55 protein-coding genes and 1 riboswitch (1 of these 56 cut by a window edge) are annotated in these 56,071 nt (G+C 71.1%); of the genes, 28 read left to right on the top strand and 27 right to left on the bottom strand.

Translation table 11 applies throughout. The features are described from left to right. The 3 genes from ABZS64_RS27405 to fabG form a co-directional block, all read right to left on the bottom strand. On the bottom strand, nt 1-11 hold the 5' portion of the coding sequence (locus ABZS64_RS27405) for a hypothetical protein (RefSeq protein ID WP_355835008.1). It extends 370 nt beyond the left edge of the window; the window shows 11 of its 381 coding nt (coding positions 1-11); it begins with the start codon at nt 9-11; its stop codon lies off the left edge, out of view. A gap of 173 nt (nt 12-184) precedes the next feature. Further along, the gene (gene fabI / locus ABZS64_RS27400) at nt 185-952 is read right to left on the bottom strand and encodes an enoyl-ACP reductase FabI (protein ID WP_355835005.1); all 768 of its coding nucleotides are present in this window, start codon (nt 950-952) and stop codon (nt 185-187) included. A gap of 4 nt (nt 953-956) precedes the next feature. Continuing rightward, nucleotides 957-1,661 carry a 3-oxoacyl-[acyl-carrier-protein] reductase gene (gene fabG / locus ABZS64_RS27395; RefSeq protein ID WP_355835003.1) on the bottom strand — a complete coding sequence of 235 codons (705 nt, stop codon included), beginning with the start codon at nt 1,659-1,661 and terminating at the stop codon, nt 957-959. A 184-nt stretch (nt 1,662-1,845) separates the two neighbouring features. Here fabG and ABZS64_RS27390 point away from each other — a divergent pair, with 184 nt between their 5' ends. Genes ABZS64_RS27390 through tyrS form a run of 3 tightly spaced genes read left to right on the top strand, consistent with a single transcriptional unit; the run spans nt 1,846 to nt 6,084 of the window. Beyond that, nucleotides 1,846-3,369 (top strand): TldD/PmbA family protein, encoded by a 1,524-nt coding sequence (locus ABZS64_RS27390; RefSeq protein ID WP_355835000.1) that lies wholly within the window; start codon nt 1,846-1,848, stop codon nt 3,367-3,369. Further along, complete coding sequence (locus tag ABZS64_RS27385; RefSeq protein WP_355834997.1) at nt 3,366-4,757, top strand: metallopeptidase TldD-related protein; 1,392 nt, start codon at nt 3,366-3,368, stop codon at nt 4,755-4,757. The genes ABZS64_RS27390 and ABZS64_RS27385 overlap by 4 nt, the downstream gene beginning before the upstream one ends. Before the next feature lie 58 nt (nt 4,758-4,815). Then, on the top strand, nt 4,816-6,084 hold the full coding sequence (tyrS, locus tag ABZS64_RS27380) for a tyrosine--tRNA ligase (protein ID WP_355834995.1): 1,269 nt from the start codon (nt 4,816-4,818) through the stop codon (nt 6,082-6,084). 117 nt (nt 6,085-6,201) lie between these two features. On the opposite strand, the gene ABZS64_RS27375 is transcribed toward tyrS, so the two are convergent. Then, a complete protein-coding gene (locus tag ABZS64_RS27375; protein WP_355834992.1) occupies nt 6,202-6,477 on the bottom strand; it encodes a GlsB/YeaQ/YmgE family stress response membrane protein in 276 nt (91 codons plus the stop codon). A gap of 218 nt (nt 6,478-6,695) precedes the next feature. On the opposite strand from ABZS64_RS27375, the gene ABZS64_RS27370 reads away from it, so the two are divergent. Together ABZS64_RS27370 and ABZS64_RS27365 are read left to right on the top strand one after the other, a co-directional pair. Then, nucleotides 6,696-7,070, top strand: coding sequence for a DUF3099 domain-containing protein (locus tag ABZS64_RS27370; protein ID WP_355834989.1), 375 nt, complete (start codon nt 6,696-6,698; stop codon nt 7,068-7,070). A 192-nt stretch (nt 7,071-7,262) separates the two neighbouring features. After that, nucleotides 7,263-7,502, top strand: a complete 240-nt coding sequence (locus ABZS64_RS27365; RefSeq protein WP_355834987.1) for a hypothetical protein — start codon at nt 7,263-7,265, stop codon at nt 7,500-7,502. Here ABZS64_RS27365 and moaA read toward each other — a convergent pair. From moaA to ABZS64_RS27350, 3 genes are all read right to left on the bottom strand, one after another. Then, nucleotides 7,485-8,474 carry a GTP 3',8-cyclase MoaA gene (gene moaA / locus ABZS64_RS27360; protein ID WP_355834984.1) on the bottom strand — a complete coding sequence of 330 codons (990 nt, stop codon included), beginning with the start codon at nt 8,472-8,474 and terminating at the stop codon, nt 7,485-7,487. The two genes, ABZS64_RS27365 and moaA, sit on opposite strands and share 18 nt — an antisense overlap. 157 nt (nt 8,475-8,631) lie before the next feature. Continuing rightward, nucleotides 8,632-10,275, bottom strand: coding sequence for a cation acetate symporter (locus tag ABZS64_RS27355; protein ID WP_355834982.1), 1,644 nt, complete (start codon nt 10,273-10,275; stop codon nt 8,632-8,634). Continuing rightward, nucleotides 10,272-10,637 (bottom strand): DUF485 domain-containing protein, encoded by a 366-nt coding sequence (locus tag ABZS64_RS27350; protein WP_355834979.1) that lies wholly within the window; start codon nt 10,635-10,637, stop codon nt 10,272-10,274. Before ABZS64_RS27350 ends, ABZS64_RS27355 begins: the two co-directional genes overlap by 4 nt. 268 nt (nt 10,638-10,905) lie before the next feature. Between ABZS64_RS27350 and ABZS64_RS27345 the strand changes: the two genes are divergently transcribed. Beyond that, nucleotides 10,906-12,444, top strand: a complete 1,539-nt coding sequence (locus tag ABZS64_RS27345; protein WP_355834976.1) for a S8 family serine peptidase — start codon at nt 10,906-10,908, stop codon at nt 12,442-12,444. 68 nt (nt 12,445-12,512) lie between these two features. Here ABZS64_RS27345 and ABZS64_RS27340 read toward each other — a convergent pair whose 3' ends face one another. The 8 genes from ABZS64_RS27340 to ABZS64_RS27305 form a co-directional block, all read right to left on the bottom strand. Then, nucleotides 12,513-13,571 carry a zinc-dependent alcohol dehydrogenase family protein gene (locus ABZS64_RS27340; RefSeq protein WP_355834973.1) on the bottom strand — a complete coding sequence of 353 codons (1,059 nt, stop codon included), beginning with the start codon at nt 13,569-13,571 and terminating at the stop codon, nt 12,513-12,515. An 18-nt stretch (nt 13,572-13,589) separates the two neighbouring features. After that, nucleotides 13,590-14,186 carry a lysoplasmalogenase gene (locus ABZS64_RS27335; RefSeq protein ID WP_355835072.1) on the bottom strand — a complete coding sequence of 199 codons (597 nt, stop codon included), beginning with the start codon at nt 14,184-14,186 and terminating at the stop codon, nt 13,590-13,592. Nucleotides 14,187-14,275: 89 nt separating this feature from the next. After that, nucleotides 14,276-15,160 (bottom strand): sterol desaturase family protein, encoded by an 885-nt coding sequence (locus tag ABZS64_RS27330; protein WP_355834970.1) that lies wholly within the window; start codon nt 15,158-15,160, stop codon nt 14,276-14,278. 102 nt (nt 15,161-15,262) lie between these two features. Continuing rightward, nucleotides 15,263-15,973 carry a VIT family protein gene (locus ABZS64_RS27325; protein ID WP_355834968.1) on the bottom strand — a complete coding sequence of 237 codons (711 nt, stop codon included), beginning with the start codon at nt 15,971-15,973 and terminating at the stop codon, nt 15,263-15,265. Nucleotides 15,974-15,997: 24 nt separating this feature from the next. Then, nucleotides 15,998-17,233, bottom strand: coding sequence for an amidohydrolase family protein (locus tag ABZS64_RS27320; protein ID WP_355834966.1), 1,236 nt, complete (start codon nt 17,231-17,233; stop codon nt 15,998-16,000). Continuing rightward, nucleotides 17,230-18,519, bottom strand: coding sequence for an amidohydrolase family protein (locus ABZS64_RS27315; protein ID WP_355834963.1), 1,290 nt, complete (start codon nt 18,517-18,519; stop codon nt 17,230-17,232). The genes ABZS64_RS27320 and ABZS64_RS27315 overlap by 4 nt, the downstream gene beginning before the upstream one ends. A 10-nt stretch (nt 18,520-18,529) precedes the next feature. After that, the gene (locus ABZS64_RS27310; RefSeq protein WP_355834960.1) at nt 18,530-19,414 is read right to left on the bottom strand and encodes an SDR family NAD(P)-dependent oxidoreductase; all 885 of its coding nucleotides are present in this window, start codon (nt 19,412-19,414) and stop codon (nt 18,530-18,532) included. Beyond that, nucleotides 19,414-20,211, bottom strand: coding sequence for an acetoacetate decarboxylase family protein (locus ABZS64_RS27305; RefSeq protein ID WP_355834957.1), 798 nt, complete (start codon nt 20,209-20,211; stop codon nt 19,414-19,416). Before ABZS64_RS27305 ends, ABZS64_RS27310 begins: the two co-directional genes overlap by 1 nt. 93 nt (nt 20,212-20,304) lie before the next feature. Here ABZS64_RS27305 and ABZS64_RS27300 point away from each other — a divergent pair, with 93 nt between their 5' ends. From ABZS64_RS27300 to ABZS64_RS27275, 6 genes are all read left to right on the top strand, one after another. Further along, nucleotides 20,305-20,967 carry a TetR family transcriptional regulator gene (locus ABZS64_RS27300; protein WP_355834954.1) on the top strand — a complete coding sequence of 221 codons (663 nt, stop codon included), beginning with the start codon at nt 20,305-20,307 and terminating at the stop codon, nt 20,965-20,967. 197 nt (nt 20,968-21,164) lie between these two features. Then, nucleotides 21,165-22,142, top strand: coding sequence for a DEDDh family exonuclease (locus ABZS64_RS27295; protein ID WP_355834951.1), 978 nt, complete (start codon nt 21,165-21,167; stop codon nt 22,140-22,142). Nucleotides 22,143-22,205: 63 nt separating this feature from the next. Further along, complete coding sequence (locus tag ABZS64_RS27290; protein ID WP_355834948.1) at nt 22,206-22,439, top strand: hypothetical protein; 234 nt, start codon at nt 22,206-22,208, stop codon at nt 22,437-22,439. Between the two features lie 72 nt (nt 22,440-22,511). After that, nucleotides 22,512-23,300, top strand: a complete 789-nt coding sequence (locus ABZS64_RS27285) for an SURF1 family protein (protein ID WP_355834946.1) — start codon at nt 22,512-22,514, stop codon at nt 23,298-23,300. Between the two features lie 70 nt (nt 23,301-23,370). Continuing rightward, nucleotides 23,371-25,155 carry a glycoside hydrolase family 15 protein gene (locus ABZS64_RS27280; RefSeq protein WP_355834943.1) on the top strand — a complete coding sequence of 595 codons (1,785 nt, stop codon included), beginning with the start codon at nt 23,371-23,373 and terminating at the stop codon, nt 25,153-25,155. Nucleotides 25,156-25,160: 5 nt separating this feature from the next. Beyond that, the gene (locus tag ABZS64_RS27275; protein ID WP_355834940.1) at nt 25,161-25,916 is read left to right on the top strand and encodes an SDR family oxidoreductase; all 756 of its coding nucleotides are present in this window, start codon (nt 25,161-25,163) and stop codon (nt 25,914-25,916) included. Between the two features lie 199 nt (nt 25,917-26,115). Here ABZS64_RS27275 and amaP read toward each other — a convergent pair whose 3' ends face one another. Genes amaP through ABZS64_RS27250 form a run of 5 tightly spaced genes read right to left on the bottom strand, consistent with a single transcriptional unit; the run spans nt 26,116 to nt 28,393 of the window. Continuing rightward, a complete protein-coding gene (gene amaP, locus ABZS64_RS27270) occupies nt 26,116-26,694 on the bottom strand; it encodes an alkaline shock response membrane anchor protein AmaP (RefSeq protein WP_355834937.1) in 579 nt (192 codons plus the stop codon). A 6-nt stretch (nt 26,695-26,700) separates the two neighbouring features. After that, nucleotides 26,701-27,342 (bottom strand): DUF6286 domain-containing protein, encoded by a 642-nt coding sequence (locus tag ABZS64_RS27265; RefSeq protein ID WP_355834934.1) that lies wholly within the window; start codon nt 27,340-27,342, stop codon nt 26,701-26,703. Next, nucleotides 27,339-27,686, bottom strand: a complete 348-nt coding sequence (locus ABZS64_RS27260; protein ID WP_355834931.1) for a hypothetical protein — start codon at nt 27,684-27,686, stop codon at nt 27,339-27,341. Before ABZS64_RS27260 ends, ABZS64_RS27265 begins: the two co-directional genes overlap by 4 nt. Before the next feature lie 6 nt (nt 27,687-27,692). Next, nucleotides 27,693-27,884, bottom strand: coding sequence for a hypothetical protein (locus tag ABZS64_RS27255; RefSeq protein WP_355834928.1), 192 nt, complete (start codon nt 27,882-27,884; stop codon nt 27,693-27,695). Nucleotides 27,885-27,895: 11 nt separating this feature from the next. Beyond that, complete coding sequence (locus tag ABZS64_RS27250; protein WP_355834925.1) at nt 27,896-28,393, bottom strand: Asp23/Gls24 family envelope stress response protein; 498 nt, start codon at nt 28,391-28,393, stop codon at nt 27,896-27,898. 92 nt (nt 28,394-28,485) lie between these two features. On the opposite strand from ABZS64_RS27250, the gene ABZS64_RS27245 reads away from it, so the two are divergent. After that, a complete protein-coding gene (locus ABZS64_RS27245) occupies nt 28,486-29,151 on the top strand; it encodes a hypothetical protein (RefSeq protein ID WP_355834922.1) in 666 nt (221 codons plus the stop codon). A 45-nt stretch (nt 29,152-29,196) separates the two neighbouring features. Here the strand turns inward: ABZS64_RS27245 and ABZS64_RS27240 are convergent, their stop codons facing one another. The 3 genes from ABZS64_RS27240 to ABZS64_RS27230 all read right to left on the bottom strand — a co-directional run bounded on the left by ABZS64_RS27240 (nt 29,197) and on the right by ABZS64_RS27230 (nt 32,307). Beyond that, nucleotides 29,197-29,988 (bottom strand): enoyl-CoA hydratase/isomerase family protein, encoded by a 792-nt coding sequence (locus ABZS64_RS27240; RefSeq protein ID WP_355834919.1) that lies wholly within the window; start codon nt 29,986-29,988, stop codon nt 29,197-29,199. A 129-nt stretch (nt 29,989-30,117) separates the two neighbouring features. After that, the gene (locus tag ABZS64_RS27235) at nt 30,118-30,336 is read right to left on the bottom strand and encodes a helix-turn-helix domain-containing protein (protein WP_185035675.1); all 219 of its coding nucleotides are present in this window, start codon (nt 30,334-30,336) and stop codon (nt 30,118-30,120) included. A gap of 372 nt (nt 30,337-30,708) precedes the next feature. Beyond that, nucleotides 30,709-32,307 carry an ABC-F family ATP-binding cassette domain-containing protein gene (locus tag ABZS64_RS27230; protein WP_355834916.1) on the bottom strand — a complete coding sequence of 533 codons (1,599 nt, stop codon included), beginning with the start codon at nt 32,305-32,307 and terminating at the stop codon, nt 30,709-30,711. Between the two features lie 280 nt (nt 32,308-32,587). On the opposite strand from ABZS64_RS27230, the gene ABZS64_RS27225 reads away from it, so the two are divergent. Beyond that, complete coding sequence (locus ABZS64_RS27225; RefSeq protein WP_355834913.1) at nt 32,588-33,478, top strand: neutral zinc metallopeptidase; 891 nt, start codon at nt 32,588-32,590, stop codon at nt 33,476-33,478. A 70-nt stretch (nt 33,479-33,548) separates the two neighbouring features. Next, a complete protein-coding gene (locus tag ABZS64_RS27220; protein ID WP_355834910.1) occupies nt 33,549-33,953 on the top strand; it encodes a VOC family protein in 405 nt (134 codons plus the stop codon). Nucleotides 33,954-33,972: 19 nt separating this feature from the next. On the opposite strand, the gene ABZS64_RS27215 is transcribed toward ABZS64_RS27220, so the two are convergent. From ABZS64_RS27215 to ABZS64_RS27205, 3 genes are all read right to left on the bottom strand, one after another. Further along, entirely contained in the window at nt 33,973-35,304 is a 1,332-nt protein-coding gene (locus tag ABZS64_RS27215; protein ID WP_355834907.1) for a hypothetical protein, read from the bottom strand. A 192-nt stretch (nt 35,305-35,496) separates the two neighbouring features. After that, the gene (locus tag ABZS64_RS27210) at nt 35,497-36,624 is read right to left on the bottom strand and encodes an alpha/beta fold hydrolase (RefSeq protein WP_355834904.1); all 1,128 of its coding nucleotides are present in this window, start codon (nt 36,622-36,624) and stop codon (nt 35,497-35,499) included. Nucleotides 36,625-36,678: 54 nt separating this feature from the next. Beyond that, nucleotides 36,679-37,341 carry a class II aldolase/adducin family protein gene (locus ABZS64_RS27205; protein WP_355834901.1) on the bottom strand — a complete coding sequence of 221 codons (663 nt, stop codon included), beginning with the start codon at nt 37,339-37,341 and terminating at the stop codon, nt 36,679-36,681. Between the two features lie 225 nt (nt 37,342-37,566). Here ABZS64_RS27205 and ABZS64_RS27200 point away from each other — a divergent pair, with 225 nt between their 5' ends. The 9 genes from ABZS64_RS27200 to cobI all read left to right on the top strand — a co-directional run bounded on the left by ABZS64_RS27200 (nt 37,567) and on the right by cobI (nt 50,497). Further along, complete coding sequence (locus tag ABZS64_RS27200) at nt 37,567-38,814, top strand: inorganic phosphate transporter (RefSeq protein ID WP_355834898.1); 1,248 nt, start codon at nt 37,567-37,569, stop codon at nt 38,812-38,814. A gap of 12 nt (nt 38,815-38,826) precedes the next feature. After that, nucleotides 38,827-39,048 carry a hypothetical protein gene (locus ABZS64_RS27195; protein ID WP_355834895.1) on the top strand — a complete coding sequence of 74 codons (222 nt, stop codon included), beginning with the start codon at nt 38,827-38,829 and terminating at the stop codon, nt 39,046-39,048. 126 nt (nt 39,049-39,174) lie between these two features. Next, nucleotides 39,175-39,317: riboswitch (cobalamin riboswitch) on the top strand. A gap of 105 nt (nt 39,318-39,422) precedes the next feature. Further along, entirely contained in the window at nt 39,423-40,388 is a 966-nt protein-coding gene (locus ABZS64_RS27190) for a cobalamin biosynthesis protein (protein WP_355834892.1), read from the top strand. Further along, nucleotides 40,385-41,902 carry a cobyric acid synthase gene (locus tag ABZS64_RS27185; protein ID WP_355834889.1) on the top strand — a complete coding sequence of 506 codons (1,518 nt, stop codon included), beginning with the start codon at nt 40,385-40,387 and terminating at the stop codon, nt 41,900-41,902. The genes ABZS64_RS27190 and ABZS64_RS27185 overlap by 4 nt, the downstream gene beginning before the upstream one ends. Then, complete coding sequence (gene cobN / locus ABZS64_RS27180) at nt 41,899-45,564, top strand: cobaltochelatase subunit CobN (protein WP_355834887.1); 3,666 nt, start codon at nt 41,899-41,901, stop codon at nt 45,562-45,564. Before ABZS64_RS27185 ends, cobN begins: the two co-directional genes overlap by 4 nt. 82 nt (nt 45,565-45,646) lie before the next feature. Beyond that, entirely contained in the window at nt 45,647-47,650 is a 2,004-nt protein-coding gene (locus ABZS64_RS27175; protein WP_355834884.1) for a putative cobaltochelatase, read from the top strand. Further along, complete coding sequence (cobO, locus tag ABZS64_RS27170; RefSeq protein WP_355834881.1) at nt 47,650-48,258, top strand: cob(I)yrinic acid a,c-diamide adenosyltransferase; 609 nt, start codon at nt 47,650-47,652, stop codon at nt 48,256-48,258. The genes ABZS64_RS27175 and cobO overlap by 1 nt, the downstream gene beginning before the upstream one ends. Beyond that, complete coding sequence (locus ABZS64_RS27165; RefSeq protein WP_355834878.1) at nt 48,252-49,772, top strand: cobyrinate a,c-diamide synthase; 1,521 nt, start codon at nt 48,252-48,254, stop codon at nt 49,770-49,772. The genes cobO and ABZS64_RS27165 overlap by 7 nt, the downstream gene beginning before the upstream one ends. After that, nucleotides 49,769-50,497, top strand: coding sequence for a precorrin-2 C(20)-methyltransferase (cobI, locus tag ABZS64_RS27160; protein ID WP_355834875.1), 729 nt, complete (start codon nt 49,769-49,771; stop codon nt 50,495-50,497). Before ABZS64_RS27165 ends, cobI begins: the two co-directional genes overlap by 4 nt. Nucleotides 50,498-50,502: 5 nt before the next feature. On the opposite strand, the gene ABZS64_RS27155 is transcribed toward cobI, so the two are convergent. Continuing rightward, a complete protein-coding gene (locus ABZS64_RS27155; RefSeq protein WP_355834872.1) occupies nt 50,503-51,222 on the bottom strand; it encodes a ZIP family metal transporter in 720 nt (239 codons plus the stop codon). A gap of 84 nt (nt 51,223-51,306) precedes the next feature. Here ABZS64_RS27155 and cobM point away from each other — a divergent pair, with 84 nt between their 5' ends. The 4 genes from cobM to cobC all read left to right on the top strand — a co-directional run bounded on the left by cobM (nt 51,307) and on the right by cobC (nt 55,972). After that, nucleotides 51,307-52,128: a precorrin-4 C(11)-methyltransferase gene (gene cobM / locus ABZS64_RS27150; RefSeq protein WP_355834869.1), complete on the top strand. Its 822-nt coding sequence runs from the start codon at nt 51,307-51,309 to the stop codon at nt 52,126-52,128. Further along, on the top strand, nt 52,125-53,876 hold the full coding sequence (gene cobJ, locus ABZS64_RS27145; protein WP_355834866.1) for a precorrin-3B C(17)-methyltransferase: 1,752 nt from the start codon (nt 52,125-52,127) through the stop codon (nt 53,874-53,876). The genes cobM and cobJ overlap by 4 nt, the downstream gene beginning before the upstream one ends. Nucleotides 53,877-53,973: 97 nt before the next feature. Beyond that, complete coding sequence (locus ABZS64_RS27140; RefSeq protein WP_355834863.1) at nt 53,974-54,933, top strand: sirohydrochlorin chelatase; 960 nt, start codon at nt 53,974-53,976, stop codon at nt 54,931-54,933. Beyond that, nucleotides 54,917-55,972 (top strand): Rv2231c family pyridoxal phosphate-dependent protein CobC, encoded by a 1,056-nt coding sequence (gene cobC / locus ABZS64_RS27135; RefSeq protein ID WP_355834860.1) that lies wholly within the window; start codon nt 54,917-54,919, stop codon nt 55,970-55,972. The genes ABZS64_RS27140 and cobC overlap by 17 nt, the downstream gene beginning before the upstream one ends. Nucleotides 55,973-56,071 lie beyond the last annotated feature (99 nt).

Genomic DNA, 56,071 nt, shown 5'->3' with positions numbered 1-56,071 from the left:
GTCGTGCGCACAAGCGGGACCTCCTCGGCCGTACTGCGGCCGGGTAGCCGCGGCTGCACCACAAGGGGGATTGCCTCTCAAGCCTCACCGCCGGGGCGCCGTGCCGCGCGGCTTCGGGGTCCGAACGGGCGACGCCCCGTCCCCCGCGCGCTGCGGGGAACGGGGCGTCGATGCCGGACAGGACCTACGCGCCCATCATGTGCACGCCACCGTCCACGTGGACGATCTCGCCGGTGGTCTTCGGGAACCAGTCCGACAGGAGGGCGACGACACCACGGCCTGCCGGCTCCGGGTCCGCCATGTTCCACTCCAGCGGGGAGCGGTGGTTCCACACGTCCGCGAGGTCCGCGAAGCCCGGGATGGACTTGGCGGCCATGGAGCCGATCGGTCCGGCGGAGATCAGGTTGCAGCGGACGTTCTGCTTGCCCAGGTCACGGGCGAGGTAGCGGGAGGTGGCCTCCAGCGCCGCCTTCGCCGGGCCCATCCAGTCGTACTGCGGCCAGGCGAACTGGGCGTCGAAGGTGAGGCCGACGACCGAGCCGCCCTCCTGCATCAGCGGCAGGCAGGCCATCGTGAGCGACTTCAGGGAGAACGCCGAGACGTGCATCGCGGTCGAGACGGACTCGAACGGGGTGTTGAGGAAGTTGCCGCCGAGGGCGTCCTGCGGCGCGAAGCCGACGGAGTGCACAACACCGTCCAGGCTGCCGAGCTCCTCACGGACCAGGTCGGCGAGCCGGTCCAGGTGCTCGCTGTTGGTCACGTCCAGCTCGATGACCTTGGCGGGCTTGGGCAGCTTCCTGGCGATGCGCTCGGTCAGCGTGGGCCGGGGGAAGGCGGTGAGGATGACCTCGGCGCCCTGCTCCTGTGCCAGCTTCGCGGTGTGGAAGGCGATGGAGGACTCCATCAGCACACCGGTGATCAAGATGCGCTTGCCGGCGAGGATTCCACTCATGTGATCAGTGACCCATGCCCAATCCGCCGTCAACGGGGATGACGGCTCCAGTGATGTACGAGGCGTCGTCGGAGGCGAGGAAGCGCACCGTGGCGGCGATCTCCTCCGGCTGCGCGTAACGGCCGAGCGGCACCTGCGAGACGATGCCCGCGCGCTGCTCATCCGTGAGCACCTTGGTCATGTCGGTGTCGACAAAGCCCGGTGCGACGACGTTGAAAGTGATGTTCCGCGAGCCCAGCTCACGGGCGAGGGAGCGGGCGAAGCCGACGAGGCCCGCCTTGGAGGCGGCGTAGTTGGCCTGTCCCGCCGAGCCCAGCAGCCCGACCACGGAGGAGATCAGCACGACGCGGCCCTTCTTGGCGCGCAGCATGCCGCGGTTGGCACGCTTGACGACCCGGAAGGTGCCGGTGAGGTTGGTGTCGAGGACGGCGGTGAAGTCCTCCTCGGACATCCGCATCAGCAGCTGGTCCTTGGTGACGCCGGCGTTGGCCACCAGCACCTCGACCGGACCGTGCTTCTCCTCGATCTCCTTGTAGGCCTGCTCCACCTGCTCGGCGTCGGTGATGTCGCACTTGACGGCCAGGAAGCCGGCCGGCGGCTCGCCGGAGCGGTAGGTGATCGCGACCTTGTCGCCGGCATCGGCGAACGCGCGGGCGATGGCGAGGCCGATGCCCCGGTTTCCTCCGGTGACGAGAACCGAGCGGCTCAACGGATCACCCTTTCGATAGCGGTCTGATACTCGAAAACCTATCGGTCCTGCACCTCCCGCGGAGAATCGGGCCCTGACAGCGCCTTCAGCCAGTCCCTGTCGGGTCCCTACAGAATGGCGCTGGGCAAGGCACCCTCCGGCGCGACATGATCAGGTCGACCCGTCTCAACGACAGGAGACATCCGTGCCTCATTCCATCGACGAAGCCTTCACGGCGCTGCCGCTGCGGGCCCTCGCCGACGCGGCACTCGCCCGGGCGCGTGCGCTCGGCGCCGAGCATGCCGACTTCCGCTTCGAGCGCGTACGCAGTGCGGCGTGGCGGCTGCGCGACGCCAAGCCCGCCGGCTCATCCGACACCACGGACCTCGGGTACGCGGTACGGGTGGTGCACGGCGGCGCCTGGGGGTTCGCCTCCGGGGTCGACATGACCATGGACGCGGCCGCCAGGGTCGCGGGCCAGGCGGTCGCGATGGCCAAGCTGTCGGCGAAGGTGATCACCGCGGCCGGCTCCGACGAGCGGGTGGAGCTGGCGGAGGAGCCGGTGCACGCGGACCGTACCTGGATCTCCTCGTACGAGATCAACCCCTTCGAGGTGCCCGGCGAGGACAAGACGGGCCTGCTCGCGGAGTGGAGCGGGCGGCTGCTGCGGGCGGAGGGCGTGGCGCATGTGGACGCGTCGCTGCTCACGGTCCAGGAGAACAAGTTCTACGCGGACACGGCGGGCACCGTCACCACGCAGCAGCGGGTGCGGCTGCACCCTCAGCTGACCGCGGTCGCCGTCGACGAGACGACCGGCGAGTTCGACTCGATGCGCACGATCGCGCCGCCGGTGGGCCGCGGCTGGGAGTATCTGACCGGCACGGGCTGGGACTGGAACGCCGAGCTGGAGCAGATCCCGGTGCTGCTGGCGGAGAAGATGCGCGCGCCGAGCGTCGAAGCCGGGCGGTACGACCTGGTGGTCGACCCGTCGAATCTCTGGCTGACCATCCACGAGTCGATCGGCCATGCCACGGAGCTTGACCGGGCGCTGGGATACGAGGCGGCCTACGCGGGAACGTCGTTCGCCACCTTCGACAAGCTGGGGAAGCTGGCGTACGGCTCCTCGGTGATGAACGTGACGGGCGACCGGACCGCGGAGCACGGTCTTGCGACGACGGGCTACGACGACGAAGGCGTTGAGGCGCAGTCGTGGGACCTGGTCAAGGACGGCACGCTGGTGGGCTACCAGCTGGACCGGCGGATCGCGAAGCTGACGGGACTCGGCCGCTCCAACGGCTGCGCGTACGCGGACTCCCCCGGCCATGTGCCGGTGCAGCGGATGGCGAACGTGTCGCTGCAGCCGGATCCGGGCGGGCTCTCGACCGAGGACCTGATCGGCGGGGTTGAGCGCGGGATCTATGTGGTCGGCGACCGGTCGTGGTCGATCGACATGCAGCGCTACAACTTCCAGTTCACCGGGCAGCGCTTCTTCCGTATCGAGAACGGCAAGCTGGCGGGTCAGCTGCGCGATGTCGCGTACCAGGCGACGACGACGGACTTCTGGGGCTCGATGGAGAAGGTGGGCGGCCCGCAGACGTACGTCCTGGGCGGCGCCTTCAACTGCGGCAAGGCCCAGCCGGGCCAGGTCGCGGCGGTCTCCCACGGCTGCCCGTCCGCGCTATTCCGCGGCGTGAACATTCTCAACACCACGCAGGAGGCCGGTCGATGAGCCGCAACAGCAAGCCGCACGAGATCGTCGAGCGGGCCCTCGAGCTGTCCACCGCCGACAGTTGCGTCGTCATCGCCGACGAGCACTCCTCCGCCAATCTGCGCTGGGCGGGAAATGCACTGACCACCAACGGCGTCACCCGCGGCCGCACCCTCACCGTCATCGCGACCGTCGACGGCTCCGAGGGCACCGCGTCCGGTGTCGTGTCGCGCTCCGCCGTCACCGCCGACGACCTGGAGCCGCTGGTGCGGGCCGCCGAGGCCGCCGCGCGCGGGGCCGACCCCGCCGAGGACGCTCAGCCCCTCGTCGAAGGGGTCCCGGCGTCCCCCGACTTCACGGACGCGCCCCAGGAGACCTCGTCCGCCGTCTTCGCGGACTTCGCGCCCGCGCTGGGCGAGGCATTCGCCCGTGCCCGGGCCGGCGGTCGTGAGCTGTACGGCTTCGCCAACCATGAGCTCACCTCCACCTACCTCGGTACGTCGACGGGGCTGCGGCTGCGCCACGACCAGCCCAACGGCACCCTGGAGCTCAACGCCAAGTCCCCGGACCGCTCGCGTTCCGCCTGGGCGGGCCGCTCGACGCGGGACTTCAAGGACGTCGACCCGGCCCTGCTCGACGCGGAGCTCGCGCAACGGCTCGGCTGGGCCGAGCGCCGCATCGACCTGCCCGCGGGCCGGTACGAGACGCTGCTGCCGCCCACCGCGGTGGCCGATCTGCTGATCTACCAGCTGTGGTCGTCGGCGGCCCGGGACGCGGCCGAGGGCCGTACGGTCTTCTCCAAGCCCGGCGGCGGCACCCGCGTCGGCGAGACGCTCTCGCCGCTGCCGCTGACCCTGCGCAGCGACCCGAACGAGCCGGGCCTGGAGTCCGCGCCGTTCGTGATCGCGCACTCCTCCGGCGACGACGCGTCGGTCTTCGACAACGGTCTGCCGCTGTCGGCAACGGACTGGGTACGCGAAGGAAAGCTGGAGCACCTGGTCACCACCCGGCACAGCGCCGGTCTGACCGGCCTGCCCGTGGCGCCCGGAGCGGGAAACCTGATCCTGAACGGCGGCGGCGAGCGCTCGCTGGACGAGATGGTCTCGGCGACGGCCCGCGGGCTGCTGCTGACCTGCCTCTGGTACATCCGCGAGGTCGACCCGGCGACACTGCTGCTGACCGGGCTGACCAGGGACGGTGTCTACCTCGTGGAGAACGGCGAGGTGGTCGGCGAGGTGAACAACTTCCGCTTCAACGAGTCGCCCGTCGACCTGCTCTCCCGCACGACCGAGGCGGGCCGCACGGAGAAGACGCTGCCGCGTGAGTGGGGCGACTGGTTCACGCGGGCCGCGATGCCCGCGCTGCGCATCCCTGATTTCAATATGAGTTCGGTCAGCCAGGGCGTATAACCTCGTACACGTCCATGGACACACCGAACGCTGGCACATCGAAGGAGACGCGAGACCCGTGACGGACATCGTCGACGAACTGCAGTGGCGTGGGCTGATTGCCCTCTCCACTGACGAGGACGCATTGCGCAAGGCGTTCGCGGACGGTCCCGTCACGTTCTATTGCGGCTTCGACCCGACCGCGCCCAGCCTGCACCTGGGCAATCTGGTCCAGATCCTCACCATGCGCCGGATCCAGCTGGCGGGTAACCGCCCGCTGGGCCTGGTCGGCGGCGCCACCGGGCTGATCGGCGACCCGAAGCCGAACTCCGAGCGCACGCTCAACGCGCCGGAGGTCGTCGCGGGCTGGGTGGAGCGGCTGCGCGAGCAGATCGAGCGGTTCCTCGACTTCAAGGGCCCGTACGCCGCGACGATGGTCAACAACCTGGACTGGACGGCGGGCCTGTCGGCGATCGACTTCCTGCGCGACATCGGCAAGTACTTCCGGGTCAACAAGATGATCGCGAAGGAGGCGGTCGCCCGGCGGCTGAACTCCGACGCGGGCATCAGCTACACCGAGTTCAGCTACCAGATCCTGCAGGGCATGGACTTCCTGGAGCTGAACCGGCGCTACGGCTGCACGCTGCAGACCGGCGGCAGTGACCAGTGGGGCAACCTCACCGCGGGCACCGACCTGATCCACCGGGTCGAGCCGGAGGCCGATGTGCACGCACTGGCCACCCCGCTGATCACCAAGGCGGACGGCACGAAGTTCGGCAAGACGGAGACCGGCACGGTCTGGCTCGACCCGGAGCGGACCACTCCGTACGCCTTCTACCAGTTCTGGCTGAACGCGGACGACCGTGACGTCTCCAAGTTCCTGCGGATCTTCAGCTTCAAGTCCCGCGAGGAGATCGAGGAGCTGGAGAAGCTGACCGAGGAGCGGCCGCAGGCGCGTGCCGCGCAGCGGGCGCTGGCGGAGGAGCTGACGACGCTGGTGCACGGCGCGGATCAGTGCGCTGCTGTCGTCGACGCGTCGAAGGCGCTGTTCGGGCAGGGTGAGCTGGCCGGGCTCGACGAGCCGACGCTGCGGGCGGCGCTCTCCGAGCTGCCGCACGCGAAGGTCAGCGAGCTGGCTCCGGTCGTGGACCTGTTCGCCGAGGTGGGGCTCGTGGCCAGCAAGTCGGCCGCCCGCCGCACCGTGAAGGAGGGCGGGGCCTACGTGAACAACGTCAAGGTCGCCGCGGAGGACGCGGTGCCGGCGGCGGAGGATCTGCTGCACGGGCGCTGGCTGGTCCTGCGCCGCGGCAAGAAGAACCTGGCCGCGGTCGAGGTCACGACCGGCTGACGTTCATGGGCCGGCGGGGCTGATGTCTCGGCCCCGCCGGACTCGGCCCCGCCGGACTCGGCCCGCCGGACTCGGCCCGCCGGCCTTCGAGGCGCGGGGTCCGGGGCGGAGCCCCAGTCAAGCCCGCTGCTTACTGCCCTTCACCGCCGTGTACGCCATGTCTCCCAGGAACACGAGAAGCACGGCCGCCGCGAGCTGGAGCGCATGGCGCCCCCAGTCGATGCCCCTCGTCTCGTCGATCCCGAGGCCCACTGCGGCCCAGTTGCCGAGCACCGCGCCACCGATGCCGAAGATGGTGGCCAGCCAGAGGGGAAGGTGCTGCTTGCCCGGGAGGATCGCTTTCGCGATCAGGCCCAGCACGAATCCCACGATGATCGCCCACAACCAGCCCATGGCTGCCTCCTCGTACGGCTCTGCGTGAGCAGTTACGCCGTCAGTCTGGGTCTGTCAGCCGAACAGCGCATGTCGGGCACGGCCGTACGTGCTACGGCGCGGCCCCGACGACGCAGGTGGGAGCCGCCCCCCTCTCGTAGCTGTCGGATGTGCGGCGTACGGTGGAAGGCGTCAGGACCGGGGAGCGTCCGACGCGGAAAATCGGGTGGTGGAACGTGATGCGGAAGCATGGCAGCGCGGAGGTCTTCCGGATCACGGGAGCGCGCCAGGGTCTCGCGGACGATGTGCGCGGCCGGCAGCGCCGCTACGTAATCTCGATGTCGATACGGACCGTGTCGGTGATCCTCGCCGCCACCCTGTGGAATGTGGAACGCCCGGTGGCGATCGTGGCGCTGGTGCTCGGCGGGATTCTCCCGTACATCTCCGTGGTGATCGCCAACGCGGGCCGGGAGAACGCCCCTCCGCTGCCCTCGACGTTCGTGCCCGCCCCGTCCCGGCCGATGATCGCGCCCGTCCCGGCGCCCACCGCCGCGGAACCCGAGCCGGAAGCCGACGGCGGCAGACAGAGCGCTCAGGGGCAGGATCACAGTTGATTCCAGGGGGCCTTCGAAGCTCAGTAAAAGCTCAGATCAATCATGAAGTTCCGGTGCACCTCACCCCACTCCCCGTGACATACTTCGTAGGCGCTCCGCATCCCCCGTCGGAGCGACGGACCGACGCCGGGCAGCTCCCCCCGTGGCTGCTCGGCGTCGCCATGTGGTCGCCTTTTCCGTACGGATGTAAACGTGAGTGACGAGACCTCGATCTGCTCCGCGAAGGGCTGCCGCGCCGACGCTGTCTGGGTGCTCGCGTGGAACAACCCGAAGCTGCACACTCCGGAGCGCCGCAAGACCTGGCTCGCCTGCGACGAGCACCGCGAACATCTCTCCAACTTCCTTGACCTGCGCGGCTTTCTGAAGGACGTCGTGACGCTGGAGGAGTGGGAGCGCAATCAGGGCCCCGAAGACTCAGCCGCCGATCGCTGACATCGGGCGGTCGGGCTGCAGGAACGTCGGGTCGTCAAGGCCCGAGCCTGCCTTCTTGCCCCACATCGCCAGCTTCCATATACGGGCGATCTCCTCGTCCGGCGCGTCCGAGCGCAGCGCGGCCCGCAGGTCCGTCTCCTCACGGGCGAACAGACAGGTGCGCACCTGGCCGTCGGCGGTGAGCCTGGTGCGGTCGCAGGCGGAACAGAAGGGGCGGGTGACGGAGGCGATGACCCCGACGCGCTGCGGTCCGCCGTCCACGATCCAGCGCTCGGCGGGCGCGGAGCCGCGCTCCTGCTCGCCCTCGGCGGTGAGGCTGAAGCGCGTACGCAGCGACTCCAGGATGTCGCCCGCGGTGATCATGCCGTCGCGCTTCCAGCCGTGCTGGGCGTCCAGCGGCATCTGCTCGATGAAACGCAGCTCGTAGTCATTGGCCACGGCCCAGGCCAGCAGGTCGGGGGCCTCGTCGCCATTGAGGCCCGGCATCAGGACCGTATTGACCTTGACCGGAGTGAGGCCCGCGGCGCGGGCGGCCTCCAGGCCGTCCAGCACGTCGTGGTGGCGGTCGCGGCGGGTGAGTGTCTTGAAGACCTCGGGCCGCAGGGTGTCCAGCGAGACGTTGACCCGGTCCAGGCCCGCGGCCTTGAGGGCGGTCGCGGTGCGCTTGAGGCCGATGCCATTGGTGGTCAGGGACATCTTGGGGCGGGGTGCGAGAGCGGCGCAGCGCTCCACGATCCCGACCAGCCCGGGCCGCAGCAGCGGCTCCCCACCGGTGAAGCGGACCTCGGTGATGCCGAGGTCGGTCACGGCGATGCGGATCAGCCGGACGATCTCGTCGTCGCTCAGCAGATCGGGCTTGGCGAGCCACTGCAGGCCTTCTTCGGGCATGCAGTACGTACACCGCAGATTGCATCGGTCGGTGAGCGAAACACGCAGGTCAGTGGCCACACGGCCATAGGTGTCGATGAGCACTGTGGGCCCCCTCCCCGGTTAAACGGATCTTATTGCTACCGAGCCTACGCCAGGGCACCGACAACGAATGGGGCCCGATTGTCACGAGGTGCGGCGCGGCCGCGTCGTAGGACTCTACGACGCGGCCGCGCCTCCGACTCGTACGAAGCGGGATCGGTCAGTGTGCTCCGGTCCCCGTGAGGGACTTGACCTCGAGCTCCGCGTACTTGCCCTTGTCGGGCTCCTCCTTGGACAGCAGGGTGCCGAGCCAGCCGAGCAGGAAGCCCAGCGGGATGGAGACGATGCCCGGGTTCTCCAGCGGGAACCAGAAGAAGTCCGCCTCCTTGAACATGGAGGTGGGCTTGCCGGAGACGACCGGCGAGAAGAGCACAAGCACCACGGCCGAGGTCAGACCGCCGTAGATCGACCACAGCGCGCCCTGCGTGGTGAACCTCTTCCAGAACAGGCTGTAGAGGATCGTCGGCAGGTTCGCGGACGCGGCGACCGCGAACGCGAGGGCGACCAGACCGGCGACATTCAGGTCGCGGGCCATCGCGCCGAGCGCGATGGAGACGATGCCGATGGCGACCGTCGCCCAGCGGGCCGCGCGGATCTCTTCTCCCTCGGTGGCCTTGCCCTTGCGGATGACGTTGGCGTAGATGTCGTGCGCGAAGGAGGACGAGGAGGCCAGAGTCAGGCCCGCGACCACCGCGAGGATGGTGGCGAAGGCGACCGCGGAGATCACCGCCAGCAGGATGGAGCCTCCGGTGGAGCCCGAACCGCCGCCGATCTCCAGCGCCGCGAGTGGCGCCGCCGTATTGCCCGCCTTGTTGGAGGCGATGATGTCGCCGGGCTTGAGCAGGGCGGCAGCGCCGAAGCCGAGCACGATCGTCATCAAGTAGAACGCGCCGATGATGCCGATTGCCCAGTTGACGGACTTACGGGCCGCCTTGGCGGTCGGCACCGTATAGAAGCGGATCAGGATGTGCGGCAGGCCGGCGGTGCCGAGCACCAGCGCGATGCCGAGCGAGATGAAGTCCAGCTTCGACGTGCCGGTCTTGCCGTACTTGAGTCCCGGCTCCAGGAAGGACGCGCCCTTGCCGCTGTTCTCGGCCGCCTTGCCCAGCAGGTCCGAGAGGTTGAAGTTGAACTTCAGCAGGATCAGGAAGGTGATGAGCACGGTGCCCGCGATGAGCAGGACGGCCTTGACCATCTGCACCCAGGTGGTGCCCTTCATGCCGCCGATGGTCACGTACACGATCATCAGTACGCCGACCAGGGCGACGATCGCGATCTTGCCCGCGTCACTGGTGATGCCGAGCAGCAGTGAGACCAGCACGCCCGCGCCCGCCATCTGCGCCAGCAGATAGAAGATCGAGACGACGATGGTGGAGGTGCCGGCGGCGGTACGGACGGGGCGCTGGCGCATCCGGTAGGCGAGGACGTCGCCCATCGTGTAGCGGCCGGAGTTGCGCAGCGGTTCGGCGACCAGCAGCAGCGCGACCAGCCAGGCGACGAGGAATCCGATGGAGTAGAGGAAGCCGTCGTAGCCGAAGAGGGCGATGGCGCCCGCGATGCCGAGGAAGGACGCGGCGGACATGTAGTCGCCGGAGACTGCGAGTCCGTTCTGGAAACCGGTGAACTGGCGGCCGCCCGCGTAGAAGTCGGCGGCGTTCTTGGTCTGGCGTCCGGCCCACACGGTGATGACCAGGGTGGCGACGACGAAGCACGCGAACAGCGTGATGATCAGCGGCCGGTGTTCGCTCGCCCCTTCGGCGGCGGCGAGCTGGACCGTGGGATACGCGGCGTACGCGGCGCTCATGCGTCGTCCTCCATGCGGGACTTGATCGCCTCGGCCTTGGGGTCGAGCTTTGTGGCTGCATGACGCGAGTAGAGCCAGGCGATGAGGAACGTGGTGGCGAACTGGGCGAGTCCGAAGACGAGGGCGACATTGATGTTGCCGAAGAGCTTCGTGCCCATGAAGCCGCCGGCGTAGTTGGACAGCAGTACGTAGAGCAGGTACCAGGCGATGAAGGCGACGGTCAGCGGGAAGGCGAAGGAGCGGTATGTGCGGCGCAGTTCGCCGAATTCCGCACTCTCCTGCACCTCGACGAACGACTCTGTCGTGGGCTGAGCGGGGCTGGTGTCCGTACCGCCCTGGGGCGGCGGTGCATCGGTGGCCACGGAATCTCCTCGCGACGCGGGTGCGGTGGGGATGGACATGGGGGACGACCTCACTGTCGGGGGTGGTCTTGATGTTGCTCCACCCCCTGACAACGGCACGGAGAGCACGCCGGACCGGTTCAACATCGGCCTTTTTCTTCCCGGTTTCTTTCCCGGTTTATTCCCGAACTCATTGATGGCGGCCCATGATCGGCGATAGCTTCGCTGGTCATGTACCCGCCCATTTCACAGGGGTCTGGGCGGTTGACACGGATGATGTGGAGAACCCATGGCTCATCTGGGATCCAGACGGCGGCGCGCACTCGCTCTGCCCGCAGGTCTGGCGCTCACGGCCTCGCTCGGCTTCCTTCCCGCGGGATCCGCCTCGGCAGCCCAGGCGGACGAGGTACCCGCGGCGGTCGTGACCGACGGCCCCAAGCTGTCGTACGTCGTGAACGTCAAGGGCGGGCACGGCACGGCCACGTCGGTGAAGAAGGCGATAGCCAGGGCCGGAGGTTCGGTGGTGATCGCCTACGACCAGATAGGTGTCATCGTCGTCCACTCGCAGAACCCCGACTTCGCCAAGACGATCCGTCAGGTCCGGGGCGTGGCCTCGGCGGGCGCGACACGTACCGCGCCGATCGCCCCCGCCCCCGCGAGCGACACGGCGATCGGCTCCGAGAGCCCGCTGACCGCCCAGGCGGCGAAGACCGCGGCCGCGCTGGCGGATGCCGGTCAGGACCCGCTCGAGCCCCTTCAGTGGGACCTGCCCGCCATCAAGGCGGACAAGGCCCATGAGAAGACGCTGGGCAGCAAGAAGGTCACGGTCGCGGTCATCGACACGGGTGTCGATGACACCCACCCCGATCTCGCGCCCAACTTCGACGCCGCGGCGTCCGCCAACTGTGTGACGGGCAAGCCGGACACGACTCCCGGCTCCTGGCGGCCGGCTGCCAACGAGAGCGACCACGGCACGCATGTCGCGGGCACGATCGCCGCGGCCAAGAACGGTATCGGCATCACCGGTGTCGCCCCGGGCGTCAAGGTCTCCGGCATCAAGGTGGCGACCACGGACGGCTTCTTCTACACCGAGGCGGTCGTCTGCGGCTTCGTCTGGGCCGCCGAGCACGGCGTCGATGTGACCAACAACAGCTACTACACCGACCCGTGGCTGTTCAACTGCAAGAACGACGCCGACCAGGGGGCTCTCGTGGAAGCCCACCGCCGGGCCATCGGGTATGCGGAGCGCAAGGGCGTGGTGAGCGTCGCCGCGGCCGGCAACTCCCGGACGGACCTCGCCGCGGACGAGATCCCGGACGCGACGAGCCCGAACGACACCACCCCCGTCGAGCGGGTCATCAACCCCCGTGAGTGCCTGGACATTCCCACCCAGATCCCCGGTGTCGTCACCGTCTCCGCGCTGGGTGCGAAGAACCTGAAGTCCTCGTACTCCAACTACGGTCTAGGCGTCATCGACATCTCCGCACCCGGTGGTGACTCGACCCTCTTCCAGAAGCCGGACGCTCCGGCCGTCGACGGCCGGATCCTGTCCACGCTGCCGGGCGGCAAGTACGGCTACAAGGCCGGTACGTCGATGGCCTCGCCGCATGTCGCGGGCGTCGTCGCGCTCATCAAGTCGCGGCACCCGCACGCTTCGGCGGCGGCGGTGAAGGCCCTGCTGTACGCGGAGGCGGACGACACGGCCTGCACCAACCCGTACGACATCGACGGCGACGGCACGGTCGACGCGGTGTGCGAGGGCAGCACGCGCGACAACTCCTTCTACGGAACGGGTGTCGCGGACGCGCTGGACGCGGTTCGCCGCTGACGGCTCAGGAGTTCAGGGGGCCGGACGCACAGGTTGCGTCCGGCCCCTCTGCGCTGTTGCGGTTGTCGTTACGGCTTGATGAGGACCTTCAGCGCGGTGCGCTCGTCCATCGACCTGTAGCCCGCGGGGACACCGTCGAGGCCGACCGACAGGTCGAAGACGGGCGACGGGTCGATCGTGCCGTCCAGGACGTCGGGCAGCAGCTCGGGAATGTACGCGCGCACGGGCGCGACGCCGCCGCGCAGGGCGATGTTCCGGTCGAACATCACGCCGAGGTCCAGGCCGGTGCCGCTGCCGTGGGGCACGCCGACATAGCCGATCGCGCCGCCGTCGCGGGTGATCCCGACGGCCGTACGCATCGACTGCTCGGTGCCGACCGCCTCGATGACGGCGTGTGCGCCCTGCCCGCCGGTGAGCTCGCGGACGGCCGCGATCGCCGCATCGCCGCGCTCGGCGACGACGTCGGTGGCGCCGAAGGTCTTGGCGATGTCGGTACGCACCTGGTGGCGGCCGAGCGCGATGATCCGCTCGGCGCCGAGCCGCTTGGCGGCGAGCACACCGCACAGGCCGACAGCACCGTCGCCGACGACCGCGACGGTGGAGCCCTTGGTGACGCCCGCGCCGACGGCCGCGTGGTGTCCGGTGCCCATGACGTCGGAGAGCGCGAGCAGCGCGGTCAGCAGGTGGTCGTCGGAGGCGGCGTCGGCGGGGAGCTTGACGAGGGTGCCGTCGGCGAAGGGAACGCGTACGGCCTCGCCCTGACCGCCGTCGGACTTGAGGCCGTCGGAGCCGATGGAGCCCCAGAAGCCGCCCTGCGGGCAGGAGGTCTGCAGGCCCTCGGCGCAGTACTCACAGCTGCCGTCGGACCACACGAACGGAGCGACGACCAGATCGCCGGGCTCGAACCCGGTGACCGCGGAACCGGCCTCCTCGACGACGCCCAGGAACTCATGGCCGATGCGCTGCCCCGGCTGCCGGGCCGACTCGCCGCGGTACGCCCACAGGTCGCTGCCGCAGATACAGGCCCGCAGGACGCGCAGCACCACATCGGTGGGCTGCTGGATCACCGGATCGGGCACCTCCTCCACGCGGATGTCGTGCGGGGCGTGGATGACGGTGGCGCGCATGGGGCGGATCCTTGCTGATCAGACGAAAGTGCGGCTCTCACGGTACGCCTGTGCGAGCAGTGCCTGCGCGCACAGATAGGTCAGCATGATCCAGAAGTCGGGGCGGGGCAGCTGGGGCCAGTGGGCGACACCCGTGGCGATGAGCATGTCGGAGAGCAGGAAGAGCGCCCCGCCCAGTCCGACGAGGAGCCCGAGCCGCGACGAGCGGTAGGCCATGGCGGTGAGCAGCACGCTGTATCCGGCGACCGGAATACGCAGATCGGACGGCAGGTCCGGCCAGAGCGCTGCGACGGCGCCGACCAGTGCGATGCCGTAGAGGATGCCGAGCCCGGGGTGCGTACGGCCCTTCCCGAACAGCACCAGGTAGCAGACGTGCCCGGCCGCGAAGCACCCCATCCCGAGGAGGAACGCGAGGTCGGCCGACGAGAGCAGGAACACGTCCCCGCCCCAGCCGCAGAGCAGCGCGGCGACCAGCAGCCGCGGTCCGCCCCGTGCGTACACGTGGGCGGCGAGCAGCGGCATGAGCAGGGGCTTGGCGATCTGGTGCCCGGCCCCGGCTCCGACGAGGAGGGACCCGAGGTCGACGGCGACGGCGAGGCCGAAGGCGATGAGCAGGAACCGGGCGAGCGCCTCGCGGCCCGAGGGGGATTCCGAGGCCGCCTGCCGTCGGACCGGGCCGCGGGCGCCGACGCCTTCCGGTGTGCTCACGCGGCAGGCTCCGCGGCCGTTTCGGCCACCGGTGCGACAGCAGGCTCCGCGGCGGCGGGCTGCCACCCGGGCCCGCGGAAGACCCGCCCGGCCCGCTCGCGCCAGCTGGTCGCCGCCCGTACATCCCGCGCGATGGCCGCGTACTCGTGCGTCGCGACCCGCAGCGGGTTGTACGTCTCGATGTTCTTGGTGAGTCCGAAGACGGGCCGCTCGGTCTCCGGCGCGAAGGACCCGAAGAGCCGGTCCCAGACGATGAGGATCCCGCCGAAGTTCCGGTCCAGATAGCCGCCCTGGGAGGCGTGGTGCACCCGGTGGTGGGAGGGCGTGTTGAGTACGTACTCGAAGGGCCGCGGCAGCTTGTCGATCCGCTCGGTGTGCACCCAGAACTGGTACACGAGGTTGGCGGACGAACAGAAGGCGAGCGCGGCCGGATGCACGCCGCACGCGATGAGCGGCAGATAGAACGGCCAGACGGTCAGACTCGTCCAGGGCTGGCGCAGCGCGGTGCTGAGGTTGAACTTCCGGCTGGAGTGGTGGACGACATGGCAGGCCCACAGGACGCGGATGACGTGATGGCCGCGGTGGGACCAGTAGTAGAAGAAGTCCTGCGCGAGCAGCATCAGCGGCACGGTCCACCACAGGACGGGGACGCGGGCCGGGGTGAGTTCGTACACCGCGGTGTAGATCGCGACAATGGGGATCTTCCAGAGGAAGTCGAAGGCGAGACTCCCGAGCCCCATGCCGATGCTGGTGGCGGCGTCCTTGGTCTCGTAGCCTGCGGAGTCCTCGTCGGGATGGATCCGGTAGCTCACGATCTCCAGGACGGTGAGCAGGACGAAGGCGGGTATCGACCACAGCACGACATCGGGCAGGTTCGGCATGCGAGCACCGTAGGACCGGTGCGGGGGCTGCGGCTAGAGGTTGTTACCGACAAGTATGCGAGACAACTTGTCAGCTGCTTTTGGTGACTTCTGCCAACACCCTCAGATACCCACCGCGCCGAGCAGTGAGCCCGCCCCATATGTGACCGCCATCGCCAGCGCTCCCCCGCCCACGTTGCGCAGCACAGCGGGAGCCACCGACGCCGCGCCCAGGCGGGCGCTCCACCAGCCTGTGAGGGCCAGCGCCGCGAGTACCGAGAGGACCGTGACGTACAGCCGCGCCGACGAGGGCGGGAGCACGATCGCCAGCAGGGGCAGCAGCGCGCCCGCCGTGAACGCGAGGAAGCTCGCGCCCGCCGCGTGCCAGGGGTTGGCCAACTGGTCCGGGTCGATGCCGAGTTCCACGCGCGCGTGGGCGCGCAGAGCGTCGCGTTCGGTGAGCTGCTCGGCCGCCTCGCGGGCCACGTCCTTGGACAGGCCACGGGCCACCAACAGGCCGGTCAGCTCCTCCAGTTCCTCCTCCGGCTGTTCGCGCAGCTCGCGTCGTTCCACGGCCAGCGCCGCCTTCTCCGAGTCGCGCTGGGTGGAGACGGAGACGTACTCACCGGCCGCCATGGACATGGATCCGGCGAGCAGTCCCGCGAGGCCCGCGGTGAGCAGCGTGGCGCGCGAGCCGGTGGCTCCGGCGACGCCGACGACGAGGCCCGCGGTGGAGACGACGCCGTCGTTGGCGCCCAGGACCGCGGCCCGCAGCCAGTTGAGGCGCGCGCCGAGTGCCCCGCCGTGGGCCTCGTCGTGGGGTGCTTCCGTCACCGGGGGAGGGTCTCACCCTTCCTGTCACCACACGCGCACCGACCCGCCTCTGGCGAACGCGGGGCTGGTCGCGTCCGCCGGGATCTCGGTCAGCGGCTCGGCGATCTCCTCGACCGTCGGGCCGACTTTGGCCGCGATCGGGTCGAGGAGGCCGAGGTCGAAGCCGTAGACCCGGGCGGCGTTGCCGCCGGCCATCGCCGCGACCTCGTTCCTCGGCAGTCCGGCGTAGGCGATGCGGAGGCCCTCGCGGGAGTACGGGGCGGTGCCTTCGTCGTGCGGATAGTCGCTGCCCCACATGATCTTGTCGAGCCCGATCCGCTCACGCAGCGGCACTTCGTGCGGGCGCATGAAGCTGGCGCCGACGAAGCAGTTGTCGCGCCAGACCTCGCTCGGTCCCCTGCCCATCGAAGCGGCGAGCCCCGCACCGAACTTGGACTCCGCGGTGGCGGCCTTCGTCGCCGCTGCCACCAGGCGCGAGTGGTAGTAGTCCAGCATGTCGAGCACGCCCGGGATCCAGCCCGAGCCCTGTTCGGTGAGGACCAGCTTGAGGTCCGGGTGGCGGCGGAAGGCCCCGCCGAAGATCAGATGCCACAGGGCCCGGTGCGAGAACCAGGTCGTCTCCACCATGAACACCGCACGGGCCGCCGGTTCTTCGCCCAGCGGCGGGGACGCCGAGCCGCCGTGGTGGTTGACCGGCACGCCGAGCTCGTCGCAGACGGCCCAGATCGGGTCGTACGTCTGCGAGTACAGCTCGGCAAGCCCCGAGCCCGGTGGTGTGCCCGGCAGCAGGATCCCGCCGGTGAGGCCCGCCGCACTGGCGCGGCGGATCTCGCGGACCGCCTCGTCGACGTCGTTGAGCAGGATCTGCGCGACGCCCGCCCGTCGCCCGGGTGCCGCCGCGCAGAAGTCGGCGAGCCAGCGGTTGTGGGCGCGCAGCCCGGCCCAGCGCTGTTCGTACTCGGCCCGCGAAGGCGCCGGGGCCATCAGTGAGGCGCTGGGGAAGAAGGGCGGGATGGTGTTGGGGAAGACGACCTCGGCGACGATGCCGTCGGCCTCCAGTTCGCTCACGCGGCGCTCGGAGTTCCAGTTGCGGTCGGCGGTGTCGGCGAGCAGATCCTCGTACGGGTTGACGTACGTGGCCGCCCAGGCGTCGAAGTCGTCGTGGTACGTCTTCTCCAGATACGGCTTGTAGTCGAGGAGGTCGGCCCCGGCGTGGCAGTCGGCGGAGATGACGGTGTAGCGGTCGGCTCCGTCTCTCATGACGAAGCTCCCAGGACCGGGAAGTCGTTGTCCGTCAGCCAGTGGCGGCCCACCTCCCGCGACCTCGCCCAGGACGCCTCGACGGCCGGCTGGTCCTCGGACTGCCGCAGTTCGGCCGGGGTCGGGCCGATGCGCCGGGCGATGGGGGCGAGCTTCTCGGTGTCGAAGCCGAAGACGTCCGCCGCGGCCAGGCCCAGCATGCGGCGGGTCTCGGCGACGGGGATGTCGTGGAAGGTTTTCGCCAGCCACGCGCGCGTGTCGGGCCAGGTGCCCTCCGGGTGCGGGAAGTCGCTGCCCCACAGGATGTTGTCGACCCCGATCTCGTACCGCTGGGCGAGTTCGCGCCGCTTGGTGTTGGTGGCGCAGATGAAGATCTGGCGGTCGAGATACTCGCTCGGCGGCCGCTTCAGCTCGGCGAAGGGCGAGAGCTTCTTGCCGCCGTGCGCGCCGAGATAGAGCCGGTCCATGAACCACAGCTGGTTGGGCAGCCACCAGCAGCCGGACTCGGCGACGCCGAACCTCAGGCCGGGGTGGCGCTCGAAGACACCGGACCACAGCAGGAACCACAGGGGCCGTGCGGGCCACCAGGTGACCTCGGAGACATAGATGCCGAGATGGTCGCCGTACTCGTGGCGCGGCGCCGCGCCGGAATGGGTGACGACCGGCATCCCCGTCTCGGCGGCGGCCGCCCACACAGGGTCGTAACGCCGGTCGTGGTACGGCTCCTTGTCCACCCACATCGAGGGGATCATCAGCGCGCCGAGCCCGGACTCCTTGGCCCGGTGGATCTCCGCGACGACCTTCGCGGGCTCCGCCGTGATGGGCAGCAGGGCGACCCCGCAGTGCCGCTCGGGGTTCTCGGCGACGAGTTCGGCGAGCCAGCGGTTGTGCGCCTGCGCGCCCGCCATGCCGAGCTGGGGGTCCTGGTCGCCGGAGAGTCCGAGCCCCACCCCGAAAGGTGCCGCGGTCTGGCTGTCGACGGCGTCCGCGTCCGGGAAGACGACTTCGGCCGCCACTCCGTCTCCGTCGAGCTCCTTGAGCCGCTGGGCGGTGTCCCAACCGCCCTTGAGGCCTTCCTCGTTGTCGCTGAACCACTTGCTGGCGAAGGCCTCGTTGCGTACGCCGAGCCGGGTCATCTCCTCGCGGCGGCGGTCGCGTCCCGCGAGGAAGGCGTCGAATTCCCGGTGGAAGCGGGAGTCCAGATAGGGCCGGTACCGCTCGGTCGGCAGCCCGGCGTGGCAGTCGGAGGAGATGATCAGGTACGGGTCTGACCTCACGTCTGACATCAGGTGCCCCTCAGTCGAGAATGAAGCTTTCCAGGTACGACGGGTTGGCGCGGTCGAGCATCGACTGCGACCTGGCGCGGATCTGCCGGTCGCTGTGCTCGCTCGCGGGCAGCATCCAGAAGCGCTCCGCGCGGATCGAGTCCACGACGAAGCCGGCGACTTCCTCCACGGGCGTGAAGGCCACCTCGTGACCGGCGTCCTTCATCGCCGTCTCCCACTGGTCGAGGCTGCGGTACGGCGTTCTGCGCGGGTGTTCCTTCGCGTACCGCTCGGGCCTGTTGCGGTGCGACTCCCACAGTCCGGTGCGCAGCATGTGGGGCCCCGGGAAGAGGACGGACGCGCCCACGCGCGCGTGCTCCGCCCTGAGGTGCGCGTACAGCGACTCCGTCATCGTCACCACGGCCGACTTGGTGACCGCGTACACGGACGCGGTGGGCAGGGGCGCGATCCCGCCGTCGCCCGAGGATGTGTTGACGACATGGCCCGGCTCACCGCTCGCGATCATGTGCGGCACGAAGGCCTGGATGCCGTGGAATACGCCCCAGACGTTGACGGCGAAGGCCCACTTCCAGTCGTTGGGCTCGTGCTCCCACATCCGGCCCTCGGCGCCGGAGCCGACCCCCGCGTTGTTGCACAGCACATGGACGGCGCCGAAGGTCTCGTACGCGGCGTCCGCGAGTTCGAGCACGGAGGTGCGGTCCCCCACGTCGACGGTGCGCGCGAGCACCCGGGCGCCGTCCGCGGTGAGCTCGTCCGCCGCCTTGTACAGCGCCTGCTCCTCGACGTCCGCGAGGACGACCTTGAGCCCTTCGGACGCGAACCGGCGCGCCATGGCGAGTCCGATGCCGCTCGCCGCGCCCGTGACGACGGCGACCTGTCCCTGGCTCAGCTGCATCAGACGCTCCCCGCCGGCGGGCCGTCGAGAATCTGCTGCGGGTCGTCGTAGCGCTGGTGGATGTAGGGCAGCAGCGCCTGGGCGCTCACCCGTTCGGCCACCTTGCCCTTCTGGTCGGTGGTCTTCTCGCCGATGGTGAGCTCGACGACCCGGCGTACGGGCAGGTCAGCGACGGGGTCGTACATCGACTCGCGCAGCACCACATCGCCGGTGAGTTTCTCGAGTGTGCGGAACTTCTCGTTGCGCGTGCAGTGCACGAGGACGGGGTCGGCGTCGAAGCCATGACCGTCGACCGCGGGCAGGAACTTGAAGTAGAAGTCGAGCTTCTCGGCCGGTTCGGGCAGCGGAAGCGGGCCGTCCACGGCGCCCCGCACCTCGACGAAGGCGATGCCGTGCCGGGCGAGCACGGCCCGTACGACGAGGCCGTCACGCTCGACGGTGACCTCGCCCAGCTTCTTCGGCTCGCCGAAGACCTCCCGTCCGCCGATCAGCGCGCGCTCATGGGTCATCGGCATGACGAGGGGGTACCAGCCCTCGCGCCCGTCGTGCAGCGCCGCGACGGCCACCGAGCCGGCGCCGAGCGGATAGCCGGGCAGGTCGACCTTGCTGATATTGGCCCGCACCAGCGGCCGTTCGGTGGGTTTGAGCGGCGGCGGGAGTACGGCCGCCACCGCGTCCGGGTCGCTCTCCCACACGGCCACCACACCGGTGGACCAGATGTCGGGGAGCTTGGAACTGGATGCGCGGGCCGCGGCGATCTCCGCCTCGGTGCGCGCGCCGTACCGTACGCGTGCCATGTCGTACCGCCCTTCGTCAGTCGACCTGTAACACAGTTACACCGGTGGCGATGAAGGGTAAAGAGCCGTGCACGTACCGGAATTGGGGGCACCATGCCGAGAACCGCGCTGACCCGCGAAGAGGTACTCGAAGCGGCCGCCTCACTCGTCAAGCAGCACGGCCCGCAGGCCCTCACCATGCGCAAGCTCGCCGCCGAGCTCGGCACGGCCGTCACCTCGATCTACTGGCATGTCGGCAATCGCGAGTCGCTGCTGGACGCACTGGTCGAGCGGACGGTCCAGGAGATGGGCGCGATCCGGCCCGTCGGCGCTGCGCCCGCGCAGCGCGTCGTCTCGGTCGCCCGGCGGCTGCGCCGCGAGCTGCGCGAGCGCCCCCACCTGATCGCGATGGTCCATGAACGGGGGCTCACGGACCGGATGTTCCTGCCCGCCCAGCAGGCGCTCGTGCATGAGATGCACGCCGCAGGGCTGCGCGGGGCGCGCGCGGCCGAGGCAGTGCGCGCCGTGCAGTTCCAGGTTGTCGGTTTCGTACTCCTCGAGCGCAACCGGGAACGCTCGCCGGTCCAGTCGCCCGGCGAGGGCGAGCTGTGGGACGCGCGGACGGCCGAGCACGACCCGGCGCTGGCCCGCGCGCTGGCGCGGCCCGCCGATCCGGAGAAGCTGTTCACCGCCTCGGTAAGGGCGTTGGTGAGCGCGCTGCTCCCACCGGCGGAGGCGGTCCCGTCGGGCACGGACGAGGGGCCTGGCGGACGGTAGGTGGGCCGGCCGCTGTTACACGGTCAGGTGACGCCCGAGCGGGCGCACGGGACGCCATATCGCGTGCCGCCGGGGCCTGTTGACGGCCGTGGCCTGGAACAGCCCGCGGCCGCGTACCTCGTCGCCGCGCCGGGCCGGGCAGTGGACGGACCGGGCCCATCGGGCGCTGTCAGTGCGGGCCCGTATTCTCTGTGACCATGCTCGACGACCGTACAACCGCAGCTACAGCGTGGCCGGCCGCGTATCCCCAGGGGTACGCGGTCGTCGACGTGGAGACCACCGGACTCGCCCGCGACGACCGGATAATCTCCGCTGCTGTGTACCGTCTCGACGCCCGGGGCAATGTCGAGGACCACTGGTACACCCTCGTCAACCCGGAGCGGGATCCGGGTCCGGTGTGGATCCACGGTCTGACGAGCGATGTGCTGGAAGGCGCACCGCTCTTCGGCGACATCGCCGCTGAGTTCTCCGAGCGGCTCGACGGCCGGGTCCTCGTCGCGCACAACGCCATCTTCGACTGGTCGATGATCGCCCGGGAGTACGCACGCGCCGAGGCCACCGCGCCCACCCGGCAGCGGCTGTGCACCATCGCGCTCTCCAAGGAGCTGCGGCTGCCGCTGCCCAACCACAAGCTGGAGTCGCTCGCCGCGCACTTCGGCGTCGTACAGCAGCGGGCGCACCACGCCCTGGACGACGCGCGCGTGCTGGCCGAGGCGTTCCGGCCGAGTCTGCACACAGCGGCACGTGACGGGGTGCGGCTGCCGCTGCTCGAATGCCGTCCGCTGACCGAGTGGTCGGACTCCCCCGCGACCCCGCGCATCGGGTACCAGGCTTCGTACGGGCAGAACAGCTGGCGGCCCTCGCGCAAGCGCCCCGCATGCCCCTACCCCAACCCGGGGCGGTACGAGACCGGCGGGCCGCTGACGCAAGGCATGCGGGTGGCGTTCTCCGGAGACACCTCCGTCGACCGTGAGCTGCTGGAGGACCGGGCGATCGAGGCGGGCCTGCATGTCGCCACCAGCGTCTCGCGGCTGACCAGCCTTCTGGTGACCAACGATCCCGAGGCTGCGACGTCGAAGACGGTCAAGGCGAAGGCGTACGGCACGCCCGTCATCGACGAGGCGGCCTTCACCCAGCTGTTGCGGGACGTGGCTGCGGCACCCGCATCGGAGTGAACCGGAGGCGACTCGCCCGCCGCCCGCTCGCCCACGGCCGCCTCACGTCCCACCCTGTGGCGCATGGCACGTTGCGAGGTTTGCGGAAACGACTACGGCATGTCCTTCGAGGTGCACGCGCAGGGCGCGGTGCACGTCTTCGACTGCTTCTCCTGCGCCATTCACCGCATGGCGCCCCTCTGTGAGCACTGCCGGGTCCAGATCATCGGGCAAGGCGTCGAGGTCGAGGGCCACTGGTTCTGCGGCGGGCACTGCGCCCGCGCGGAGGGGAGGGCGGGCATCGTCGACAAAGTCTGACCCCTGCGTTCACGCCCCGAGTCCCCGGACCCCACTCCCCGCACCCCGTGACCCCGGTTGTACGGTCATGGGGTGTACCGCTTCCTGTTGTCCCGCCAGTGGGTGATCCTCACCCTCATCGGCCTCGTACTCATCCCCACGATGATCGAGCTGGGCTTCTGGCAGCTCCACCGGCACCAGCACCGGGTCGCGCAGAACACACTGATCGCCAAGAACCTTCAGGCCAAGTCCGTCCCCGTGACCGAGTTGACCTCCCCCGGGCACACCGTCCCGAGCACCGACTACTGGCGCCAGGTCACGGCCACCGGCACCTTCGACACCGCGCACGAGGTCGTCGTACGCCGCCGCACCTCCGCCGACGACCGCGTCGGCTTCCATGTCCTGACCCCGCTGATCCTCGCCGACGGCCGGGCGGTCCTGATCAACCGCGGCTGGATCCCGGCCGCCGCCGACCAACGGGCCTTCCCGTCCGTGCCGCCCGCCCCCAAGGGCGTGGTGACGGTGACCGGCCGGCTCAAGGCCGACGAGACGACGAAGGCCAGCGGTATCAAGGACCTGGCCGGTCTGCCGCCCCGCCAGATCATGCTGATCAGCAGCACGCAGCAGGCGAAGGCGCTGGGCCGTACCGTGCTCGGCGGTTATCTGGAGCAGACCGCTCCCGAGCCCGCGGGCAGCAGCCCCGAACTGATCCCGGACCCCGACCACGACTCCATCGGCGCGCACATGGCGTACGCCGTCCAGTGGTGGCTGTTCACCGCGGCGGTACCCGTCGGCTGGGTGATTCTCGTACGCCGTGAGAGGCGCGACCGTGAGGCCTCCGCGGCACAAACGGCGCCGGAGCCCGCTCCCGCAAACGCCTAGGTCCTGTCAGCCGCCTTGGCACAGCTCCGCGACTGCTTAATCGCAGCCCCGGCAGGGAACACGCGAAAGCGTGACCCTACGCATCGAGGACTACGCCCTCATCGGCGATCTGCACACCGCCGCGCTCGTGGGCAACGACGGCTCCATCGACTGGCTGTGCCTGCCCCACTTCGACTCGGCGGCCTGTTTCGCGGCGCTGCTCGGGGATGAGGACAACGGCCACTGGACGATCGCGCCGAAGGGCGCGGGCCCTTGCACCCGCCGCGGCTACATCGAGGAGTCGCTCGTCCTGGAGTCGGTGTGGGAGACGCGGACCGGCACGGTCAAGGTCATCGACTTCATGCCGCAGCGCGACAGGGCCCCCGATGTCATCCGCATCGTGGAGGGCGTCAGCGGTTCGGTCGAGATGAGCGCCACACTGCGGCTGCGCTTCGACTACGGCTCCGTCGTGCCGTGGATGCGGCGGGCGGAGGGGCACCGAGTGGCGGTGGCGGGGCCCGACTCCGTATGGCTGCGCAGCGAGCCGAGCGTCAAGACGTGGGGGCACGAGTTCAGCACCCGCTCGTCGTTCACGGTCGGCGAGGGCGAGAAGGTGGCGTTCGTCCTCACCTGGCACCCCTCCCACGAGCAGCGGCCACCGCTCGTCGACCCGCACGAGGCGCTGCGGAGCAGCCTGGACGACTGGGCCGAGTGGTCCGCGCGCTGCCGGTGCGAGGCTCCGTACCGCGAGGCCGTGATCCGCTCGCTGATCACGCTGAAGGCGCTCACCTACGGCCCGACCGGCGGGATCGTCGCCGCGCCCACCACCTCCCTGCCGGAGGAGTTCGGCGGCGTACGCAACTGGGACTACCGCTACTGCTGGCTGCGCGACGCCACCCTGACACTGGGCGCACTGGTGACGGCCGGCTATCACGAAGAGGCCTCCGCCTGGCGCGACTGGCTGCTGCGCGCGGTGGCCGGCGACCCGGCGGATCTGCAGATCATGTACGGGCTGTCGGGCGAGCGCCGGCTGCCCGAGACCGAGCTTCCGTGGCTGAGCGGCTACGCGGGCTCCGCGCCGGTCCGCACCGGCAACGAGGCGGTCAAGCAACTGCAGCTCGATGTGTACGGAGAGGTGCTCGACTCCCTCTACGTGGCGCGGGAGGCGGGCCTGCCCTCGGAGACGCACGCCTGGAGTCTGCAGCTCACCCTGCTCGGCTTCCTGGAGTCCAAATGGCGTGAGCCGGACGAGGGGCTGTGGGAAGTGCGGGGCCCGCGGCGGCACTTCGTGCACTCCAAGGTGATGGCGTGGGTGGCGGCGGACCGTGCCGTGCGCACGCTGGAGAGGCATCCTTCGCTGCCCGGTGAAGCGGACCGGTGGCGTGTGATGCGGGACGAGGTGCACCGGGAGGTGTGCGAGAAGGGGTACGACCCGGTACGGAACACCTTCACGCAGTCGTACGGCTCGGTCGAACTCGACGCGGCGGCGCTGCTGATCCCGCGAGTCGGCTTTCTGCCGCCGGACGATCCGAGGGTGATCGGGACGGTGGACGCGGTGCGGCAGGAGCTGGGGACGGCGGGTCTCGTACGGCGCTACAGCACGAACGGCAGGACCGTGGACGGACTGCCCGGGAGTGAAGGGGCGTTTCTGGCCTGCTCGTTCTGGCTGGTCGACGCGTTACGTCTGACGGGCCGCGTGAAGGAGGCACGGGAGTTGTTCGAGCGGCTGCTCGCCCTGCGCAATGACGTCGGGCTGCTGGCCGAGGAGTACGACCCGGTGGCCGGCCGGCAGGTCGGGAACTTCCCGCAGGCGTTCAGCCATATCGGGCTGGTGGTCTCGGCCCTCGCGCTGGCCGGGGAGGAGACGGCAGGATAGGCCCCATGGATCTTGGACTGAAGGACCGTGTCTATGTCGTCACGGGTGGGACACGAGGGCTGGGGAACGCGTCGGCGCGGGCACTTGTGGCCGACGGCGCGAAGGTCGTCATCAGCGGGCGTGACGAGAAGACGGCCGCGGACGCCGCGGACGCCCTCGGCCCGAACGCCGTCGGTATCGCCGCGGACAACGCCGACCCGGCGGGGGCGGAACGCCTCGTCGCCGCGGCCCGGGCCCACTTCGGGCGCTTCGACGGCATCCTGATCAGCGTGGGCGGCCCGGCGCCGGGCTTCGCCGCGGACAACACGGACGAGCAGTGGCTCGCGGCGTTCGAAGCGGTGTTCCTGGGTGCGGTACGGCTGGCCCGCACCGCGGCGGCGGCGCTGGACGAGGGCGGTGTCATCGGCTTCGTCCTGTCCGGCTCGGTCCACGAACCGATCCCGGGCCTGACGATCTCCAACGGCCTCCGCCCGGGCCTGGCGGGCTTCGCGAAGTCCCTCTCGGACGAACTGGGTCCCCAGGGCATCCGGGTCGTCGGCCTGCTCCCGTCCCGCATCGACACGGACCGGGTCCGCGAACTCGACGCCCTCTCCGGCGACGCGGAGGCGGCCCGCACGGCGAACGAGTCCCGCATTCCGCTGCGGCGCTACGGCACCCGGGAGGAGTTCGGCAACACGGCGGCTTTCCTGCTGTCGCCCGCGGCGTCGTATCTGACGGGAGTCATGCTCCCGGTGGACGGCGGCGCGCGCCACGGCTTCTGACGGGGGTGCGCCAGGCCACGGGGCTTGCCCGCGGGCTCGGCGATGCGCAGGCCCCGGGGGTGCGAAGCTGTCGCGGGCGTGGGGGTGCCCAGCACCCCCGGGGGTGCGGGGCGCAGCCCCGGTTCGGGAAGGGGCGGGTTGGGGAAAGGCTCCGCGCAGCGGCTCCGGGGCGGGACCGGGCAGCAGCGGCGGCGCGCCCTCAACTCACCCTCTGCGCACCGTGCTTCGCCGCCCTCAATCGCACCTCCGCCGGCAGCACCGCCAGCCCCGCCGAGTCCCTCGCGTGCCCCACCGCCTCCTCCGTCAGCCGCTGTAGCGACTCCCCGGGAGACGCGTGCGGCTCGAGGAGCAGGGCGACCCGCGCCTCCGGTGTGCTGCGGCGGCCCGTCAGGGTGACGTGGGCGCGGGACACGCCCTCCAGGGACTCCGCCTCGCTCTCAAGCACGCCCTCCAGCGCCCGCCCCCGCAGCAGCGCGCCCTCGCCGTCGCCGCTGTCCACGAGCACCTCCGCCAGCCGGGCGCGCCGCAGTTGGGCGATCACCCACCACAGCGCGAGCAGCACGATCACCGCGAGTGCGGCGATGACCGCGGGCCACCACCAGCCCTCGTCACGCCAGCGGTACCGGTCCGCCTTGCTGAGCAGTACGTCTCTCGGCCCGTCCCAGGGCCACCAGGACGGCACGGACCATCCGGCCCCCGCCGCGAGCACCCCGCCGCCCACGCACAGCAGCACCAGCCCGGCCAGGCCGAGCAGTACGCGATTGATGACCCCGAGCATCCGCCCTCACCTCTTCTTCGCCGGCGGCCGGCCGACATGCACGGTCAGTGCGGGCGGCCTGGCGAGGCCGAGTTCCTGGATGCCGATGCCCAGCGCCGTGTCCAGATCCGCTCGTACGTCGTCGAGTTCACGGAAGTGCGACTGCGCGCGCACCGAAACCTTCTTACGCCCCATCCGTACCCGCGCGGACTGCACCCCGGAAATCTCCATCGCCCGGTCCCGCAGCACCAGCGCCGCGGCCTCCCGGTCGAGCCCCGCCCGTACGGATGCGACGTCGCGCCGCATCGGCAGCAGCGCCCGCAGTCCGGGCGTGACGGCGATGACGATCAGGCAGACGCCGACGGCCATCGCGGCCACCGCGACGGCCAGCACCCCCAGCTCGTCCAGCCGCCACTTCGCGAGGTCCGCCGCGAAGACGCGGCGCCAGTGCATGGCGGGCCGGTCGGCCCGTACCGCCGCGATGTCGTACAGCAGCAGTCCCGCGCCACCGAGCACCACCAGGGCAACCAGCCCGGCCGGCACTCTGCGTGCGGACCAGAACCGCCCTGCCTTGCCGCCGTCGCCTTCGGCCGGTGCCGGACCCGGCTCGTAGACGGCCGACGACGCCGACTGGTCCAGATCGAGTACGGGCCGTACGGGCTCGCTCATCGGATCCTCCCCTGTGCCGCCATGCGCGAGTGCACCGAGTGGAGCCGCTCGACCTGCACCGCCACCTCGGGCACATCCATACCCGCCAACGCCTTTACCCGCTGGACGACGTGATGACGCACGGAGCCGCACTGACCGCCGATGTCGGAGGGATAGTCGAGCTCCAGGCTGACCCGCACCCGGGCCACGTCAGCGTGCACCGTGACCGTGGCGTGCGGCGCCGTGCCGCCCTTCGGTACGCCCTCGAGCGCCTCACGCGCCGCCTGCGCGGCGATCTTCGCGACCACCCGGTCGGCGATCGTGGTCGCCCCGCGCTCGGTGGCTTCGACGCGGTCCGGGGCCACCGCGGGTCACCGCCGCCGGTCGCCGCGATCGCGACTGCGGAAGAAGTCGCCGGGTTCGAGGTCGCCGTCGAGGAACCGGCCCGCCACGAAGCCGATCGCCCCCAGGGCGGCGACCAGCAGAAAGGCACCGAATCCGCCGAAGTATCCGGCGAAGCCGAGCGCCATGCCGGCGATCAGGCCGGCTACAGCCATGCTCATCGTGGGCTCCTCTACTGGAGACGCGGTTCCGGCTCGTCCTCTTCCTCATCGGGCAGTTTCACATCGCTGACCGCGATATTGACCTCGACGACCTCAAGTCCTGTCATGCGTTCCACCGCGGAGATGACGTTCTCGCGGACGGCGCGGGCAACATCGGCAATAGAGACGCCGTAGTCGACGACGATCTCCAGGTCGAGGGCCGTCTGCACCTCGCCGACCTCGGCCTTCACACCGCGGGTGACACTGGACTTGCTGCTGCCCGGCACCCGGTCGCGGACCGCGCCGAAGGTACGGGAGATCCCGCTGCCCATGGCATGGACTCCGAGGACGTCGCGGGCGGCGAGCCCGGCGATCTTCTCGACGACACCGTCGGCGATGGTGGTACGGCCGCGGGAGGCGGGATCGCCGCCGCCGCGCTTGGTCGTGGACGTCTTCCTGGGCTCTTCGCCCGAGCCCGACGGCTCATTGCCACGGTTCTCGGGCCGGTTGAACTGAGTGGTGTCGGTCATCGCCGTGCGTCCTTTCCGGGCGGGTTGGACTCCGTTGTCCACATTAAGTGCGCTTGCCCGCTCTCGCGCCGGGGATGCGGCACGCTGGACCAATGACCACCGCTGATGCAGTACGGCGACGGCTCGGGCTCGGCAGGCTGCTTCCGCTGGGCGGCGCCGCGGACGGGGCCTGGCTGGCGGAACAGGCGGCCGACGTGGTGCTGCGGCGCGTGGCGGCCGAGGTGCCGGGGGTGGCGCCCGGAAGGCTGAGGCTGGCGCTCGCGGACCCGGAAGCGGCGGCACGGCCCGCCGTACCGCCGCCGCCGAGCGCGCTGCCGCCGGGCCCGCTGCGTATCGAGGCGGATTTCGCGGCGGTGGCGTGGGAGCCGCTTCCCGCGACAGCGTCCGAGCTGCGTGCAGCCCTGTTCACGGCCGCGGCCCAGCTGCTGGATCTGAGGGTCGCGGAGGTGGATCTGCGCGTGACGGACGTGCTGGACGCCGCCCCGGAAACCCTGGACGACGCTCCCCCACCCGGGGTACGGGCGGCCGACCCGAAGGATCCGGCGGGCACGGCGGCGTCCGGGGCCGCGGGCGTGGCCCATCTGACGGCGACCCTGGGCGCGGCTGTGCATCTCGCGCCCGACCATGTCCGGGTCGAGGTGGCGACGGCGAGCGGTCACCACCCGCTGGAGGTGGTTCGGGCGGTCCGCGAGGCGGTGACGGCTGCGCTCGCGGACGGCCGCCCGGTGTCGGTGCTGGTCACGGCCGTAGGAATGTGACCGGGGGCGGTGCCCTGAACGTCACGCGGGCCTGCCCGGAGCGGATCAGTCGCCGATGCCCGCGAGGTCACGCAGCCGGCGCGCCTGCGCAGCCCGCTCGGCGGTGCGCTGGTCCTCGTACGAACGGCCGCTCACACCCTGCAGCAGCGCCTTGGTCTCGATCACCGCGTCCCGCGGCGCCGCGAGCAGCGCGGCCGCCAGGTCCCGTACCGCGCCGTCGAGCTCGTCGCCGGGCACGACAAGGTTGGCCAGGCCGGTGCGCTCGGCTTCGTCGGCATGGACGAAGCGGCCCGTCGCGCAGATCTCCAGCGCGCGGGCGTAGCCGACGAGCGACACCAGCGGGTGCGTGCCGGTGAGGTCGGGGACGAGCCCGAGGCTGGTCTCGCGCATGGCGAACTGCACGTCCTGCGCGACGACCCGGAGGTCGCAGGCGAGGGCGAGCTGGAATCCGGCACCGATCGCATGACCCTGGACGGCCGCGATCGTGACGATGTCACTGCGGCGCCACCAGGTGAACGCCTCCTGGTACTCGGCGATGACCGCGTCGAGCTCCGAGTCGGAGCCGCGCGCGAGATCGAGAAAGGACGGCTCGCCGTCGAAGCCCTCGGGCGTGAACGCCTGCCGGTCGAGCCCCGCGGAGAAGGACTTGCCCTCGCCGCGCAGCACCACGACCCGCGCGTTGCCCGGCAACGACCGACCCGCCTGCGCCAACGCCCGCCACAGAGCGGGAGATTGGGCGTTGCGCTTGTCCGGGTTGGTCAGGGTCACCGTGGCAACCGCGTCCTCGACGGTGAGCCGTACGCCGTCCTTGTCGAGCACAGAGTCGAGCGAAGTCATGGGGCGCCTCCGGTTCGGGTGCAGTCACATGCAAACGAAGTTAAGTGACTGCACAGTAACCACCCGGCCGACCCTGCGACCGACCGGGTTGCCACCGTGGAAACCGGTGGACCGGAGGAGCCTCGACGGTCAGGCCGTAGCCTTCTTGCCTCGCGTCGCTCCGCCGCGTCCCCGCAGCGTGACTCCGGACTCACTGAGCATCCGGTGGACGAATCCGTAGGAGCGGCCGGTCTCTTCGGCCAACGCCCGGATGCTCGCACCGGAGTCGTACTTCTTCTTCAGGTCTGCCGCGAGCTTGTCGCGCGCGGCGCCGGTAACCCGGCTGCCCTTCTTCAGAGTCTCGGCCACCCGTGCCTCCTCATGGGAAGTGCGCTCTGGACTTCTCATGATCACCCCTCGGGGGCTTCCTGGCCACCCATTCGGCAAGGTCCGTGCGACAAGCTTTGCCGCCCGATATGGGGCAGCCACGATCGGAATCTTTCATTCCGGGTGCCGCAATCCGCACGTACGCGCGGATTCCTTGTAGAAGTGCCTGGTCAGCGCCGCGTGGGCGGGACGGGTGGGCCATGGCACCGGAGGGAGCTGATCCGCTCGGTGCCACGCCGGGGTACGAGACGTTCTCACTCAGATGATGGATCACCCGTGAGCCGAATGATCCATACGGAGTGGATCAGAGCCGGACCGGACCGGAAACACCGGTCCGGCACCGGTCCGGGGCCGTCAGGCGAGCGCCACCAGGTCCGCGTAGTCCGAGCCCCACAGGTCCTCGACGCCGTCCGGCAGCAGGATGATGCGCTCGGGCTCGAGCGCCTCGACCGCTCCCTCGTCGTGCGTGACGAGGATGACCGCGCCCTTGTAGGTGCGCAGCGCACCGAGGATCTCCTCGCGGCTGGCCGGGTCGAGGTTGTTGGTCGGCTCGTCGAGGAGCAGGACGTTCGCGGACGAGACGACCAGGGTGGCCAGCGCCAGACGGGTCTTCTCACCGCCGGAGAGGACCCCGGCCGGCTTGTCGACGTCGTCGCCGGAGAACAGGAACGAGCCCAGCGTCTTGCGCACCTGGACGAGGTCGAGGTCGGGCGCGGACGAGCGCATGTTCTCCAGGACCGTGCGGTCCGGGTCCAGCGTCTCGTGCTCCTGGGCGTAGTAGCCGAGCTTGAGCCCGTGGCCCGGGGTGACCGCTCCGGTGTCCGGTGTCTCGACACCCGCGAGCAGGCGCAGCAGCGTCGTCTTGCCCGCGCCGTTGAGGCCGAGGATGACGACCCGGGAGCCCTTGTCGATCGCGAGATCCACATCGGTGAAGATCTCGAGTGATCCGTACGACTTGGACAGGCTCTCCGCGGTCAGCGGGGTCTTGCCACAGGGCGCGGGATCGGGGAAGCGCAGCTTGGCGACCTTGTCGGAGACACGTACCGCTTCAAGGCCGGAGAGCAGCCGTTCGGCGCGCTTGGCCATGTTCTGCGCGGCCACGGTCTTGGTGGCCTTGGCGCGCATCTTGTCCGCCTGGGAGTTGAGGGCCGCGGCCTTCTTCTCGGCGTTCTGGCGCTCGCGCTTGCGGCGCTTCTCATCGGCCTCGCGCTGCTGCTGGTAGAGCTTCCAGCCCATGTTGTAGACATCGATCTGCGAGCGGTTGGCGTCCAGGTAGAAGACCTTGTTGACGACCGTCTCGACGAGATCGACATCGTGGGAGATCACGATGAAGCCGCCGCGGTAGGACTTCAGGTAGTCGCGCAGCCAGACGATCGAGTCGGCGTCGAGGTGGTTGGTGGGCTCGTCGAGCAGCAGGGTGTCGGCGTCCGAGAAGAGGATGCGCGCGAGCTCGACCCGGCGGCGCTGACCGCCGGAGAGCGTATGCAGCGGCTGGCCGAGCACCCGGTCGGGCAGGCCGAGCGCGGCGGCGATGGTGGCGGCCTCGGCCTCGGCGGCGTAACCGCCCTTGGTGAGGAACTCCGTCTCCAGGCGCTCGTACTTCTTCATCGCCTTCTCGCGGGTGGCGCCCTTGCCGTTCGCCATGCGGTCCTCGTTCTCGCGCATCTTCTTCAGTACGGAGTCGAGGTCACGGGCCGAGAGGATGCGGTCGCGGGCGAGGGTGTCGAGGTCGCCGGTGCGCGGGTCCTGCGGGAGATAGCCGACCTCGCCGGAGCGGGCGATGGCGCCGGCGGCGGGGATGCCTTCGCCCGCAAGGCACTTGGTGAGGGTGGTCTTGCCCGCGCCGTTGCGGCCTACGAGGCCGATGCGGTCGCCTTTGGCGATACGGAAGGAAGCGGACTCGATGAGGACGCGTGCGCCGGCGCGCAGCTCGATGCCGGAAGCGGTGATCACGGAAAGACTCCAGGGCGGTATGGACGGCGGAAGGGACGGGCGTGGGAGCTTCGACGCCGTCTAATGCGCAAGGAGAATTGCCATACGGGTCAGTCTACCGGGGGCCGGCAAGTGCTTTTCCGCCGACTTTCGCGGCTGCACCCGGGCTCGACCGCCGCTCCGGCTGCAGAGCGTCGCACATAGAGGGGCTTCATAACAAAAGGGGCGATACACATCACACTGATCGATACTCGGCGCAGGGCGGCGGGCTGCCGCCGCCGTGAGCAGAGGGTGGTGGCCCATGCAGTTCGACGACGACGCCGATCTGGACACGTCCGAGGTCCAGGATGTGCGCGGCAGCCGCGTCCCGGGCGGCAGGGCCACCATCGGCGGCGGCATCGTCGGCATCATCGCGCTGATCCTGGGGCTGCTCTTCGGTGTGGGTCCCGAGCAGCTCGGACTGACGTCGGGCGACTCCGATCCCGCCGCGACCGCCTCGACCCAGGCGCAGGTGAACCAGGCCTGCAGGACGGGTTCGGACGCCAACACCCGGGAGGACTGCCGGATCGTCGCGGTGGTCAACAGCGTGCAGGACTACTGGCGGGCCGAGTTCACGCGACGGCAGGGGCGCTACACCGACGCCCGGACGGTCATGTTCACGGGCCGGGTGGGCACGGCATGCGGGACAGCGACCTCGGCGGTCGGGCCGTTCTACTGCCCCGGCGACCGGCAGGTCTATCTCGACCTCGGCTTCTTCGGCGATCTGCGCACCAAATTCGGCTCCAGCGGCGGGCCGTTCGCCCAGGCGTACGTCGTGGCCCACGAGTACGGCCACCATGTCCAGAACCTGATGGGCACCTTGCAGCGGGCGCAGGACGGGCAGCAGGGCGCGAACAGCAATGCCGTGAAGGTGGAGCTGCAGGCCGACTGCTACGCCGGGGTGTGGGCGCACCACGCGACGACCACGCCGGACGAGACCACCGGCCGGCCCCTGCTGACCAGGCTCACGCCCGAGGACATCCAGGACGGCCTGGACGCGGCGGCGGCCGTCGGCGACGACCGGATCCAGGAAAAGTTCCAGGGCCGGGTCACGCCGGAGACCTGGACGCACGGCTCGGCCGCACAGCGCCGGCAGTGGTTCTACAACGGCTACACCACGGGCGACATGGCCCGGTGCAACACCTTCGGCTGAGTGTCAGTGGCGGCTGCCAGACTGAGATGCAGATCACATTCCTACCGTCGAGCCTGAAGGAGTGGTCGAGATGACTCAGTCACCAAGCATCTGTCCGACATTGAGGTACGCGGACGCGAAGGCAGCGATCAAACAGCTCACCGAGGCCTTCGGCTTCACCGAGCACGCGGTGTACGAGGACGAGGCGGGCGCCGTGATGCACGCCGAGCTGACCTTCGGCAACGGCATGGTGATGCTGGGCAGCAAGGGCACCGGCAGCGAGTTCGACAAGCTGATGGAGGGCGGCGGGCCGATGGCGGTGTTCGTCCATGTCGACGACGTCGACGCGCACCACAGCAGGGCGGTGGACCGAGGAGCGGACATCGTGATGCCGCCGACCGACCAGGACTACGGCGCGCGGGACTACATGGCGCGGGACATCGAGGGCAATGTGTGGAGCTTCGGCACGTACGCACCGGGGGCGGAGGGGTCCTAGGGCCTCCACCGCCCCGGCGCTACGCGCCTCCGGTGTGCACCTGGAAGGCCGCCCGGCGTACGGCCTTGGCGAGGGCCGGGTCGGGATGCGCGGCGGCCAGGGCGACCAGGACCTGCACGGTACGGGGGTGGCCCCCGGCCCGGACCTCGTCGAGCAGCGCGGGGACCGTGCCCTGGACCGCGGAGTCGAGATGGCGCAGTAGCAGCTGGGGCTCGCCGTGGTCGGCGACGGCCGCCGCGGTGTCCACCCAGAGCCAGGTCGCTTCCTCGCGGGTGAGGACGTCCGCGGCGTCCTCGGGGTCCGCGCCCTCGTACTCGGCGAGCCAGAGCAGGACGTAGGGGCGCAGCGAGGGCTCGTCGGCGGCGGTGCGGACCTCGGCCTCGGCGGGGGCGCCGACGACGCGCAGCGCCTCGAAGGCGAGGCCGCGCAGCAGGGCGTCCTCGCCGCGGGCGACGCCCAGGAGTTCGGCGACCGCGCTGGAGACGGTGCGGGCGGCGAGCCAGGCGCGGTACTCGGCGCGGGCCGGGCCGGGGGTGAGGCGGGCACAGCCGCGCAGCATGTCCTCTGCGGACTGCTCGATGTTGCCCGCAGGGCTCTGGGCGGCGACGCAGATCTGCTCCAGCTTGACCCAGACCGCCCAGTTGCCGAGCGGCGTCAGGGTGGCCGAGCGGCCCTTGTCGAGCGTCAGCGCGCCTACGGCCGACAGGCCTTCAAGAGCCCAGTCGAGCAGGAGCGAGACGGGGACGAAGGGACCGGAGTCAGAGTTGGCGTCGAAGCCGGAGCCGGAGTTGGGGTCGGCGGGCTCGGGCTGCGGGCCGTAAGGGACTTCGCAGCGCTCCTCGCGCAGCTCGGCGACGCGCTGCTGGAGCAGGTCGAGCAGTACCGGTACGAGCACGGGACCGGCCGAGAGCTGAAGGAGGGAGAGAACCTGGGGCACGGCCTCGACGACCTCGGCGACCGCCGTCGGAGCGACATCCTCGGGCGCCGGGTGGACCAGCGACCAGGCGTCGAAGAGTGCGACCCAGCCGCGCAGCACGGCCATGTCGTCACGGTCCCAGGCGCGCAGCCGCCAGCCGGGGCGTGCGGTGTCGCCGTGCAGCTCGACGAGTCCGGCGAGGCGCGCGCGGTCCCAGCCCGCGCGGACCTGGAGCGGGGTCAACTCCAGTGCGGCCGCCGCCCGTTCCTGGGTCCGCTCGGTGAGCTGTGCGGTGCTGGGGTCACGCTCGACGGCCGCCCAGCGGGCGATCCGTACGGCGTCGGCGAGGACCGTCCTGGCCTGTCGGGCCAGTTCCGAAGGGGCCGGGGTGCCCTCGGGAGGCCGGGGGGCCGGCCGGGTACCCCGCGTCGTCACGGCCCGCCGTGCGGTGGCCAGCGATCGCGGGCGGACAAGACGGAGTCTGGAGTTGCGCGCCAATTGCTCATCAGGCTTTCGGGACGTCACGGGGAGCAGTCTTCCCGCTCACGGCCCGAAAGCCCAAACGGAACCTGTTCGGCTCGTTCAACGGCCCTCCCCGTGGAGGCGACACACAGGGGCCGCCGGGCGCTACATCAGCGGGGTGAGGAAGCGGCGGAGGGCTTCTTCGTAGCGCGCCGGGTCGGCGTTCCACATGGCGGCGTGCGGGGCGTGCCGGACGGTGTTCAGGCTGATCAGTTCGGGGCGGCGTGCGGCGAGTTCGCGGGAGAGCTGCCAGGAGGCGAGGCTGTCGTCCGGGCCGTGGAAGATCAGGGTCGGCACGCGCATGCCCTTCGGGTCCGCGGCTTCGAGCAGCCGGTCGCCGTGCAGCCCCGTCCTGCCCTGGGCCGCTCTGACGGCGAGCGGCAGCAGGGGCGCCGGGGTGCCGCGGGCGGAGGCCAGGCTGCGCAGGGTGGCTTCCCAGTCGAGGACCGGGGAGTCCAGGACGAGGCCGCTGATCCGATCGCGCAGCGCGGAGTTGGCGGCGGCGTGCAGGGCCATCGATGCGCCGGTGGACCAGCCGTGCACGATGACGCGCTCGGCGCCCTGGCGCACCGCGTAGCGGATGGCGGCGTCCAGGTCGCGCCACTCGGAGTCGCCGAGGTGCCCGAGTCCGTCGGGGGACGCGGGAGCGCCGGGATCTCCGCGGTAGCCGAGGTTGAGCACCGGGAAACGGTGGGTGTGCAGGAACGGCAGGAGGTTCAGGGGATGTTCCCTGGTGGCGCCCAGGCCGTGCACGGTGATGACCCAGGTGTCGCGGGGTCCGGGCACGAACCAGGCGGGCAGCGGGCCGAGTTCACCGGGGATGTCGACGTCCTTGTGGTCGAGGCCGAGCGCGCTCGACGGGTCGCCGTCGTGCACCCGCGGGGTGAGCCGGACCTTGGTGCCGGGCTCCAGGCTGCCGTGGCTGACCCGCTCGAGGCGGCGTACGACGGTGTCGGCGCGGCGGGGCACCCCGTCGAGTATCGAGCCGATGACGGCGTGGACGTCGTCGCCCTCGATTCCGTACCGGCCGGGGCGCTGGGTGGCGAGGCTGCGGGTGAGCGTCACATGGCCGGCCGCGGTGGAGTGCACGGTGAGCCGCGGGTCTCCGGGCAGCGGCCGTCCCGGCGTCGCCTTGAGCGCGGCGTCGCTTGCGTAGCGGCCGGCCGCTATCACGGCCGCGCCGACGCCGATGAGTGTGGTGACGGCTGCTGCCGTCGCGGTAACCGGGCGCACCGTTCCAGTGTCGGTACGCACGGGCCGCGCTGCCAGTGGAGGGAGCCGCCGGTGTCAGCCGGGCTGGCCGTACCCCTGGAGCTTCTCGGACACCTCGCGCAGCTGGGAGCCGGAGAGCAGGGTGGGCGCGTATCCGGGCACGGAGGCGGCGGTCAGCCAGACGCGGCACATCCACTCCAGCTGGGCGGTGCGGTCGTAGGCCTGGTCGAGGGAGTCTCCGTAGGCGACGGTTCCGTGGTTCTGCAGCAGGCAGGCGGTGCGCTCGTGCAGGGCGCCGAGCATGTTCTCGGCCAGTTCCTCGGTTCCGTACAGGGCGTACGCCGCGACGCGGACGGGGCCGCCCATGGCGGCGGCCATGTAGTGGATGAGCGGGATCTCGGGGACGAGGGTGGAGACGGCGGTGGCATGCACGGCGTGGGTGTGGACGACGGCGCCGGCGTGGGTGTTGCGGTAGATCTCCAGGTGCAGGGGCAGCTCGCTGGTGGGGGCGAGGTCGCCGAGGACCTGGTTGCCGTCGAGGTCGACGGCGACGGCGTCCTCGGGGGCGAGCCTGTCGTACGCGACTCCGCTCGGGGTGACCAGGACGAGTGGGCCGACCCGTACCGAGACATTGCCCGATGTGCCCACCACCAGGCCTTCCGTCGCCGTCCTGCGTGCGGTGGCCACGAGGTCCCGCCATGCCCGCTCGATCGCGTCCTGCGCCACCTGATAGCTCATGCGGCGATCCTGTCAGGAGGGGCCGGGGGCCACAGGAGGGGCGAGTGACGGAGATCACGCGAAACGCCCCAAAAGCCATATTTTCGAGGCGTCGCCTTGGCTCCCGGCAAGCAGAGGGAGAAATCCTCACTTCAGGACACCGCGCAGCCCGCCTCAGTTCATCTTCCGTTCATTCAGGTTAACTACGTTCACCGCGCCACTGACGTCAAGAGATTGCCTGGGTAAATGGAACACATCACGCTGCTGCTAGCGATCGTGATCGTGACAGCTCTCGTGTTCGATTTCACAAACGGTTTCCATGACACCGCCAACGCGATGGCGACGACCATCTCGACCGGCGCCCTGAAGCCCAAGACGGCGGTGGCCATGTCCGCCGCGCTCAACCTCGTCGGCGCGTTCCTGTCCGTCGAAGTCGCCAAGACAATCTCCAGCGGCATCGTCACCGAGGCAGGCATCACCCCCGAAGTCATCTTCGCGGCGCTCGTCGGCGCCATCCTCTGGAACCTGATGACCTGGCTCATCGGTCTGCCGTCCAGCTCCTCGCACGCCCTGATGGGCGGACTGATCGGCGCCACCATCGCCTCGGTCGGCGTCAGCGGCGTCAACGGCGGCACCGTGGTCACCAAGGTGCTGATCCCCGCGATAGCCGCCCCGCTGGTAGCCGGCATCGCGGCGTTCCTCGCCTCCCGGCTGACGTACAAGATCGGCAAGAACGCCGACGAGAAGGCCACCGCGAAGGGCTACCGCGCCGGCCAGGTCGCCTCCGCGGGCCTCGTCTCCCTCGCCCACGGCACCAACGACGCCCAGAAGACGATGGGCATCATCACGCTGGCGCTGATCGCCGGCGGTGTGCTCTCGCCCGGCTCCAACCCCCCGATGTGGGTCATCCTCTCGGCCGGTCTCGCGATCGCGATGGGCACCTACCTCGGCGGCTGGCGCATCATCCGCACCATGGGCAAGGGCCTGACCGACCTTCAGCCGCAGCAGGGCTTCGCCGCCCAGACCAGCGCGGCCAGCGTCATCCTCGCCTCCTCCAACCTCGGCTTCTCGCTGTCGACGACGCACTCCTGCTCCGGCGCCGTGATGGGCGCGGGCCTGGGCCGCAAGGGCGGCGTGGTCCGCTGGTCCACCGCCACCCGGATGTTCGTCGCCTGGGGCCTGACGCTGCCGGCCGCCGGTCTGGTCGCAGCGGGCTCGGAGTTCGTGACCAAGCAGGGCGACTGGGGTGTCGCGGTCGTCGCGGCCTTCCTGATCGGCGCCTGCGCCGCGATCTGGTTCGTCTCCCGCCGCCAGGTGATCGACCACACCAATGTCAACGACGCGGCGGAGGCCGAGCCCGCGGGCGTCGTGACCACCGCCATCGCGGCCGTCACCCCGCCGCCGGCCGGCACTCCGGCGCAGGACCTCAAGACGACCATCTCGGCTCCGGCCCCCGCGTCCGGCTCCGAGCCGACCCGCCCGGCCACGGTGTAAGGACAGATCAGCATGAAAATCGACTGGGCAGCACTCGGCTCCGTCTTCGGCGTGAGCCTCGTCGCCACCGTCGCCCTGGTGGGTCTTTTCACCCTCGGCGTGGTGGGCCTGAGCAAGCAGGAGTCCGCGACCGCGGGCGGCGGCTCGGCGGTCCTGGCGCGGACCGGGGCGTACGCGTGCTTCGCGCTGTGCGCGGCGGCCGTGGCGTACGGGATCTATCTGATCGTCACCTGACAACCGCGAGGGGTGTCTGGACGCCCCCTGGTCACCTCAGGTCCGGGCCGGGCACCCCATCGGGTGACCCGGCCCGCGTGTGTACCCCGACACACTCTCCCCGCGCAGGTCAAAGGCCAGTTGACGGCCGTTCTCGCAGCGTGGTGGACTGCCGAAGCCATCTACGGCGGCAGAAGAGGAAGCCGGTGCGAATCCGGCGCGGTCCCGCCACTGTCACGGGGGAGCACTCCCCCGGAAGCCAGGAACTCTCACCGCCGTTTACGTCGAACCAGGGCGCGGACACCCTGAGTGAGGACATATCGCCATGCCCGGCTGCGGTTCAGTTCCTGCTGTGAGTACGAGGGTCCTACGAGGCGGAACGTCGGCCTGAACCCATGCGTGCCGACCATGAATTCGTGTACGGCGCCGCCGCCGGTCTCGTCGGTGACCTGGTGCTCGGTGATCCTCGCCGGGGGCATCCGGTCGCCGCGTTCGGGCGGGTCGCGGGCGCCGTCGAGAGTGTGCTGTGGCGGGACCACCGGGGGTGGGGCGCGCTGCACGCCGTCGTGTGTGCCGGGGGCGCCGTCGCTGCCGCCGCTCTCCTCGGGCGCGGGGTACGGGGGCGGCCCGCCGCGTCCGTTGCCCTGACCGCCGCCGCCACCTGGGCCGTCGTCGGCGGCACTTCGCTCGGCCGGGAGGCGCGGGCCATCGGCGATGCGCTCGCCGCCGGGGATGTGGAGGTGGCGAGGGAGCGGCTGCCGCATCTGTGCGGGCGCGATCCGCAGGCCCTGGACGAGCAGCAGATCGCGCGCGCCGTCGTCGAATCCGTCGCCGAGAACACCTCCGACGCCGTGGTGGGCGCGCTGGTCTGGGGCGCGCTGGCCGGTGTGCCGGGGCTCGTCGGGTTTCGCGCGGTCAACACGCTGGACGCGATGGTGGGGCACAAATCAGCCAAGTACCGCCGGTTCGGATGGGCTTCGGCCCGGCTCGACGATGTGGCCGGGTGGCCGGGAGCCCGGCTCACCGCGATGCTGGCGGTGCTCGCGGGCGGAGATGCGCGCGGAGCCGCAGCGGCATGGCGGGCCGATGCGAAGCAGCACCCGAGCCCCAACGCGGGACCTGTGGAGGCCTCGTTCGCGGGCGCCTTGGGTGTACGGCTCGGCGGAACGCTCTCCTACGGCGGACGCGTCGAGCACCGGCCCGTACTCAACGGCGGCGGGCGCGCCGTCGAGGTGGCCGACATCGAACGTGCCGTGCGGCTCTCCCGTCGCGTCGGCCTGCTGACACTGGCGACATGCGCGGCGGGCCGCCTGGCAGGTCATGCACTGCGGGCGCGTCGCGCCGGAAAGGGGCGGGGATGAGCGGGCGTACAGGCGGAGGGCTGCTGGTCGCCGGGACCACCTCCGACGCGGGCAAGAGCGTCGTCACCGCCGGGATCTGCCGGTGGCTCGTACGGCAGGGAGTCAAGGTCGCGCCCTTCAAGGGGCAGAACATGTCCCTCAATTCGTTCGTGACGCGCGAGGGCGCCGAGATCGGACGGGCGCAGGCCATGCAGGCGCAGGCCGCCCGCGTGGAGCCCAGCGCGCTGATGAACCCCGTGCTGCTCAAGCCCGGCAGCGACCGTTCCAGTCAGGTCGTGCTGATGGGCAAGCCGGTCGGCGAGCTGAGCGCACGCGGCTACCACGGAGGGCGGCAGGAGGCTCTGTTCGGCACTGTCGTGGAGTGCCTGGAGGAGCTGCGGGGCACGTATGAAGCCGTGATCTGCGAGGGGGCGGGCAGTCCGGCCGAGATCAATCTGCGGCGTACGGACATCGTGAACATGGGCATCGCACGGGCCGCTCGGCTCCCGGTGCTCGTGGTCGGGGACATCGACCGCGGCGGCGTCTTCGCCTCGTTCTTCGGTACGACGGCGCTGCTCGCCCCCGAGGACCAGGAGCTGATCGCGGGCTATCTGGTCAATAAGTTCCGGGGCGATGTGACGCTCCTCGAACCCGGCCTGGAGATGCTGCACGGGCTGACCGGGCGGCACACCTATGGCGTGCTGCCCTTCGCTCACGGGCTCGGCATCGACGAGGAGGACGGGCTGCGGGTCTCCCTGCGCGGCGCGGTGCGGGAGTCGGTGGTCGCGCCGCCGGTCGGCGAGGACGTGCTGCGCGTGGCTGTGTGCGCCGTACCTCTGATGTCCAACTTCACTGACGTGGACGCGCTCGCCGCCGAACCCGGCGTCGTCGTGCGCTTCGTGGACCGGGCCGAGGAGCTGGCCGACGCCGATCTGGTGGTCGTGCCGGGCACGCGGGGCACGGTGAGGGCGCTTGAGTGGCTGCGCGAGCGCGGGCTCGCGGACGCGCTGGCACGACGGGCCGCCGAGGGGCGGCCGGTGCTCGGCATCTGCGGCGGCTTCCAGGTCCTCGGCGAGCACATCGAGGACGAGGTCGAGTCGCGGGCGGGCGCCGTCGACGGGCTCGGGCTGCTGCCGGTACGGGTGCGGTTCACGAAGGACAAGACCCTCGCGCGGCCCGTGGGCGAGGCGCTCGGCGAGCGGGTCGAGGGTTACGAGATCCATCACGGGGTCGCCGAAGTGCTCGGCGGGGAACCCTTCTTGGACGGCTGCCGGGTCGGCTCGCTGTGGGGCACGCACTGGCACGGCTCGCTGGAGAGCGACGGCTTCCGGCGCGCCTTCCTGCGCGAGGTGGCGGCGGCCGCCGGCCGTCGCTTCGTACCGGCGCCCGACACCAGCTTCGGGGCGCTGCGCGAGGAACAGCTGGACCGCCTCGGCGATCTGATCGAAGAGCATGCGGACACGGACGCGCTGTGGCGGCTCATCGAGTCGGGCGCTCCGACGGGACTGCCTTTCCTTCCACCGGGAGCGCCATGAGCACCGTGCTGTTGCTGTCCACCGCCGACACCGATCTGCTGGCGGCCCGGGCCTCCGGAGCGCCGTACCGGATCGGCAACCCGACCCGTGTCGATGTGGCGCGGGAGCTGCCCGCGCTGATCGAGGGCGCTTCGGTCGCGGTCGTGCGGCTGCTCGGCGGGAAGCGGGCCTGGGAGGACGGTCTCGCGGCCCTGCGTGCCGCCCGTATTCCGACCGTCCTGCTGGGCGGGGAGGCCGTTCCGGACGCGGAGCTGATGGCCGAGTCGTCCGTGCCCGCGGGTGTGGTGGCCGAGGCTCTGCGCTATCTCGTCGAGGGCGGTCCCGGCAACCTTGTCGAGCTGGCCCGCTTCCTCTCCGACACGGTGCTCCTCACGGGTGTGGGCTTCGCCGAGCCGCAGAAGATGCCCGAGTGGGGCGTGCACGGCACGCGCGCGTACATCGAGGGGCGGCCGACCGTCGGCGTGCTCTTCTACCGGGCGCACCAGCTCTCCGGGAACACCGCCTTCGTCGACACGCTCTGCGACCGGATCGAGGCTCGGGGCGCCAACGCCCTTCCCGTGTACTGCGGTTCGCTGCGCGGCGCCGACACCGGCCTGTACGAACTCCTCGCCGGGGCGGACGCCCTCGTCGCCACGGTGCTCGCCGCCGGCGGCACGCGCGCGAGCGACGCCAGTGCGGGCGGCGACGACGAGGCCTGGGACATCGGGGCGCTCGCCGAACTCGACATTCCGGTGCTCCAGGGCCTGTGCCTGACGTCCTCGCGGGCCGTCTGGGAGGCCTCGGACGCCGCGCTGTCCCCGATGGACGCGGCGATGCAGGTGGCGATCCCCGAATTCGACGGGCGGCTGATCACGGTCCCGTTCTCCTTCAAGGAGCAGGGCCCCGACGATGTGCCGGTGTATGCCGCGGACCCGGAGCGAGCCGGGCGCGTCGCCGGAATCGCCGTACGCCACGCCCGGTTGAGGCACCGGCCGAATGCCGAGAAGAAGCTGGCGCTGGTCTTCACCGCCTACCCGACCAAGCACTCACGGGTCGGCAATGCGGTGGGCCTGGACACCCCGGCCTCCGCGGTACGGGTCCTGGACGCGCTGCGCGATGCCGGTTACGCCGTCGAAGGCTACCCGGACAACGGAGACGAGCTGATCCACCGGCTCATCAACGCCGGTGGCCACGACGTGGAATGGCTGACCGACGAGCAGTTGTCGGCCGCCCCCGCGCGCGTGCCGCTCGCCGACTACCGGGCCTGGTTCGAGAAGCTGGATCCCGCGCTGCGCGACGGAATGCTGGAGCACTGGGGCGAGCCGCCGGGCTCGCTCTACGTCGACGGCGACGAGATCGTGCTGGCCTCGCTCCGGTTCGGGAACGTCGTGGTCATGATCCAGCCGCCGCGCGGTTTCGGCGAGAACCCCATCGCGATCTACCACGACCCCGACATGCCGCCCTCGCACCACTACATGGCGGCGTACCGGTGGCTGGAGACCGCGGCTTCGGAGGGGGGCTTCGGCGCGGACGCGATCGTGCACATGGGCAAGCACGGCACCATGGAGTGGCTGCCGGGCAAGGGCCTCGGCCTGTCGGCCGGCTGCGGCCCGGACGCCGTGCTGGGCGAACTGCCGCTGATCTACCCCTTCATCGTCAACGACCCGGGCGAGGGCACCCAGGCCAAGCGCCGCGGCCACGCCACGGTCGTGGATCATCTGGTGCCGCCGATGGCGCGTGCGGACACCTACGGCGATCTGGCCAAGCTGGAGCAGCTCCTCGACGAGTACGCGCTCGTGTCCGACCTCGACCCGGCGAAGGCCCCGGCGGTACGGGCGCAGATCTGGACGCTGGTGAAGGCCGCCGAGCTCCATCACGACCTGCATGTCGACGAGCAGCCGGACGACGGCGACTTCGACGGGTTCGTCATGCATATCGACGGCTATCTCTGCGAGATCAAGGACGTCCAGATCAGGGACGGTCTGCACATCCTGGGCGGCGGCCCCGAGGCGGAGGCCCGGGTCAATCTCGTCCTGGCGGTGCTGCGCGCCTCCCAGGTGTGGGGCGGGCAGGCCAACGCCCTGCCGGGACTGCGCGCCGCGGTCGCCGGGCACTTCGGACTCGTCGAGAAGGATCTGCTGGCCGAGCCGGGCGCGCCGGTGAAGGTGCCGGTGGAGCTGACCGCGCTGGTCGAGGGTCCGGCCAGGACCGGCGCCGACGCGATCGATCTGCTGGAGCACCTGTGCCGGCGGCTCGCCGAGGGCATGGAGGAGTGCGGCTGGTCCACGGACCGCTGCGCCGCGCTTGTGCACGACACGCTGGGGGTCGAACTCCCGGGCGCCGTCGCCGTATTGGGCTTCGCCTGCGAGGAGGTCGTGCCGCGTCTTGCCCGTACGACCGACGAGATCGGCAATATCCTGCGGGCACTGAGCGGCGGCTATGTGCCCGCCGGTCCCTCCGGGTCGCCGACGCGCGGCCTCGTCAACGTCCTGCCGACCGGCCGCAACTTCTACTCCGTCGACCCCAAGGCGATCCCCTCCCGGCTGTCGTGGGAGGTCGGCCAGGCGCTCGCCGACTCGCTGGTGGCGCGGTATCTGACGGACACCGGCGCCTACCCGAAGTCGGTGGGTCTGACGGTGTGGGGCACGTCCGCGATGCGCACGCAGGGCGACGACATCGCCGAAATCCTGGCGCTGCTCGGCTGCCGCCCGGTCTGGGACGACGCGTCCCGGCGCGTGACGGGCTTCGATGTGGTGCCTCTGGCGGAGCTCGCGCGACCGCGCATCGATGTGACGGTCCGCATCTCCGGCTTCTTCCGGGACGCCTTCCCGCATGTGGTGGGGCTGATCGACGACGCCGTACGAGCGGTGGCCGACCTCGACGAGCCCGCCGAGTCCAACTACGTACGGGCCCACGCCGACGAGGACACGGCACAGCACGGCGACCGGCGGCGCGCCACGGCGCGGATCTTCGGCTCCAAGCCGGGGGCGTACGGAGCGGGTCTGCTGCCGCTGATCGACGCGCGGAACTGGCGCTCCGACGCGGATCTCGCCGAGGTGTACGCGGTGTGGGGCGGATACGCGTACGGGCGCGGGCTGAACGGGCGTGCGGCGCGCGGGGACATGGAGACGGCGTTCCGCCGGATCGCGGTTGCCGCGAAGAACGTGGACACGCGGGAGCACGATCTCGTCGACGCGGACGACTACTTCCAGTACCACGGCGGGATGGTCGCCATGGTCCGTCATCTGACGGGCGATTCGCCCGAGGCGTATGTGGGCGACTCGGCGGTTCCCGACCAGGTCAGGACGCGCACGCTGGGCGAGGAGACGCATCGCGTCTTCCGGGCGCGGGTGGTCAATCCGCGCTGGATGGCGGCGATGCGGCGGCACGGCTACAAGGGCGCGTTCGAGATGGCCGCGACGGTGGACTACCTCTTCGGGTACGACGCGACGGCAGGGGTCGTCGACGACTGGATGTACGAGAAGTTGTCGGCGGAGTACGTCTTCGATCCGGAGAACCGGGAGTTCATGCAGAAGTCCAATCCATGGGCGCTGCGGGGGATCACGGAGAGGCTGCTGGAGGCGGCGGAGCGGGGGCTGTGGGCGGAGCCGGACGCGGAGACGCTGGAGCGGTTGCGCCGCACGTACCTCGAGCTCGAGGGCGACCTGGAGGGGGACGCGTGAAGGTGATTTCTTGCCGGGGGCTCCGCCCCCATACCCCCGCGCCGCACACGCCGGGGCTGATTTTTACGATCGAGGAGACCGCATGAGCACCCCCTACCCGTTCACCGCCATCGTCGGGCAGGAGGACCTGCGGCTCGCGCTGTTGCTCAACGCCGTCTCACCTGCCGTCGGCGGTGTGCTCGTGCGTGGCGAGAAGGGGACCGCCAAGTCGACCGCCGTGCGTGCCCTTTCAGCGTTGATACCGCAAGTTCCGGTGGTCTCCGGGTGCCGGTTCTCCTGCGACCCCGCATCCCCAGACCCGGCCTGTCCCGACGGGCCCCACGAGACAGGCGGCGGCATCGCGCGCCCCGCGCGGATGGTCGAACTGCCCGTCGGGGCATCCGAGGACCGGCTCGTCGGCGCGCTCGACATCGAGCGGGCGCTGGCCGAGGGCGTGAAGGCCTTCGAGCCGGGGCTGCTCGCCGACGCGCACCGCGGGATCCTCTACGTCGACGAAGTGAACCTGCTCCACGACCACTTGGTGGACCTGCTCCTCGACGCGGCCGCCATGGGCGCGTCGTATGTCGAACGCGAAGGCGTCTCGGTGCGACATGCGGCGCGTTTCCTGCTGGTGGGGACGATGAACCCCGAAGAGGGCGAACTGCGGCCGCAGTTGCTGGACCGGTTCGGGCTCACCGTCGAGGTCGCGGCATCCCGCGAGCCCGACCAGCGGGTCGAGGTGGTGCGGCGGCGCCTCGCGTACGACGACGATCCGGGCGGCTTCGCCGGGCGCTGGGCGGACGACGAGGCGGCTGTCCGGGCACGGATCGTGGCCGCGCGGGCGCTGCTGCCCGAGGTACGGCTCGGGGACGGCGCACTGCGCCAGATCGCCGCGACCTGCGCGGCCTTCGAGGTGGACGGCATGCGCGCGGACATCGTGATGGCGCGTACGGCGACGGCCCTGGCCGCGTGGGCGGGGCGCAGCGACGTACTGGCCGAGGACGTGCGCCAAGCCGCACTGCTGGCGCTCCCCCACCGGCGGCGGCGCAATCCCTTCGACGCGCCGGGTCTTGACGAGGACAAGCTCGACGAGACGCTGGAGGAGTTCGGCGACGACGACCCGGACCCCGGTCCGGACGGGCCCGGAGGGGGCGGCGGGCAGCCGCCGCAGGACGGGCCCGGCACGCCGCAGGGCGACGCGGGAACGGACGACACTCCGGCCGAGCCGCAGGAGGCCCAGGGCGGACAGCCACAGGCCTCGGGCGGCGGTGAGCAGCAGCCCGTACGGGCCGCGGAGCCGTTTCGTACGAAGGTGCTGAGCGTGCCCGGTCTCGGCGAGGGCGCGACGGGGCGCAGGTCCCGTGCGCGGACCGAGCACGGGCGGACGACGGGTGCGCGGCGGCCCCGAGGGGCGCTCACCAAGCTGCACTTGGCGGCGACCGTACAGGCGGCAGCCCCGCACCAGCGGGCGCGCGGGCGCAGCGGCCGCGGTCTGGTGGTCCGGCGCGACGATCTGCGGCAGGCAACGCGGGAGGGGCGCGAAGGGAACCTCGTGCTGTTCCTGGTGGACGCCTCGGGTTCGATGGCGGCCAGGCAGCGGATGAGCGCGGTCAAGGGCGCGGTGCTCTCGCTGCTGCTCGACGCGTATCAGCGGCGCGACAAGGTCGGACTGATCACCTTCCGCGGCAAGGACGCGGACGTGGCGCTGCCGCCGACCTCGTCGGTGGACGCGGCCGCAGCCCGGCTCGAACTGCTGCCGACGGGTGGCCGGACGCCGCTGGCGGCCGGACTGCTGCGGGCGCACGACGTACTGCGCGTGGAGCGCATGCGCGATCCGGCCCGCCGGCCGCTGCTGGTCGTAGTGACGGACGGCCGCGCGACGGGTGGTGCCGATCCGGTCGCGCTCGCCTCGCGGGCCGCGCGGCTGCATGCAGCCGAGGGCAGGACCTCCGTCGTCGTGGACTGCGAGTCGGGGCCGGTGCGCCTCGGGCTCGCCGGGGAACTCGCCCGTGATCTCGGCGGCACCGCCGTCACCCTGGACGAGCTGCGCGCCGACAGCATCGCCGGGCTCGTCAGGGACGTAACCGCAACCAGGAGGGCCGCTTAATGCCGCAGGGACAGCCGACCGTCGTACCCGAGGACGGACTCACCACCCGCCAGCGCCGCAACAGGCCGCTTGTGATGGTGCACACGGGCGTCGGCAAGGGGAAGTCGACGGCGGCCTTCGGGATGGCTCTGCGCGCCTGGAACCAGGGCTGGCCGGTCGGGGTGTTCCAGTTCGTCAAGTCTGCGAAGTGGAAGGTCGGCGAGGAGACCGCGCTGAAGGTGCTGGGCGCGAGCGGCGAGGGCGGCAAGGTCGACTGGCACAAGATGGGCGAGGGCTGGTCCTGGATCCAGCGAGCCCCCGCGGACGGCGAGCTCTCGAACGAGGAGAAGGCGCGCGAGGGCTGGGAGCAGGTCAAGCGCGACCTGGCCGCGGAGTCGTACACGTTCTATGTACTGGACGAGTTCGCGTATCCGCTGCACTGGGGCTGGGTGGACACCGCAGAGGTGATCCAGGTGCTGCGCGACCGCCCCGGCACCCAGCATGTGGTGATCACCGGCCGCAACGCGCCCGCCGAGCTCGTCGACTTCGCCGATCTCGTCACCGACATGTCCAAGGTCAAGCACCCGATGGACGCCGGTCAGAAGGGGCAGCGGGGCATCGAGTGGTAGCACGTCTCGTCATCGCCGCGCCGTCGTCGGGCAGCGGCAAGACCACCGTCGCGACGGGCCTGATGGCGGCCTTCGTCGCGGCGGGGCTCACCGTGTCCCCGCACAAGGTCGGCCCGGACTACATCGATCCGGGCTACCACTCGCTCGCGACGGGTCGCCCCGGTCGAAATCTCGACGCCTACATGTGCGGTACGGAGCTGATGGCGCCGCTGTTCGCGCACGGCTCCGCGGGGTGCGACGTGGCCGTCGTCGAGGGCGTGATGGGGCTCTACGACGGGGCGGCCGGGGCGGGCGAACTGGCCTCCACGGCCCAGGTGGCAAAGCTGCTGCGGGCGCCGGTGGTGCTGGTGGTCGACGCGTCGTCGCAGTCGCGGTCGGTGGCGGCACTGGTGCACGGATTCGCGTCGTGGGACCCCGAGGTGCGGATCGGTGGCGTGATCCTGAACAAGGTTGCGTCCGACCGTCACGAGGAACTGCTCCGGGATGCGCTCGAGGAGTCGGGCGTGCCGGTGCTGGGGGTGCTACGGCGGGCCCCTGCTGTGTCGACACCCTCGCGGCACCTGGGGCTGGTGCCGGTCGCCGAGCGGCGGGGCGACGCGGTGGACGCGGTGGCGGCGATGGCCGAACAGGTTCGGCGGGGCTGCGACTTGGAGGGGCTGCTGAGTTTGGCGCGGTCGGCTCCGAGGCTGGGTGCGGCGGCGTGGGATGCGGTTGCCGCCTGCGGCGAGCCAGTCCCCACCCCGCCCCTTCCCGAACTGGGGGCAAGCCCCCAGAGCCCCGAACGCGCTTCGCGCGTGTCCTCAAAGGCCGGACGGGCTGAAGTTCAGCCCCTCCGGCCTTTGAAGAGCGGGAGGTTGGCGGTCCCCCCGGACGGAGTCTGGGGGAGGGCGGGGTGGGGAACAAGCCCCGGGCAGCGGCCCCTCGTCGCCATCGCGAGCGGCCCCGCCTTCACGTTCTCCTACGCCGAGCACGCCGAACTCCTCACCGCCGCTGGCGCCGACGTCGTCCCCTTCGATCCCCTTCGGGACGAGCAGCTCCCGGACGGCACCGCCGGGCTCGTCATCGGGGGCGGATTCCCGGAGGTCTACGCCCCCGAGCTGTCCGCCAACGAACCCCTCCGCAAGGCCGTCGCCGAATTCGCGCACTCCGGTGCGCCCGTCGCCGCCGAGTGTGCCGGGCTGCTGTATCTCGTGCGGTCCCTCGACGGGCAGCCCATGTGCGGCGTCCTGGACGCCGATGCCCGGATGACCGAGCGGCTCACGCTCGGCTACCGGGAGGCCGTCGCGGTGAGCGACAGCGCGCTCGCCGTGGCCGGGACGCGCCTGCGGGGGCACGAGTTCCACCGCACCGTCATTGAACCCGCCGCGGGCCCGGCCCCCGCCTGGGGCCTGCACCGGCCGGAGCGGCGCGTCGAGGGGTTCGTACAGCTTGGCGTGCATGCGAGCTATCTCCACACGCACTGGGCTTCCGCGCCCGGTGTGGCCCGCCGATTCGTTGAGGGGTGCACGCGATGAGCAGGCTGATCGGTGTCGGAGTGGGGCCTGGCGACCCGGAGTTGGTGACTGTGAAGGGCGTACGCGCCCTTCAGGAGGCCGATGTCGTCGTCGTACCGGTGATGGACACGCTGGAGCGCGGACGCGCCGAGGCGACCGTCCTGCACTACGTCGGCGCCGAGAAGGTCGTACGGGTCGTCTTCGCGCTCAACGAGCGCACCGACCGGGCCCGTCGCGAGGCCGCCTGGGATGCCGCCGGCGAGCAGGTCTCCGAACTCCTGCGACACCACGACATCGTCTCCTTCGCGACGATCGGAGACCCGAACGTGTACTCCACGTTCACCTATCTCGCGCAGACGATCGGCGAACTGGTCCCGGGGACGGCCGTGGAGACCATTCCCGGTATCACCGCGATGCAGGATCTGGCGGCCCGCAGCGGCGCGGTCCTCACCGAGGGCACCGAGCCGCTGACGCTGGTGCCGGTGACGGCCGGAGCCGCCGTCCTCAAGGGCGCACTGGAGGGGCCGGGCACGGTGGTGGCGTACAAGTTCGGACGGCTGGCGGCCGAGGTGGCGACGGCGCTGCGGGAGACGGGACGCACCGAGGGCGCGGTGTGGGGCTCGGCGCTCGGGCTGCCCGAGGAGTCGATCCGGCCGGCCGCCGATCTGGACGAGGGCCCGCTGCCGTACCTCTCGACCCTGATCGCACCGGCGCCGCGCGGCGGCGGCCGTGGGGGCAAGCTGTGAACCCGTCACTCGGACAGGCCGACCACCAACCACACGAAGGCGACTCCCCCGGCCGTGCACAGCAGGGTGGATCGGGCCGGGTGGGCGTGGTGCGCCTCGGGCAGGATCTCGGCCGCGGCGAGATAGAGCAGGGCTCCGCCGAAGAACCCCAGGTAGCTGCCGAGGAGTTCCGGCGGGAGCGTGAACAGCAGCGTGGACGCGGCGCCCGCGACGGGAGCGACCGCGTCGGCGACGAGCATCGCGAGCGCCTTGCCGCGGGTGTTCCCGTACAGGCTGGTGATCGTGTACGTGTTGAAGCCGTCGGCGAAGTCGTGGGTGATGACGGCGAGCGCGACCGTCGCGCCCATGCCGCCGCCCACCTGGAAGGCCGCGCCGATCGCGATGCCGTCCATCAGGCTGTGGCCGACCATCGCCGCGGCCGCCGTCAGCCCCACCTGCGGCACTCTCTCGTCCAGGCCGTGTGCGGCGCGGCGCACGGCAAGCAGCCGTTCCACCAGGTGCGCCGCGAGGAAGCCGCCGACGAACAGCAGCAGCGCCTGCGGCACCCCGAACACCTTGTCGCCCGCCGCGTCCAGCGCCTCCGGCAGCAGGTCCAGTCCGACCACGCCGAGCATCAGCCCGCCGGCCAGGCCGAGCACGAGGTGGCGGCGGTCGGTGACACGACCGGCCGTCCAGCCGCCGAACAACGTCATCAGGAACGCGCCGAGCGCGACGAACACCGCCATGCGCCCTTGCTAGCCGATTGACCTGCTTCCTGGCACATCAAGGATCCCCGGATCCACCCGAATGACACGAGAGGACCGCCGCTCATGGCCGATGCCGACACCCGCGGGAAGGTGACCTTCGTCGGCGCCGGCCCGGGCGCCGCCGATCTGCTGACGTTCCGCGCCGCGCGGGCGATCGCCGACGCCGACATCGTCATCTGGGCGGCGAGCCTGGTGCAGCCGGACGTCCTCGACCACGCGCGCGAGGGCGCGGAGGTCCTCGACTCGGCGGCGATGTCCCTGGAGGACGTCGTCGCGGTGTACGAGCGGGCGCGCGAGGGGGACTTGAAGGTCGCCCGTATCCACTCCGGGGACCCCGCGCTGTGGGGCGGCACGCAGGAGCAGCTCGACCGGTGTGCGGAGCTCGGCCTCGCGGTCGAGATCGTGCCGGGCGTCTCGGCGTTCTCGGCGGTCGCCGCGATCGCGCAGCGCGAGCTGACGATTCCGCAGGTCGCGCAGTCGGTGATCCTGACCCGGCTCGGCGGCGGGAAGACGCCGATGCCGCCGGGCGAGGAGGTACGGGAGTTCGCGCGGCACGGCACGACGATGGCGCTGTTCCTGTCGGCGGCGCGATCCGGCCAGTTGACGCAGGAGCTGCTGGAGGGCGGCTATCCGACGAGTACGCCGGTGGTCGTCGCGTATCAGGCGACCTGGCCGGAGGAGCTGATCCTGCGCTGCACGATCGGCACGCTGGAGGAGACCGTCAAGGAGCACAAGCTCTGGAAGCACACGCTGTTCCTGGTCGGGCCCGCGCTGGCGGCTTCGGGGACGCGTTCGCATCTCTACCACCCGGGGCATTTCCATGGCTTCCGCAAGGCCGATCCGGCCGCCCGCAAGGCACTTCGCGCGCAGGGAGCGGCGCAGTGATCGGCCTGATCTCGGCGACGGCGGCGGGTGCTGCGGCGCGCGACCGGCTGGCCGCGGCCTGGCCCGGCCGCACCCGGGTGTACGAGGGTCCGGTGGGGCGGTCGGTGGAGCGTGCGTTCACGGAGTGCGAGCAGCTGGTGTGTTTCCTGGCGACGGGCGCAGTGGTGCGGCTGCTCGCCCCGCTGCTTGCCGGCAAGTCGGTGGATCCGGGCGTGGTGTGCGTGGACGAGGGGCAGCGGTACGCGGTGTCCCTGCTCGGCGGCCACGGCGGCGGCGCGAACGAGCTGGCGGCGCAGGTCGCCGATGTTCTCGGCTGCGCCCCGGTGGTGACGACGGCGACGGACGCGGCAGGCGTGCCGGGTCTTGACACCCTGGGATGGCCGGTGGAGGGCGCGGTCGCGTCGGTGACCCGGGCGGTGCTCGACGGCGAACCGGTGGAGCTGCGGGCGGACGCGGTGTGGCCGCTGCCGCCGCTGCCGGGGAATGTGGTGCCGGAGGCCGCTTCCGGCGCGGGTGCGCCGCCCGCCGCCGAAGCGGCAGGCACCGGTGCGGTCCGCGCGGACGGACGCGCCGTCCTGCACGTCACCGACCGGATCGTCCACGTCGGGCCCTACGACGCCGTGTTGCGGCCGCCGTCGCTCGTCGTCGGGGTCGGGGCCTCCAAGGACGCTCCCCTCGACGAGGTCCTCGGCCTGGTCGAGGAGACCCTGCGCGGGGCTGGACTGTCGGCGCTGAGCGTCGCGGCACTGGCGACCGTCGACGCGAAGGCCCAGGAGCCGGGGATCGTTGGTGCGGCGGAGCGTCTGGGCGTGCCGCTCGTGACGTACGCGCCCGAACGGCTCGCGTCGGTCGCCGTGCCGAACCCGTCCGGCGCGCCCCTCGCCGCGGTGGGCACCCCCTCCGTCGCCGAGGCCGCGGCGCTCGCCGACAGCGGTCAACTCCTGGTCCCGAAGCGGAAGTCGAGCCCCGACGGACGGGCCGCGATGGCGACGTGCGCCGTCGTGCGCCGAGCGCCGCGTGGCCGCCTTGCAGTGGTCGGGCTCGGCCCGGGGGCCCGCGATCTGCTCACCCCGCGCGCCACGGACGAGCTGCGCCGCGCCTCGGTGGTGGTCGGGCTCGATCAGTATGTCGACCAGATCCGCGATCTGCTCAGGCCCGGCACCCGGGTCGTCGAATCCGGCCTCGGGGCCGAGGAGGAGAGGGCCCGTACGGCTGTCGCCGAGGCACGCGCCGGTCATGCGGTCGCGCTGATCGGCAGCGGTGACGCGGGCGTGTACGCGATGGCCTCACCGGCGCTTGCCCAGGCGTCCGACGACATCGACGTGGTCGGCGTGCCGGGCGTGACCGCGGCGCTGGCCGCCGCCGCGATCCTGGGCGCGCCGCTCGGGCACGACCATGTCTCGGTCAGCCTGTCCGATCTGCACACCCCGTGGGAGGTCATCGAGCGCCGGGTGAAGGCGGCGGCCGAGGCGGACATCGTCGTGACCTTCTACAACCCGCGCAGCCGCGGCCGTGACTGGCAGCTCCCGAAGGCGCTGTCGATCCTCGCGGAGCACCGCGATCCGGGCACGCCGGTCGGTGTCGTACGCAACGCGTCCCGGGCGGACGAATCCAGCCGCGTCACCACACTGGCCGGACTGGATCCGGCGACGGTGGACATGATGACGGTCGTGACGGTCGGCAACACGGCGACGCGTGAGGTCGCGGGCCGCATGGTGACCCCGCGGGGCTACCGCTGGCAGTCATGAGATCGCACGTTCAGAGGGCGAGTCCCCGCCGTACCCTCGCCGCAGCCGTCGCCACGCGGAATGCTCTGCCGTACCACCCCCACATCAAGGAGAACGCGTGACCACCCCGCCAGCACTGCTCATCGCCGGTCACGGCACCCGTGACGAAGCCGGGGCCGAGGCCTTCCGTGACTTCGTACGGGAGCTGGGGCGGCGCCATCCCGAACTCCCCGTCGGGGGCGGCTTCATCGAGCTGTCCCCGCCGCCCATCGGCGAAGCCGTCGCCGAGCTGGTCGAGCGGGGAGTGACCCGCTTCGCCGCGGTGCCGCTGATGCTGGTGTCCGCCGGGCATGCCAAGGGTGACATTCCGGCCGCGCTGGCCCGCGAGCGGGAGCGTCACCCCGGGATCTCCTACACCTACGGCCGTCCCCTCGGCCCGCACCCCTCGCTGCTGCGCGTCCTGGAGCGGCGGCTGGACGAGGCACTGGGCTCCGCGCCGCGTACGCCCGGCGACCGCGCCGATGTGACGGTGCTGCTGGTGGGCCGCGGTTCGACCGACCCGGACGCCAACGCCGAGGTGCACAAGGCGGCCAGGCTGCTGTGGGAAGGGCGGGGTTACGCGGGTGTGGAGACGGCGTTCGTCTCGCTCGCCGCGCCCGATGTGCCCAGCGGCCTCGACCGGTGCGTCAGGCTGGGGGCGCGGCGGATCGTGGTGCTGCCGTACTTCCTGTTCACCGGGATCCTGCCGGACCGGGTGCGTCAGCAGACGCAGGGCTGGGCGGAGGCGCACCCCGAGGTGGAGGTGGTCTCGGCCGATGTGATCGGCCCGACCGAGGAGTTGCTCGACCTGGTCCTCGATCGCTACCGGGAGGCCGTCGACGGCGACATCCGGATGAACTGCGACTCGTGCGTCTACCGGATCGCGATGCCGGGCTTCGAGGACAAGGTCGGCCGTCCGCAGCAGCCGCACTTCCACCCGGACGACGACGGCCACCACCACGACGGCCACCATCACGACGGACCCACCCACGACGGGCACACCCACCACCAGCACGGCAGCCATGCACACGCACACTGACGCACACGACCTGCGCCACCACGGTGACGCGGAGGTACGGGACGCCGGTCTCACCGACCTCGCGGTCAATGTCCGCGCCGGGACTCCCCCGGACTGGCTCCGCGAACGCATCGCGGACTCGCTGACCGGACTGGCCGCCTATCCGGACGGGCGGGCGGCTCGGGCGGCGGTCGCGCGGCGGCACGGGCTGCCGGTGGAGCGGGTACTGCTGACGGCGGGGGCCGCGGAGGCGTTCGTTCTGCTCGCGCGCGGGCTGACGGTACGTCACCCACTGGTCGTGCACCCTCAGTTCACCGAGCCGGAGGCGGCACTGCGGGACGCCGGGCACGAGGTCGCGCGGCTGCTGCTGCGGGAGGAGACCGGCTTCCGGCTCGATCCGGCGGCCGTGCCCGAGGCGGCGGATCTGGTGGTGATCGGCAATCCGACCAACCCCACGTCCGTACTGCATCCCGCCGACGACATCGCCGAACTGGCCCGCCCCGGGCGGCTGCTGGTGGTGGACGAGGCCTTCATGGACGCGGTGCCGGACGAGCCCGAAGCACTGGCGGAACGTACCGACATCCCTGGTCTCGTGGTGCTGCGCAGCCTCACCAAGACCTGGGGGCTCGCGGGCCTGCGCATCGGCTACGTGCTGGCCGAGCCGGAGACGATCGCCGCGCTGGAGCGTGCTCAGCCGCTGTGGCCGGTGTCGACGCCGGCGCTGGCGGCGGCCGAGGCGTGCATGGAGCCCGCAGCGCTCAAGGAGGCGGCGCAGGCGGCGCAGCTGCTCGCGACGGAGCGGGCACATCTGCTGGCGGGGCTAGCGGAGTTCGACGAGGTACGGGTGGTGTCGGCGGCGGAGGGCCCGTTCGTCCTGGCCCACGTCCGGCGCGGCGCGGAGGTCCGCGTCCGCCTGCGCGCCCTCGGCTTCGCGGCCCGCCGCGGCGACACGTTCCCGGGACTGGGCCCTGGCTGGCTGCGGCTGGCGGTCCGCGACCGGGCAACGACGAACCGCTTCCTGCAGGCGCTGGACCAGGCGCTGACGATGGTGGGTGAGTAGGGCGATCCGGCGGGGCTCCGCCCCGCACCCCGCGCCTCAAACGCCGGCGGGGCTGAATTTCAGCCCGTCCGGCGTTTGAGGACATGCGGCCGAAGGTCG

Origin of the sequence: Streptomyces sp. NPDC005408, assembly GCF_040606445.1 — a bacterium.
Taxonomy (GTDB): domain Bacteria; phylum Actinomycetota; class Actinomycetes; order Streptomycetales; family Streptomycetaceae; genus Streptomyces.
This window is presented reverse-complemented; position numbering and strand designations above follow the sequence as displayed.

Coding starts and splice junctions, on each gene's coding strand:
- fabI (WP_355835005.1), bottom strand. CDS start 952: ATGAGTGGAATCCTCGCCGGCAAGCGCATCTTGATCACCGGTGTGCTG.
- ABZS64_RS27385 (WP_355834997.1), top strand. CDS start 3,366: ATGAGCCGCAACAGCAAGCCGCACGAGATCGTCGAGCGGGCCCTCGAG.
- ABZS64_RS27375 (WP_355834992.1), bottom strand. CDS start 6,477: ATGGGCTGGTTGTGGGCGATCATCGTGGGATTCGTGCTGGGCCTGATC.
- ABZS64_RS27370 (WP_355834989.1), top strand. CDS start 6,696: ATGCGGAAGCATGGCAGCGCGGAGGTCTTCCGGATCACGGGAGCGCGC.
- ABZS64_RS27355 (WP_355834982.1), bottom strand. CDS start 10,275: ATGAGCGCCGCGTACGCCGCGTATCCCACGGTCCAGCTCGCCGCCGCC.
- ABZS64_RS27345 (WP_355834976.1), top strand. CDS start 10,906: ATGGCTCATCTGGGATCCAGACGGCGGCGCGCACTCGCTCTGCCCGCA.
- ABZS64_RS27340 (WP_355834973.1), bottom strand. CDS start 13,571: ATGCGCGCCACCGTCATCCACGCCCCGCACGACATCCGCGTGGAGGAG.
- ABZS64_RS27330 (WP_355834970.1), bottom strand. CDS start 15,160: ATGCCGAACCTGCCCGATGTCGTGCTGTGGTCGATACCCGCCTTCGTC.
- ABZS64_RS27320 (WP_355834966.1), bottom strand. CDS start 17,233: ATGAGAGACGGAGCCGACCGCTACACCGTCATCTCCGCCGACTGCCAC.
- ABZS64_RS27315 (WP_355834963.1), bottom strand. CDS start 18,519: ATGTCAGACGTGAGGTCAGACCCGTACCTGATCATCTCCTCCGACTGC.
- ABZS64_RS27310 (WP_355834960.1), bottom strand. CDS start 19,414: ATGCAGCTGAGCCAGGGACAGGTCGCCGTCGTCACGGGCGCGGCGAGC.
- ABZS64_RS27305 (WP_355834957.1), bottom strand. CDS start 20,211: ATGGCACGCGTACGGTACGGCGCGCGCACCGAGGCGGAGATCGCCGCG.
- ABZS64_RS27300 (WP_355834954.1), top strand. CDS start 20,305: ATGCCGAGAACCGCGCTGACCCGCGAAGAGGTACTCGAAGCGGCCGCC.
- ABZS64_RS27295 (WP_355834951.1), top strand. CDS start 21,165: ATGCTCGACGACCGTACAACCGCAGCTACAGCGTGGCCGGCCGCGTAT.
- ABZS64_RS27290 (WP_355834948.1), top strand. CDS start 22,206: ATGGCACGTTGCGAGGTTTGCGGAAACGACTACGGCATGTCCTTCGAG.
- ABZS64_RS27275 (WP_355834940.1), top strand. CDS start 25,161: ATGGATCTTGGACTGAAGGACCGTGTCTATGTCGTCACGGGTGGGACA.
- amaP (WP_355834937.1), bottom strand. CDS start 26,694: ATGCTCGGGGTCATCAATCGCGTACTGCTCGGCCTGGCCGGGCTGGTG.
- ABZS64_RS27265 (WP_355834934.1), bottom strand. CDS start 27,342: ATGAGCGAGCCCGTACGGCCCGTACTCGATCTGGACCAGTCGGCGTCG.
- ABZS64_RS27255 (WP_355834928.1), bottom strand. CDS start 27,884: ATGAGCATGGCTGTAGCCGGCCTGATCGCCGGCATGGCGCTCGGCTTC.
- ABZS64_RS27250 (WP_355834925.1), bottom strand. CDS start 28,393: ATGACCGACACCACTCAGTTCAACCGGCCCGAGAACCGTGGCAATGAG.
- ABZS64_RS27245 (WP_355834922.1), top strand. CDS start 28,486: ATGACCACCGCTGATGCAGTACGGCGACGGCTCGGGCTCGGCAGGCTG.
- ABZS64_RS27240 (WP_355834919.1), bottom strand. CDS start 29,988: ATGACTTCGCTCGACTCTGTGCTCGACAAGGACGGCGTACGGCTCACC.
- ABZS64_RS27225 (WP_355834913.1), top strand. CDS start 32,588: ATGCAGTTCGACGACGACGCCGATCTGGACACGTCCGAGGTCCAGGAT.
- ABZS64_RS27220 (WP_355834910.1), top strand. CDS start 33,549: ATGACTCAGTCACCAAGCATCTGTCCGACATTGAGGTACGCGGACGCG.
- ABZS64_RS27205 (WP_355834901.1), bottom strand. CDS start 37,341: ATGAGCTATCAGGTGGCGCAGGACGCGATCGAGCGGGCATGGCGGGAC.
- ABZS64_RS27200 (WP_355834898.1), top strand. CDS start 37,567: ATGGAACACATCACGCTGCTGCTAGCGATCGTGATCGTGACAGCTCTC.
- ABZS64_RS27195 (WP_355834895.1), top strand. CDS start 38,827: ATGAAAATCGACTGGGCAGCACTCGGCTCCGTCTTCGGCGTGAGCCTC.
- ABZS64_RS27190 (WP_355834892.1), top strand. CDS start 39,423: ATGCGTGCCGACCATGAATTCGTGTACGGCGCCGCCGCCGGTCTCGTC.
- ABZS64_RS27185 (WP_355834889.1), top strand. CDS start 40,385: ATGAGCGGGCGTACAGGCGGAGGGCTGCTGGTCGCCGGGACCACCTCC.
- cobN (WP_355834887.1), top strand. CDS start 41,899: ATGAGCACCGTGCTGTTGCTGTCCACCGCCGACACCGATCTGCTGGCG.
- ABZS64_RS27175 (WP_355834884.1), top strand. CDS start 45,647: ATGAGCACCCCCTACCCGTTCACCGCCATCGTCGGGCAGGAGGACCTG.
- cobO (WP_355834881.1), top strand. CDS start 47,650: ATGCCGCAGGGACAGCCGACCGTCGTACCCGAGGACGGACTCACCACC.
- cobI (WP_355834875.1), top strand. CDS start 49,769: ATGAGCAGGCTGATCGGTGTCGGAGTGGGGCCTGGCGACCCGGAGTTG.
- ABZS64_RS27155 (WP_355834872.1), bottom strand. CDS start 51,222: ATGGCGGTGTTCGTCGCGCTCGGCGCGTTCCTGATGACGTTGTTCGGC.
- cobM (WP_355834869.1), top strand. CDS start 51,307: ATGGCCGATGCCGACACCCGCGGGAAGGTGACCTTCGTCGGCGCCGGC.
- cobC (WP_355834860.1), top strand. CDS start 54,917: ATGCACACGCACACTGACGCACACGACCTGCGCCACCACGGTGACGCG.